Origin of the sequence: Yeosuana aromativorans, from assembly GCF_014646655.1 — a bacterium.
GTDB classification, from domain to species: domain Bacteria; phylum Bacteroidota; class Bacteroidia; order Flavobacteriales; family Flavobacteriaceae; genus Yeosuana; species Yeosuana aromativorans.
Map to the genome: position 1 here is coordinate 173,014 of NZ_BMNR01000006.1, position 57,671 is coordinate 230,684.

At 35.8% G+C, this 57,671-nt stretch carries 58 protein-coding genes and 2 tRNA genes (2 of these 60 only partly in view); 30 read left to right on the forward strand and 30 right to left on the reverse strand.

What is annotated here, in order from left to right; translation table 11 throughout:
* A protein-coding gene (locus IEW94_RS13705; protein ID WP_188654037.1) for an enoyl-CoA hydratase/isomerase family protein crosses the window boundary here: on the forward strand, positions 1-183 show its final stretch. It extends 603 nt beyond the left edge of the window; 183 of the gene's 786 nt are visible here — the last part of the coding sequence; its start codon lies off the left edge, out of view; its stop codon occupies positions 181-183.
* A 54-nt stretch (positions 184-237) separates the two neighbouring features.
* On the opposite strand, the gene IEW94_RS13710 is transcribed toward IEW94_RS13705, so the two are convergent.
* Positions 238-753, reverse strand: a complete 516-nt coding sequence (locus IEW94_RS13710) for a hypothetical protein (protein WP_188654039.1) — start codon at positions 751-753, stop codon at positions 238-240.
* A 212-nt stretch (positions 754-965) separates the two neighbouring features.
* Between IEW94_RS13710 and IEW94_RS13715 the strand changes: the two genes are divergently transcribed.
* Positions 966-2,042: a PA0069 family radical SAM protein gene (locus tag IEW94_RS13715; protein WP_188654041.1), complete on the forward strand. Its 1,077-nt coding sequence runs from the start codon at positions 966-968 to the stop codon at positions 2,040-2,042.
* A 231-nt stretch (positions 2,043-2,273) separates the two neighbouring features.
* Here IEW94_RS13715 and IEW94_RS13720 read toward each other — a convergent pair whose 3' ends face one another.
* From IEW94_RS13720 to IEW94_RS13730, 3 genes are all read right to left on the reverse strand, one after another.
* Entirely contained in the window at positions 2,274-2,567 is a 294-nt protein-coding gene (locus tag IEW94_RS13720; RefSeq protein WP_188654043.1) for a hypothetical protein, read from the reverse strand.
* A 113-nt stretch (positions 2,568-2,680) separates the two neighbouring features.
* The gene (locus IEW94_RS13725; RefSeq protein WP_188654045.1) at positions 2,681-3,256 is read right to left on the reverse strand and encodes a T9SS type A sorting domain-containing protein; all 576 of its coding nucleotides are present in this window, start codon (positions 3,254-3,256) and stop codon (positions 2,681-2,683) included.
* A gap of 282 nt (positions 3,257-3,538) precedes the next feature.
* Positions 3,539-4,129 carry a hypothetical protein gene (locus IEW94_RS13730; protein WP_188654047.1) on the reverse strand — a complete coding sequence of 197 codons (591 nt, stop codon included), beginning with the start codon at positions 4,127-4,129 and terminating at the stop codon, positions 3,539-3,541.
* A gap of 198 nt (positions 4,130-4,327) precedes the next feature.
* Here IEW94_RS13730 and IEW94_RS13735 point away from each other — a divergent pair, with 198 nt between their 5' ends.
* Positions 4,328-5,218, forward strand: coding sequence for an AraC family transcriptional regulator (locus IEW94_RS13735; protein WP_188654049.1), 891 nt, complete (start codon positions 4,328-4,330; stop codon positions 5,216-5,218).
* Here IEW94_RS13735 and IEW94_RS13740 read toward each other — a convergent pair.
* The 5 genes from IEW94_RS13740 to IEW94_RS13760 all read right to left on the reverse strand — a co-directional run bounded on the left by IEW94_RS13740 (position 5,215) and on the right by IEW94_RS13760 (position 8,607).
* On the reverse strand, positions 5,215-5,868 hold the full coding sequence (locus IEW94_RS13740) for an HD domain-containing protein (RefSeq protein ID WP_188654050.1): 654 nt from the start codon (positions 5,866-5,868) through the stop codon (positions 5,215-5,217). The two genes, IEW94_RS13735 and IEW94_RS13740, sit on opposite strands and share 4 nt — an antisense overlap.
* 65 nt (positions 5,869-5,933) lie before the next feature.
* Positions 5,934-6,926: an acyl-ACP desaturase gene (locus tag IEW94_RS13745; RefSeq protein ID WP_188654052.1), complete on the reverse strand. Its 993-nt coding sequence runs from the start codon at positions 6,924-6,926 to the stop codon at positions 5,934-5,936.
* Between the two features lie 9 nt (positions 6,927-6,935).
* Positions 6,936-7,673 (reverse strand): lysophospholipid acyltransferase family protein, encoded by a 738-nt coding sequence (locus IEW94_RS13750; protein WP_188654054.1) that lies wholly within the window; start codon positions 7,671-7,673, stop codon positions 6,936-6,938.
* Between the two features lie 26 nt (positions 7,674-7,699).
* Positions 7,700-8,089, reverse strand: a complete 390-nt coding sequence (locus tag IEW94_RS13755; RefSeq protein ID WP_188654056.1) for a hypothetical protein — start codon at positions 8,087-8,089, stop codon at positions 7,700-7,702.
* Between the two features lie 107 nt (positions 8,090-8,196).
* On the reverse strand, positions 8,197-8,607 hold the full coding sequence (locus tag IEW94_RS13760) for a BrxA/BrxB family bacilliredoxin (RefSeq protein ID WP_188654058.1): 411 nt from the start codon (positions 8,605-8,607) through the stop codon (positions 8,197-8,199).
* Between the two features lie 119 nt (positions 8,608-8,726).
* Between IEW94_RS13760 and IEW94_RS13765 the strand changes: the two genes are divergently transcribed.
* Entirely contained in the window at positions 8,727-9,467 is a 741-nt protein-coding gene (locus tag IEW94_RS13765; RefSeq protein WP_188654060.1) for a TerB family tellurite resistance protein, read from the forward strand.
* Here IEW94_RS13765 and IEW94_RS13770 read toward each other — a convergent pair.
* Positions 9,464-10,495, reverse strand: a complete 1,032-nt coding sequence (locus tag IEW94_RS13770; RefSeq protein WP_229669532.1) for a S66 peptidase family protein — start codon at positions 10,493-10,495, stop codon at positions 9,464-9,466. The genes IEW94_RS13765 and IEW94_RS13770 overlap by 4 nt on opposite strands.
* A 56-nt stretch (positions 10,496-10,551) precedes the next feature.
* Here IEW94_RS13770 and metG point away from each other — a divergent pair, with 56 nt between their 5' ends.
* The 5 genes from metG to IEW94_RS13795 all read left to right on the forward strand — a co-directional run bounded on the left by metG (position 10,552) and on the right by IEW94_RS13795 (position 16,729).
* Complete coding sequence (gene metG, locus IEW94_RS13775; protein WP_188654067.1) at positions 10,552-12,630, forward strand: methionine--tRNA ligase; 2,079 nt, start codon at positions 10,552-10,554, stop codon at positions 12,628-12,630.
* Between the two features lie 58 nt (positions 12,631-12,688).
* The gene (locus IEW94_RS13780) at positions 12,689-13,150 is read left to right on the forward strand and encodes an META domain-containing protein (RefSeq protein ID WP_194446401.1); all 462 of its coding nucleotides are present in this window, start codon (positions 12,689-12,691) and stop codon (positions 13,148-13,150) included.
* A 193-nt stretch (positions 13,151-13,343) separates the two neighbouring features.
* A complete protein-coding gene (locus IEW94_RS13785; RefSeq protein ID WP_188654070.1) occupies positions 13,344-13,817 on the forward strand; it encodes a lipocalin family protein in 474 nt (157 codons plus the stop codon).
* A 5-nt stretch (positions 13,818-13,822) separates the two neighbouring features.
* Positions 13,823-14,527 carry a YiaD family glycine zipper/OmpA-like lipoprotein gene (locus IEW94_RS13790; protein WP_188654072.1) on the forward strand — a complete coding sequence of 235 codons (705 nt, stop codon included), beginning with the start codon at positions 13,823-13,825 and terminating at the stop codon, positions 14,525-14,527.
* 75 nt (positions 14,528-14,602) lie between these two features.
* Complete coding sequence (locus IEW94_RS13795) at positions 14,603-16,729, forward strand: Tex family protein (RefSeq protein ID WP_188654074.1); 2,127 nt, start codon at positions 14,603-14,605, stop codon at positions 16,727-16,729.
* 60 nt (positions 16,730-16,789) lie between these two features.
* Here IEW94_RS13795 and IEW94_RS13800 read toward each other — a convergent pair whose 3' ends face one another.
* Positions 16,790-17,221 carry a tellurite resistance TerB family protein gene (locus tag IEW94_RS13800; protein WP_188654076.1) on the reverse strand — a complete coding sequence of 144 codons (432 nt, stop codon included), beginning with the start codon at positions 17,219-17,221 and terminating at the stop codon, positions 16,790-16,792.
* 302 nt (positions 17,222-17,523) lie between these two features.
* Between IEW94_RS13800 and mfd the strand changes: the two genes are divergently transcribed.
* A complete protein-coding gene (gene mfd / locus IEW94_RS13805; RefSeq protein ID WP_188654078.1) occupies positions 17,524-20,877 on the forward strand; it encodes a transcription-repair coupling factor in 3,354 nt (1,117 codons plus the stop codon).
* A gap of 30 nt (positions 20,878-20,907) precedes the next feature.
* On the forward strand, positions 20,908-22,230 hold the full coding sequence (locus IEW94_RS13810) for a TlpA family protein disulfide reductase (RefSeq protein WP_188654080.1): 1,323 nt from the start codon (positions 20,908-20,910) through the stop codon (positions 22,228-22,230).
* Positions 22,231-22,265: 35 nt separating this feature from the next.
* Here the strand turns inward: IEW94_RS13810 and IEW94_RS13815 are convergent, their stop codons facing one another.
* Complete coding sequence (locus tag IEW94_RS13815) at positions 22,266-22,625, reverse strand: YraN family protein (RefSeq protein ID WP_188654082.1); 360 nt, start codon at positions 22,623-22,625, stop codon at positions 22,266-22,268.
* 131 nt (positions 22,626-22,756) lie between these two features.
* Here IEW94_RS13815 and IEW94_RS13820 point away from each other — a divergent pair, with 131 nt between their 5' ends.
* Both IEW94_RS13820 and IEW94_RS13825 read left to right on the forward strand, forming a co-directional pair.
* A complete protein-coding gene (locus IEW94_RS13820) occupies positions 22,757-23,413 on the forward strand; it encodes a metal-dependent transcriptional regulator (protein WP_188654083.1) in 657 nt (218 codons plus the stop codon).
* 4 nt (positions 23,414-23,417) lie between these two features.
* Positions 23,418-25,298: an Nramp family divalent metal transporter gene (locus IEW94_RS13825; protein WP_188654085.1), complete on the forward strand. Its 1,881-nt coding sequence runs from the start codon at positions 23,418-23,420 to the stop codon at positions 25,296-25,298.
* A 1-nt stretch (position 25,299) separates the two neighbouring features.
* Here the strand turns inward: IEW94_RS13825 and IEW94_RS13830 are convergent, their stop codons facing one another.
* The 4 genes from IEW94_RS13830 to IEW94_RS13845 form a co-directional block, all read right to left on the reverse strand.
* On the reverse strand, positions 25,300-25,437 hold the full coding sequence (locus IEW94_RS13830) for a FeoB-associated Cys-rich membrane protein (RefSeq protein WP_188654087.1): 138 nt from the start codon (positions 25,435-25,437) through the stop codon (positions 25,300-25,302).
* A gap of 39 nt (positions 25,438-25,476) precedes the next feature.
* Positions 25,477-27,576, reverse strand: coding sequence for a ferrous iron transport protein B (feoB, locus tag IEW94_RS13835; protein WP_188654089.1), 2,100 nt, complete (start codon positions 27,574-27,576; stop codon positions 25,477-25,479).
* Positions 27,569-27,805: a FeoA family protein gene (locus IEW94_RS13840; RefSeq protein WP_188654091.1), complete on the reverse strand. Its 237-nt coding sequence runs from the start codon at positions 27,803-27,805 to the stop codon at positions 27,569-27,571. The genes feoB and IEW94_RS13840 overlap by 8 nt, the downstream gene beginning before the upstream one ends.
* 72 nt (positions 27,806-27,877) lie before the next feature.
* A complete protein-coding gene (locus IEW94_RS13845) occupies positions 27,878-28,552 on the reverse strand; it encodes an SCO family protein (protein ID WP_188654093.1) in 675 nt (224 codons plus the stop codon).
* Positions 28,553-28,721: 169 nt separating this feature from the next.
* Here IEW94_RS13845 and rseP point away from each other — a divergent pair, with 169 nt between their 5' ends.
* The 5 genes from rseP (at position 28,722) to IEW94_RS13870 (ending at position 31,598) form a co-directional block, all read left to right on the forward strand.
* A complete protein-coding gene (gene rseP / locus IEW94_RS13850; RefSeq protein WP_188654095.1) occupies positions 28,722-30,068 on the forward strand; it encodes an RIP metalloprotease RseP in 1,347 nt (448 codons plus the stop codon).
* A 76-nt stretch (positions 30,069-30,144) separates the two neighbouring features.
* Positions 30,145-30,218: transfer RNA gene (locus tag IEW94_RS13855), tRNA-Asn, on the forward strand.
* A 53-nt stretch (positions 30,219-30,271) separates the two neighbouring features.
* A tRNA-Arg gene (locus IEW94_RS13860) sits at positions 30,272-30,343 on the forward strand.
* A 33-nt stretch (positions 30,344-30,376) separates the two neighbouring features.
* A complete protein-coding gene (locus IEW94_RS13865) occupies positions 30,377-30,520 on the forward strand; it encodes a hypothetical protein (protein WP_229669533.1) in 144 nt (47 codons plus the stop codon).
* Positions 30,521-30,623: 103 nt separating this feature from the next.
* Positions 30,624-31,598, forward strand: a complete 975-nt coding sequence (locus IEW94_RS13870) for a type I phosphomannose isomerase catalytic subunit (RefSeq protein ID WP_188654099.1) — start codon at positions 30,624-30,626, stop codon at positions 31,596-31,598.
* Between the two features lie 8 nt (positions 31,599-31,606).
* On the opposite strand, the gene IEW94_RS13875 is transcribed toward IEW94_RS13870, so the two are convergent.
* Positions 31,607-31,963 carry an arsenate reductase family protein gene (locus IEW94_RS13875; protein WP_188654101.1) on the reverse strand — a complete coding sequence of 119 codons (357 nt, stop codon included), beginning with the start codon at positions 31,961-31,963 and terminating at the stop codon, positions 31,607-31,609.
* A gap of 70 nt (positions 31,964-32,033) precedes the next feature.
* On the opposite strand from IEW94_RS13875, the gene IEW94_RS13880 reads away from it, so the two are divergent.
* The gene (locus IEW94_RS13880; RefSeq protein WP_188654103.1) at positions 32,034-32,501 is read left to right on the forward strand and encodes a DinB family protein; all 468 of its coding nucleotides are present in this window, start codon (positions 32,034-32,036) and stop codon (positions 32,499-32,501) included.
* On the opposite strand, the gene IEW94_RS13885 is transcribed toward IEW94_RS13880, so the two are convergent.
* Entirely contained in the window at positions 32,475-33,197 is a 723-nt protein-coding gene (locus tag IEW94_RS13885) for a DUF3298 and DUF4163 domain-containing protein (protein ID WP_188654106.1), read from the reverse strand. The two genes, IEW94_RS13880 and IEW94_RS13885, sit on opposite strands and share 27 nt — an antisense overlap.
* Positions 33,198-33,362: 165 nt before the next feature.
* The gene (locus IEW94_RS13890) at positions 33,363-34,193 is read right to left on the reverse strand and encodes a THC0290_0291 family protein (RefSeq protein ID WP_188654108.1); all 831 of its coding nucleotides are present in this window, start codon (positions 34,191-34,193) and stop codon (positions 33,363-33,365) included.
* Between the two features lie 198 nt (positions 34,194-34,391).
* On the opposite strand from IEW94_RS13890, the gene gdhA reads away from it, so the two are divergent.
* From gdhA to recO, 3 genes are all read left to right on the forward strand, one after another.
* Positions 34,392-35,735, forward strand: coding sequence for an NADP-specific glutamate dehydrogenase (gdhA, locus tag IEW94_RS13895; protein WP_188654110.1), 1,344 nt, complete (start codon positions 34,392-34,394; stop codon positions 35,733-35,735).
* A 123-nt stretch (positions 35,736-35,858) separates the two neighbouring features.
* Positions 35,859-38,207: a type IX secretion system anionic LPS delivery protein PorZ gene (gene porZ, locus IEW94_RS13900; RefSeq protein ID WP_188654113.1), complete on the forward strand. Its 2,349-nt coding sequence runs from the start codon at positions 35,859-35,861 to the stop codon at positions 38,205-38,207.
* Positions 38,207-38,926: a DNA repair protein RecO gene (gene recO / locus IEW94_RS13905; protein WP_188654115.1), complete on the forward strand. Its 720-nt coding sequence runs from the start codon at positions 38,207-38,209 to the stop codon at positions 38,924-38,926. Before porZ ends, recO begins: the two co-directional genes overlap by 1 nt.
* 13 nt (positions 38,927-38,939) lie before the next feature.
* On the opposite strand, the gene IEW94_RS13910 is transcribed toward recO, so the two are convergent.
* The gene (locus IEW94_RS13910) at positions 38,940-40,865 is read right to left on the reverse strand and encodes a RemA C-terminal-like gliding motility protein (RefSeq protein ID WP_188654117.1); all 1,926 of its coding nucleotides are present in this window, start codon (positions 40,863-40,865) and stop codon (positions 38,940-38,942) included.
* A 79-nt stretch (positions 40,866-40,944) separates the two neighbouring features.
* Between IEW94_RS13910 and IEW94_RS13915 the strand changes: the two genes are divergently transcribed.
* Positions 40,945-41,418, forward strand: coding sequence for a regulatory protein RecX (locus tag IEW94_RS13915; protein ID WP_188654119.1), 474 nt, complete (start codon positions 40,945-40,947; stop codon positions 41,416-41,418).
* A 196-nt stretch (positions 41,419-41,614) separates the two neighbouring features.
* On the opposite strand, the gene IEW94_RS13920 is transcribed toward IEW94_RS13915, so the two are convergent.
* The 8 genes from IEW94_RS13920 to IEW94_RS13955 all read right to left on the reverse strand — a co-directional run bounded on the left by IEW94_RS13920 (position 41,615) and on the right by IEW94_RS13955 (position 48,937).
* Complete coding sequence (locus IEW94_RS13920; protein WP_188654121.1) at positions 41,615-42,106, reverse strand: DUF6646 family protein; 492 nt, start codon at positions 42,104-42,106, stop codon at positions 41,615-41,617.
* 44 nt (positions 42,107-42,150) lie between these two features.
* The gene (locus IEW94_RS13925; RefSeq protein WP_188654123.1) at positions 42,151-43,026 is read right to left on the reverse strand and encodes a cupin-like domain-containing protein; all 876 of its coding nucleotides are present in this window, start codon (positions 43,024-43,026) and stop codon (positions 42,151-42,153) included.
* A 188-nt stretch (positions 43,027-43,214) separates the two neighbouring features.
* Complete coding sequence (gene bioB, locus IEW94_RS13930) at positions 43,215-44,309, reverse strand: biotin synthase BioB (RefSeq protein ID WP_188654125.1); 1,095 nt, start codon at positions 44,307-44,309, stop codon at positions 43,215-43,217.
* Positions 44,310-44,359: 50 nt separating this feature from the next.
* Positions 44,360-45,517: a beta-ketoacyl synthase N-terminal-like domain-containing protein gene (locus IEW94_RS13935; protein ID WP_188654127.1), complete on the reverse strand. Its 1,158-nt coding sequence runs from the start codon at positions 45,515-45,517 to the stop codon at positions 44,360-44,362.
* A 22-nt stretch (positions 45,518-45,539) separates the two neighbouring features.
* Positions 45,540-46,805, reverse strand: coding sequence for an adenosylmethionine--8-amino-7-oxononanoate transaminase (gene bioA, locus IEW94_RS13940; RefSeq protein ID WP_188654129.1), 1,266 nt, complete (start codon positions 46,803-46,805; stop codon positions 45,540-45,542).
* Entirely contained in the window at positions 46,802-47,410 is a 609-nt protein-coding gene (gene bioD, locus IEW94_RS13945; protein WP_188654131.1) for a dethiobiotin synthase, read from the reverse strand. The genes bioA and bioD overlap by 4 nt, the downstream gene beginning before the upstream one ends.
* Positions 47,407-47,787, reverse strand: a complete 381-nt coding sequence (locus tag IEW94_RS13950) for a putative signal transducing protein (protein WP_188654134.1) — start codon at positions 47,785-47,787, stop codon at positions 47,407-47,409. Before IEW94_RS13950 ends, bioD begins: the two co-directional genes overlap by 4 nt.
* On the reverse strand, positions 47,780-48,937 hold the full coding sequence (locus IEW94_RS13955; RefSeq protein ID WP_188654136.1) for an aminotransferase class I/II-fold pyridoxal phosphate-dependent enzyme: 1,158 nt from the start codon (positions 48,935-48,937) through the stop codon (positions 47,780-47,782). The genes IEW94_RS13950 and IEW94_RS13955 overlap by 8 nt, the downstream gene beginning before the upstream one ends.
* Before the next feature lie 39 nt (positions 48,938-48,976).
* Between IEW94_RS13955 and IEW94_RS13960 the strand changes: the two genes are divergently transcribed.
* From IEW94_RS13960 to nagB, 7 genes are all read left to right on the forward strand, one after another.
* A complete protein-coding gene (locus IEW94_RS13960; RefSeq protein ID WP_188654138.1) occupies positions 48,977-50,764 on the forward strand; it encodes a M61 family metallopeptidase in 1,788 nt (595 codons plus the stop codon).
* 62 nt (positions 50,765-50,826) lie between these two features.
* The gene (locus IEW94_RS13965; RefSeq protein ID WP_188654140.1) at positions 50,827-51,333 is read left to right on the forward strand and encodes a DUF2975 domain-containing protein; all 507 of its coding nucleotides are present in this window, start codon (positions 50,827-50,829) and stop codon (positions 51,331-51,333) included.
* A 3-nt stretch (positions 51,334-51,336) separates the two neighbouring features.
* Entirely contained in the window at positions 51,337-51,543 is a 207-nt protein-coding gene (locus IEW94_RS13970) for a helix-turn-helix domain-containing protein (RefSeq protein ID WP_188654142.1), read from the forward strand.
* A 54-nt stretch (positions 51,544-51,597) separates the two neighbouring features.
* Positions 51,598-52,011 carry a DUF3157 family protein gene (locus IEW94_RS13975; RefSeq protein ID WP_188654144.1) on the forward strand — a complete coding sequence of 138 codons (414 nt, stop codon included), beginning with the start codon at positions 51,598-51,600 and terminating at the stop codon, positions 52,009-52,011.
* 53 nt (positions 52,012-52,064) lie between these two features.
* On the forward strand, positions 52,065-53,324 hold the full coding sequence (locus IEW94_RS13980; RefSeq protein ID WP_188654146.1) for a Y-family DNA polymerase: 1,260 nt from the start codon (positions 52,065-52,067) through the stop codon (positions 53,322-53,324).
* A complete protein-coding gene (locus IEW94_RS13985; RefSeq protein WP_188654148.1) occupies positions 53,318-53,758 on the forward strand; it encodes a LexA family protein in 441 nt (146 codons plus the stop codon). The genes IEW94_RS13980 and IEW94_RS13985 overlap by 7 nt, the downstream gene beginning before the upstream one ends.
* A gap of 197 nt (positions 53,759-53,955) precedes the next feature.
* Positions 53,956-55,893, forward strand: coding sequence for a glucosamine-6-phosphate deaminase (gene nagB / locus IEW94_RS13990; protein ID WP_188654149.1), 1,938 nt, complete (start codon positions 53,956-53,958; stop codon positions 55,891-55,893).
* Positions 55,894-56,007: 114 nt separating this feature from the next.
* Here nagB and IEW94_RS13995 read toward each other — a convergent pair whose 3' ends face one another.
* Complete coding sequence (locus tag IEW94_RS13995; RefSeq protein ID WP_188654151.1) at positions 56,008-56,721, reverse strand: LytR/AlgR family response regulator transcription factor; 714 nt, start codon at positions 56,719-56,721, stop codon at positions 56,008-56,010.
* 67 nt (positions 56,722-56,788) lie between these two features.
* Positions 56,789-57,671, reverse strand: the 3' portion of a protein-coding gene (locus IEW94_RS14000) for a sensor histidine kinase (RefSeq protein ID WP_188654153.1). Its footprint extends 179 nt past the window's final position; the window shows 883 of its 1,062 coding nt (coding positions 180-1,062); its start codon lies off the right edge, out of view; it ends in the stop codon at positions 56,789-56,791.

Below are 57,671 nucleotides of genomic sequence, written 5' to 3' on the forward strand. Positions count from 1 at the left end.
TCACGCAATTCCTCAGTGGCCATTAGTGCGGCCATTAGGGCGATTAATGCAAATTTTGAAGATGGCATTAACGGCTTTGAGGTTGAAATACATGAATTTGGAACCTGTTTTGGAACTAAAGATTTTGTTGAAGGCACTACGGCATTTTTAGAAAAACGAAAAGCTGATTTTCCCGGGAAATAAAATAGGTAGGTTTGTTTAACAGTTTGTTGCTGTTACATATTTTGGCAATAGAGGTTATTGTTTTTTGCGTTTATAAAGAGAATTAACAGATTCTGCAAAAACATGCCATTTCTCTTTATTGCCTTCAATAATAAAAGTTTTAGAGTTTTTGAACAGGGCAGAAACACTTCCTATAATGGTTCCAGAAAGAACCCCAACTGTAACGCCACTGGCTAATTCATCTCCTGAAGAACCACCAGCCCATGTAAATGTTCCACCTGAGGAATCGGTAGGTGGATTTACAGAACCTAGAATCGCTCCGACTAAAACACCAGTAGTAGCACCAATAAGTATGTTGTTACCACCCGAGTGTTTGGTTTTTATTTTACCTATATCTTTTAGATGCAGCTCTTTTAATTTTTTGCTTTTACTTAAAATAATAAGAGAATCATTAATTGAGTAAATATGCCCTTTCCCAATTTTCTTTCCAGCCATGTCAAAAACCCTCACAAACAGATTTTGGGTTTTGTTTTCTTGTGCAGATATACTAATGGATATCAACAAGGTCAATAGTAAAATTAATTTATTCATAAATTACTTTTTAAATTATTGCCAATGTTTTGATTTGGAATGCTTTAACTGCTTGTGTAGGCCGCTAAACGAAGGTATTCTTTTTTTCTTACAATAGCAAGAAGCCCTCTTTTGGTGTTAATAACCCTTTTATATTTTAACATCTTTCAACAAAAATTCTGTGTAATTTTAAGGAGCTTCAATAGGCGTTTCAATCTTAATTTTGCTATAAAATGAATCCAAAACCCATCATAAAAGGACGTGGTGCGCAACATAATGTGCCCAATAAATTCTTTGAACATACCCATGAACTGCGTGATGACTTTTTAGAATACTGTAGAAAAGAAGGTGATGAACCAACATCCAATAAAACGCAGTATTTAAAGGTTTTCCCAAAAACCATAGTCAATAAAGTTGAGAGCCCAGATGTGGGCATGCTCTATTCCATGAACATCTATCAGGGTTGTGAACACGGCTGTGTGTATTGCTATGCCCGAAACAGTCATGAATATTGGGGGTATAGCGCAGGACTTGATTTTGAACGCCGTATTTTAGTAAAAGAAGAAGCCCCACAACTTTTAGAGAACTTTTTAAAAAAGAAAAGTTGGAAAGCGTATCCTATTGTCATGTCTGGCAATACGGATTGTTACCAACCTGCCGAAAAGCAATTTCAATTAACCAGACAATGTTTGGACGTATTTCTTAAGTATAAACATCCGGTAGCCATCATTACCAAAAACAGTTTGATTTTGAGAGATTTGGATATTTTAAAGGCTTTGGCAAAAGACAACTTAATTAAAGTCAATGTATCCATAACCTCACTATCAGAAGAAACCCGCCGGGTTTTAGAACCAAGAACCGCTACCATTAAGAGACGCTTGGAAACCGTCAGGACATTGAGCGAACACGGCATTCCGGTAAACGTGATGTTGGCACCCATTATCCCATCCATTAACAGTCATGAGATTTTGCCGTTGGCCAAAACAGTATCAGAACATGGAGCGCTCTCCATGGCGCATACCATTGTGAGGCTGAATGGCGCGATTGGTGAGATTTTTTCAGAATGGATTAAAAAAGCGATGCCAGATCGGGCAGAAAAAGTATTGCATCAAATAGAAAATTGTCATGGCGGCAGCTTAAATGACAGCCGCTACGGAACCAGAATGCGCGGAGAAGGTAAAATTGCAGAGCAAATAAACGGGTTGGTAAAGATAGCCAAACAGAAGTATTTCAAGGGAAAAGAGATGCCAGCCTTCAATTTGGATTTGCACGAACAAACCAAAACCAATCAATTAAAACTTTTTTCATAAAAAAAGTGAGTACAACGTACTCACTTTTCTAACAAACTAAACTAAATAATACACCATTTATATTGCGATGCTGTACTTTTATAAACTCTAAAACTCGGGGCTAAATTACTGCTAATGCCTATAATTTAAAACATCAATATTGATTACTTTATATGCTATTTTAACCTTCATTGAATATTAACAAAATATTATGTTAAAAAATACCATATATTTTGTGAGTTAACAGAACTGTTAAATAATTGAATTATTATCAATGTCATCACCTATAATGTAATCAAAAAGAATGCTTGACAAAAGCCAATAACAAGGCATATATAGGATTACGGTACCTATCCAAACAAAAGTTAAATTCATGTTTATCATAACGTTGGTGCAAAAATACAATACAGGAAAGTTTAATGCTGCCCATAAAATATGCAGCATGGTTCTTTTGAATTTATAGGTGTTAATGCTATTTAAAAATCCAGATTTTAAATGTTTTTTGGTAAGTGTGTTATTTTGAAATAGGGCTAATATTGTGTCCATAATTACAAGGTTTTATATTTTATTAGATTAAAAAAATTTAAAAAAGGTGAGATAGAATATAGAGCTCACCTTTTTAAACAAACTAAACTAAACTAAGTGTAAGACATCCAATTTTATAATTTGATGTATTCGTAATATGCTCTTCCATTAGAGGAGAGTACAATTTTATAATTTCCTTTTGAAGAAAGCTTATAGGCTTTCTCAATGGTTTTTGTATTCTTGATTTCTTCAGAATACAATAATTCTTCACTTTCATTATAGATCTTTACATTCAAAGGCTCATTGTTTAAAGCCAGTTTGGTTAAATAGATGCAATCGTTTTTTAAAGTAACAAAAGGCTTAAATATTGTAGATTCTTCATTGTTTAGAATCACGTTTTTAGCATCTACCTTAAACGGAATGGATTTGATTTCAATATCTTTCTCCAGTTCAAAAAAGTAATGACCATCTGGGAGTGCTGTTAAATCAAATCCTTTTGAATAGGTTCCATTGGTTTTGATTGTTTCTTTATAGATAATAACACCGTGGCTGTCTTTTATCAATAATTGATTGCCTTGTTTAACATTGTTTAATGTTATTGTGGTTTTATTAATGTTGTTAACTGGGTCTGATGTTAAATTTCCACTTGCATTACTAACTATTGTGGTTAGCATTGCTAAAGCTATTATGTAAGTTTTTTTATTTTTCATGATTTGGTTTCTTTAATATTATGGTACAAATGTATGGCAGATTGTGGCTCTTAAAAACATCAATTTTGGCTAATATATATGTTATTTTAACACCATATTCAATGTTAATTTAATGTTAAGTTAATTTAGGACATATATTAGTTAAAAGAGTATAGTTTTTTAAAGATGCTTTTTTACAATAATAGCCTTAGTATTGATTAATTGGGTTTAACATGAAAAGAGCTTAAATAAAAAAGTGAGCTGTTAAGCTCACTTTCTAAAAATGATTTAAACATTAAAGATTTAAAGGTTAAAGTATTCATAATACGTTCTACCATCAGAATTTAATTCTACTTTATAATGTCCGGGAACATCTTTTAACAGTTTATAGGCTTTACCGATATTTTTAGTGTTTTTGATGGTTTCAGAATAAATCAGCTCATCACTATAATAAATCTTCACCTTTAGAGGTTCTTCCTGTAAAGCCAGTTTATTTACGTAGATATAATTTTCTTTTAACCATACATACGGTTTGTAAATGATTGTCTCCATTGCTTTGTTAAAGACCACTTTATTGGAGGCCACACTAAACGGAATGGACTTAATTTCTAAATCCTTATCCACTTCAAAGAAATAATCCCCGTCAGGTAGTTCGGTCAAATCAAATGCTTTGTTATAATTGCCGGTTACTTTTATTAATTCTTTATAAAGGACAAGTCCGCTATCATCTTTAATTGTTAATTCCTGACCTTTTCTAACATCATTTATTATAACCATCGTTCTGGCAATATCTTTTTCTTTTTTAGGAATAAAAGAAGAACCTTCTTTGGCGTTGCTTAATAATGTACTTAACAGAACGGCTGCTAAAATACTTTTTTTAATTACTGTTTTCATGATTTGGTTTTTTTAACGTTCAACAGTACAAATGTATATTGAAGCTAATCGTTAAAAAACAACCATTTTGGTCAATATATGTGTTATATTAACTGTAAAATTTAAGTTAATAAATCGTTAAGTTAATTTAACATATATTTATGTTAAAAGAATATACTATTTAAAAAAATTATGTTGTAAATTTGTAATAAAAATAAGATGCCTAACAAGAAACCTACATTTGAAAAAGTCAGCCCCGGCTTTGGTTCGTCTTTAATAGTGAAGCAACATACCGAAAAGCGGGAAAACAATTTTGCCTTTTGGCATTTTCATCCAGAATTAGAACTGGTGTATGTCAATAAAGGGAAGGGGAAAAGACACATAGGAAACCATTTATCATACTTTAACAACAGCCAGCTTATATTATTAGGGTCCAATTTGCCACACAATGGATTTACCGATAGACTTACCGCCAATGGCACAGAAACGGTAGTGCAATTTAAACCAGATTTTTTAGGAGATGGATTTTTTAATGCGCCTGAGATGAGTGGCATAGCGTCCTTATTTGAACGCGCCAAAAAGGGAATTTTATTCCGCCCAGAAGCCAAAAAAATTGTGGGTCCTAAAATAGAGACTTTACCAGAACTGGAAGGCTTTGAACGCATTTTAAGATTGTTGGAAGTTCTCAATGACTTGGCCCAAAGTGAAGATTATAGTTTATTGAATGTTGATGGATTTGCTTTTGAGACCAAGCCCCAAGACAGTTCAAAAATTGATATTATCTTTAAATTCGTCAACACCAATTTTCAACGCCATATAAGTTTAGAAGAAATAGCTGATAAGGTGAGCATGACCGTACCGGCCTTTTGTAGATTCTTTAAAAAAGCAACCGGAAAAACCTTTACGGAACTGGTCAACGAATACAGAGTGGTTCATGCTACCAAGTTGTTGAATGAAAGCCAATTGAGTATTGCTGATATTTGTTATGAATGTGGATTTAATAACTTTTCACATTTTAATAAGCAGTTTAACGAAGTGACTGGTAAAAGCGCATCCAACTACCGAAAAGAGATTAAAAAATTCATAGAGCAACAACCTGTTGCCATTTAAGATTGTCCACTCCATTCTTTATAAAATTGCTCTAGAAAGGCTTCCATATAGCGGTGTCTTTCTAAGGCAATCTTATATCCTGTTTTGGTGTTCATTCTGTCTTTTAGCAAGAGCAATTTTTCATAGAAATGGTTGATGGTCGGTGCCGTTGAAGCCTTATATTCTTCCTTGCTCATGTTCAGATTGGGTTTAATATCTGGATTGTAAAGCGGCCTGTTTTTAAAACCACCATAATTAAAACAGCGCGCAATACCTATAGCACCAATAGCGTCCAATCTATCGGCATCTTGGACCACATCTAATTCGGGAGAGTGAAATTTTTGAGCTTCATGACCACCTTTAAAAGAAATGTTTTCAATGATATTAATTACATGTTCAATAACGGTTGAATCTACATTCAATTCCAACAAGAACGTTCGGGCTATTTTTGGGCCAACCGTTTCATCACCATTATGAAATTTGCTATCGGCAATATCATGTAATAAAGCTCCCAGAGCGACCACAAAGGCATCAACGGGTTCACTTTTTGAAATTAGCTTTGCATTGTTGTAAACGCGTTCTATATGAAACCAGTCATGGCCACCTTCGGCATCTGATAATTGCTCTTTAACAAAAGCAATGGTTTTGGTAATCTGTTCTTGTTGGGTCATGCCATAAAAATAAAAATTCCTCTTGAAACAAAAGGAATTGATAGATTATTTATAATGATTGAAATCTATTTTAACGTTGCAGGCTCAACCCACTTAAATTGAAATGAGTTTTCGGGGATTTTCATTCTGTCGGCCAATCGTAACATACGTTCAGGAAGTTTCATGAGGTAATCACGTGCTTTTTCGGCTTCATCAGAGAGACCGGTAATTTTATCAATTTGCCAACGTGCAATAAGTTTTTGAAGAATGTCAACATAATCCCTTGAGGTATAAACGCCAATCCGTTGTGCGGTATTGGAGAATTCTTCAAAAGCAGTACCAATTTTGTCTTCAGATTCCCTTAAAAAATGGGCCGGCATGGTGATTTTTTGTTTCATCATATAATGAAACGCCATCATCATCTGACTGGGATCAACCTTGAAAATACGTTCAACAAACTCTGAATACGCATGGTGGTGACGCATTTCATCGCCCGAAATAATTTTGCACATTTTCCCCAGTTGCTTATTACCGCTTTTTGTGGCAAGTTTGGCAACCCTGTTATGTGAAATATAAGTAGCAAGTTCCTGAAAACTGGTATATACAAAGTTTTTATATGGGTCTCTATCGGTGCCAATATCAAAACCATCAGCAATCAGGTGCTGCGTGGTTTTTTCTATTTCTTTCATATTTACGCGGCCAGATAAATACAAATATTTATTAAGCACATCGCCATGTCTGTTTTCTTCAGCGGTCCAATGGCGAACCCATTTGGCCCAACCGTTTTGGCCACTCACTTGATCAACACCCTCAACATCCATAAGCCATGATTCATAGGTTGGCAAGGCTTCTTCGGTAATCATATCGCCAACTAAAACCACCCAAAAGTCATAGGGTAATTCTTTTGACAAGGCTCTTATTTCTTCAACTTCCTCAAAGAACTTATTACCTTCAGAATTTGGTAAAAAATCTGATGGTTGCCATATTTTATCAATAGGGATGAGGTATTTTTCTATAAGCGATTCAACGTCTTTTTCCAAAAACTGCATGACTTCCAAACGAACATTTTTCAACGACATAAATATATTTTAAGGGTGTATATTGTTTTTTATAGTAGTTTCTATATTACTAATAAGGTTTTCCTTATCTGCAAAGGTAGCCAATTTTATGGGCTTGTGCACGGTAAATGTTAAATGAGCGCCTAAACCCATGGGAAATTTTCCATAACGAAACATTTTCCAAGAGTTATTTATGGAGATAGGAACTATAGTTGCCGATGGGATTTTTTTAAATAATATTTCCAGTCCTTTGGTTTGAAATGGCTTTGGAACACCATTTTTACTTCGGGTTCCTTCTGGAAAAATAACGGCAGCACGTTTTGTTTCTTCTATATACTCTCCAAACTTCATGAGTGCCGGCAATGATTGTCTTGGGTTTTTTCTATCAATTAATGCGGCTCCACCATGACGTAAATTATAAGAGACACTTGGGATACCTTTTCCTAATTCTATTTTACTGATAAATTTTGGATGGTGCTTACGCATGAACCATGTAATAGGATAGATATCATGTAAACTTTGATGATTCGCAACAATAATTAAAGGTTGGTCAGTGTCAATTTTATAAGGGTTTTTAAATGTAAAACGGGTTCCTAAAATAGTGGCACAGCACATGAGGCAAAACTGTAAGGCATCCACACTTTTTTTATGTGCTTGGTAACCAAACACATTAAAACAAACCCATTGTATGGGGTGGAATATGAGTAATGTGGTTAAAAAAAGAATGTTGTAAATAACCGTTAACGGGTATGAAATTATTTTTTCCATGCCCCAAAAATAAGTAAAACTTAGTTTTAATAAATGGCTACACAGGTGTTATTTTCACAGGTTGTACTCACTGGTGGATTTACCATTGCACAATCTGAAACAATACCCCATTTCTGGTTGTAAGCGGCCTCTTTTTTATTATAATTGGCCACTAACGTTTTTAGATTGGCTTCATCTATTGATGTAGAATATATTAAATAACTCCAAGGCCCACCACAAGGTTTGCTGCCAAAAGCTATGAACTTGCATTCGGTGTTTTCGTTACAAACAGAAGTAGATGCTAAATCTTCTATACTTTGCTTAAGACCTGTTAATTCTTGTTGATCTTCTTCAAAAGTTGAGTCTATGTTGTCCTCACATTGAAAGGCTACTAAGGATAAACATAAAGTAAATAGTAAAATAAGTGTTTTTTTCATTGTCTAAACTTTATCTAGTAGATGCTTGAAAGCTTTATAGGTTGCGTAACTAAAATAAAAAAGCCATGATTTTTCATGGCTTTTTTATTGTGAAATTATGTTATTTTTTAACAATGCTCATTGTAGGCGTCCATTAAGTTTTCAGCAATCATTTCTGCTGGCCTTCCTTCAATATGGTGACGCTCTAGCATGTGAACCAATTCGCCATCTTTAAACAAAGCCATACTTGGCGAACTTGGAGGAAATGGAACCATGTGCTTTCTTGCTTGATCAACAGCTTCTCTGTCAACACCTGCAAATACCGTTACAATGTTATCTGGGCGTTTAGCATTTTGCAAACTCATTCTAGCTCCTGGGCGCGCATTGGCTGCAGCACAACCACAAACCGAATTAACCACTATAAGGGTAGTGCCCTCTTTTGCTAATGCCGCATCTACAGCTTCGGCGGTATGTAATTCTTCAAAACCAACTTTGGTCAAATCTTCACGCATTGGTTTTACTAATTCTGCTGGGTACATATTTTTAAATTTTATATAAATAACTATTTAAGGTTACAAAGATACCAATTGTGTAACAAAATCAATGGGCATTCTACTAACAAATATTATATTTGACGATAAACAAAATTTATACTTACATGAGTTTTTCAAAATGGATTGGAGCTGGATTAGGATGGTCTTTTGGAGGGCCAATAGGCGCCATTATTGGGTTGGCACTAGGAAGTGTGGTGGATGCCATGTCAAATGGAAATGCAGTCACATATAGTACACAACAAGCAAGACAGCAAGTACAAACCAGGCCAGGCGACTTTGAGGTGAGCTTACTTATTTTGGCTTCCATCGTGATCAAAGCTGATGGCAAACAGGACCAACGCGAACTGGATTTTGTACGCCAACAATTTGTTGGTATGTACGGTAAAGAACGAGCAAACAATGCCTTTAGGTTGTTTAAGGAAATCAATAAGCAAAAAAATATTTCAACCCGTCAGGTATGTTTACAAATTCGGCAAATGATGGACCATCCGTCACGGTTGCAACTCATTCACTTTTTATTCGGAATTGCCAAAGCCGATGGTTTGGTGACAGAAGATGAGGTAAGTCAAATCCATACCATTTCAGGATATTTAGGAATTGGATTGGGTGATTTTGAAAGTATTAAAGCCATGTTTTTTGATAGTAGCGATAATGCCTATAAAATTTTGGAACTGGATAAAACCGCTACCAATGATGAGATTAAAAAGGCTTACAGAATCATGGCCAAGAAATATCATCCTGATAAAGTAATTCACTTAGGGAAGGAACACCAACAAGGAGCTGAAGAGAAATTTAGACAAGTACAGGCCGCTTATGAACGCTTGCAGAAAGAACGTGGGTTTTAGTTTTTAAATACAATTTCTGACTGTTCTTTACTAACAGTCATTTCAACTGTTCTCCCTAAAATCATGGCCCGATTATCTTTATCATGTCCTGCAGGCATATTAAACGCTATGGGGAAATTGTATTCAGAAAGTGCATCTAAAATCAATTGCTCAACAGAACTGCCCCAATGGGTCGTGTTTTTGCGTAACTTGGTCATATCGCCAACCAAAACACCTTTGCAATGGTCAAAATAACCTGCTCGTTTTAGGCTCTGCATCATGCGGTCAATATGGTATTTATACTCACCAATTTCCTCAATGAACAAAATCTTACCAGAGGTGTCTATACTGGTTTTTGAGCCTAGCATACTGTACAGAATACTTAAATTGCCACCCACCAATTCGCCAGAAACAGATCCAGGTTTATTATAAGTAGAGCCTTTTAAAACATAACGTAAAGGTGTTCCAAAAAGAGCATCTTTAAAGGTTGAAATGGTCTCTTTTATGGTTTCAGGATCATCTTGCAAACTGGTACACATCATTCCGTGTATGGTCTCAAAGCCTTTGTTGTGAAACAGATTGTGCAAGGCCGTAATATCGCTGTAGCCAATCAGCCATTTAGGGTGTTGTTTAAATTTTGAAAAATCGAGTTTATCCAAAATCCGCACGGCACCGTAGCCACCGCGTGCGCACCAAATAGCACTAATGGTTGGATTGTCCATGGCATTTTGAAAATCCTCACAGCGCTCGTCGTCTGTTCCAGCAAAATGATTGTTTTGGCTAAATACGTGCTTGCCAACAACGGCATGCAGCCCCCAACTTTTTAATAGGTCTTTTGCTAGTTGAATTTCATGGGTTCTGTTTTTTAAAATTCCTGAAGGGGCAACTATGGCAATGGTATCTCCTGCTTTTAAATAGGGTGGTTGAATCAATGTATTTGTTTTATGTGACGCGTTATCTTGTGCTGAAAGTTTGGTTGTTCCAAAGAAAAAAACAACACAACATAAGCTTAAAATCAGTGTTTTTCTTGGCATAATGTAAATGTACATTTTTTTTCTAAATCCCTCTCAAATTGCGTACTTTTGTGCCTTCAAAACAGTTAACAATGTCAAATAGATATACCATTACAGCGGCGCTGCCCTATACAAACGGACCTATTCATATTGGCCATTTAGCAGGCGTATATGTGCCTGCTGATATTTATGCCCGTTATTTAAGGTTGAAAGGGAATGACGTCGCTTTTATTTGCGGAAGTGACGAACACGGCGTTCCCATTACCATTAAAGCAAAAAACGAAGGTGTGTCTCCACAGGATATTGTTGATAAATACCATGCCATTATCAAGCAATCATTTGAAGAATTTGGTATTTCGTTTGATAATTATTCACGGACTTCGGCTAAAATACATCACGAAACAGCTTCAGAATTTTTCAAAACCTTACATGATAAAGGCGAATTTATTGAAGAGACCAATGAGCAGCTGTACGATGAAAAAGCCAATCAGTTTTTAGCTGATAGATTTGTGACAGGAACGTGCCCAAAATGTGGCAATGAGGAAGCCTATGGCGATCAATGTGAAAATTGCGGAACCAGTTTAAACGCCACGGATTTAATAAACCCAAAGTCGGCTATCACCGGGAATGTGCCTACCTTAAAACAAACCAAGCATTGGTTTTTGCCATTGGATAAACATGAAGCGTTTTTAAGAAGTTGGATTTTAGAAGGCCATAAAAGTGATTGGAAACCCAATGTGTACGGACAAGTAAAATCATGGATAGATGATGGATTGCGTCCACGAGCAGTGACCCGCGATTTAGATTGGGGAATTCCGGTTCCCGTTGAAGGAGCAGAAGGCAAAGTGTTGTATGTATGGTTTGATGCACCAATTGGCTATATATCGTCCACCAAAGAATGGGCCAAGCGCGTTGGTAAAGACTGGGAACCCTATTGGAAAGATAAAGACACCAAGTTGATTCACTTTATTGGAAAGGATAATATTGTGTTCCACTGTATTATTTTTCCAGCCATGTTACAAGCAGAAGGTTCTTATATTTTACCGGATAATGTGCCGGCCAATGAGTTTTTAAATTTAGAAGGCAATAAACTATCCACGTCCAAAAACTGGGCGGTTTGGTTACCAGAGTATTTGATTGATTTCCCTAATCAGCAAGATGTCTTGCGTTATGCCTTAACGGCCAATGCGCCAGAAGCCAAGGACAACGATTTTACCTGGAAGGATTTTCAAGCACGAAACAATAATGAGTTGGTAGCTATTTTTGGAAATTTTATTAACCGTGTGGTGGTGTTGACCAATAAATATTACAACAGCATTGTTCCAACACCCCATGATTTTTCCAAAATAGATGAAGAAACGTTAGCGGCAGTTAAAACCTATCCAAATGTGATTTCAAGTTCCATAGAACGCTATCGGTTTAGGGAAGCCCAACAGGAATTGATGAATTTAGCTCGATTGGGCAATAAGTATTTAGCCGATGAAGAACCTTGGAAAGTTATTAAGGTTGATGAAGCCCGCGTTCAAACCATAATGTATATTGCCCTGCAAATTGCATCGGCTTTAGCGACGTTAAGTGAACCGTTTTTACCGTTTACCTCAGGAAAACTGAAACATATATTAAAAGTCAGTTCGAGTGATTCGACAACGGAGAATCGTATCGAGAAATCTTGGAATGACATTGCAACAAAAAGCGTTTTAATGCCTTCAGGCCATCAAATTGGCCAAGCGGAGTTACTGTTTTCAAAAATTGAAGATGAGGCCATTCAAGAGCAAATAGACAAATTGGTTGCCAGTAAAAAAGCAAACGAAGCCGCCAATAAAACGGTTGATCCACAAAAAGACACCATAACATTTGATGATTTTTCCAAATTGGATATTCGAGTTGGAACGATACTGGAGGCCGAAAAAATGCCCAAAGCCAAAAAACTATTGGTCTTGAAAGTTGATACAGGTATAGATGTACGCACCATTGTATCAGGTATTGCGGAGAGTTTTACGGCTGAAGAGGTGGTTGGGAAAAAAGTAACGGTGTTGGTTAATTTAGCACCAAGGGCTCTTCGCGGGGTAGAAAGCCAGGGCATGATTTTAATGACCGAAAATGAAGAAGGCAAATTGGTATTTGTTAATCCTGATGATACGTCTGTAGCCAACGGTTTGAAGATTAGTTAACGTTTAAAAAACGGTCTGTTTTTTGTGGTTGTCTCTATTAAATAATTCAAAAGATATTATGAAACTATTTATACTTAGCTTGTTTGTAGTACTTGTATTTTTTACTAGTTGCAAATGTTTGAAAAGCCAAACTTCTTCAGTTGACGGAAAAGAAATCACAAAATCAGAAGCTGAAATTGTAAACAGTTCTATTAAAGACACAAAATGGAAACTTGTAAAACTTATGGGGAAAGATGTAAGCGATAAAAATGCATATATCCTTTTCTCATCTGAAGAGAACAAAGTCTATGGAAATACAAGTTGTAATAATTTTAATGGATTATACGAATTAAATACTGGCAATCAAATTAAGCTTTCTAAAATAGCAGCAACTTTAATGGCATGCCCAGATATGATAGTTGAGAATGAGTTTATGGAAATTTTAAAAAAAGTAGATAACTATTCCATTAACGGCAAATCTATGACACTTAGTAAGGCCAGAATGGCACCAATGGCCGTTTTTGTCGCTTCAGAATTTTAAATTGAAGCGATATAAATTAATGAGATAATTGTATAATTTAAATCATCAAAAATCTTAAATATCATATTTTCCGTATATCATTATACAGCGATAATCAAAAAAATAAATATTGGTATTCTATAACATAAGATTTGAATCTTGTAAGTAGAATACATGTTATTCGCTTAGTTTTGTTAACATAAAAAATATTAACATGAAAAAAATTATCTTATCTCTTTTCGTTTTTTCAATGCTATTATCTTGCGGAACATCTAAAACGGTAAGAGAATCCAAAAGAGTCATTAAAGGTGACTGGACTTTAACTTCAATCAATTACAATCAAGGCGGTACATACAATGTTACGTTGCTACAAGATGCATCAAAAGAGTGTTTTGAAAATAGTACGTGGCATTTTGTTCCTAACAATAATACAGGAACCTACACGATCAATAATGTGGGCTGTGAAACAGGACCACGTTATTTTGTGTTTACCATTCAAGAAATTGACCCACAAACTGGACTTTACGATTTCCTGCTTAAACCAACTAATGAAAAGTATAAATCGGACACCAATTATGGGTTTAGATTAAAACTCACCGCATTATCAGAGACTTCCATGCAATGGCAACAATCAGTTAGTGTAGCTGGAAATTCTTTTATTATCAATATGAATTTTACTAAACAATAAAACACATGAAAACACTTATAAATAAAATAGGAATAACCCTTTTAGCACTTGCAATAACGGTAAGTTTAACAAATTGTAAGGCAATCCAAAATGCAAACAACAAGCAAAAAGGAGGCGTTATTGGTGCCACTGGTGGTGCTATTTTGGGAGCTATCATTGGCAATAATGTAGGTAAAGGAGGTAATGGCGAATTAGGAGCTGTTATTGGTGGCGTTGTAGGCGGAACTGCCGGTGTTCTTATCGGGAACAAAATGGATAAACAAGCCCAAAAAATTGAAGAAGAAATTCCAGGTGCTCAAGTTGAACGTGTTGATGATGGCATTGTGGTAACTTTTGATGAAACCAGTGGTGTTTATTTTGACACCAATAAATACAATATCAATACTGCTTCCCAAGCAACGTTAAATAAACTAATTGGTGTTTTTAAAGAATACCCAGATACCAATATTTTGGTCGTTGGGCATACAGATAGCCAAGGGTCAGAAGAATATAACATGACATTGTCTAAAAACAGGGCATACGCTGTGACCAATTATTTATCCCAAAAAGGCATTTCAAGTGGCAGGCTTACTACAAATTGGTTTGGCGAAACGCAACCTATGTATGACAATTCGACTGCTGAGGGACGTGCGAAAAATAGACGGGTTAACATTGCTATTTTGCCAAACGAAAAAATGATTCGGGAAGCTAAACAGCAAGCAGGAAATTAAAAACACAAATTGTATTTGTTTAAATCTCGTTTTCAATGTTACTTTGAAGACGAGATTTTTATTTAAACTTACTTCATGAGCCAATTATTACATTACATTCATCACCATACCCAACTTCCAGAAGCTTCCATAAAGAACACGATTGAATTATTAAACGAATCTTGTACCGTTCCCTTTATTTCACGTTACAGAAAAGAGCGCACAGGCAATCTCGATGAGGTTCAAATAGGGGATATTGTAAAGTTTAAAGAGCAGTTTGAAGCGTTGGAAAAACGCAAGATAACAATCTTAAAAGCATTGGAAGAACAAGCTGTTTTAACACCTGAATTAAAACAAAAAATTGAATCAGCTCAAGATATTACAACGCTTGAGGATTTATATTTACCATTTAAAAAAAGTCGAAAAACCAAGGCGGAAACCGCTAGAAAAAACGGATTGGAACCTCTGGCTAAAATCATTATGGCACAAAATGCCAGTGATATTGAATCGGTAGCCTATAACTATTTAAAAGAAGATATAAAATCTGTAGAAGAGGCGTTGGAAGGAGCAAGACATATTATTGCAGAATGGATTAATGAGCGCACTGATGTTAGAAACAATATAAGATTTCAACTTGAACGTTTTGCCATGATCTCCACAAAAGTGATCAAAACAAAAGCAGACGATGAAGCTGCTCAAAAGTTCAAGGATTATTTTGACTGGTCTGAATCCTTAAGCCGGATTCCTTCCCATAGATTATTAGCTATTTTAAGAGCTGAAAACGAAGGATTCATCAAAGCTAAAATCGAAATTGATGATGAAAAAGCTTTAATGAAAATTGAGGATAGAATCATTCGTTCAAACAATGCTTGTGCTGAACAAATTCAGTTGGCCATTCACGATGCGTATAAACGCTTAATATTTCCGTCGTTATCAAATGAAGCGCTTCAAAACGCCAAAGAACAAGCAGATGATTCTGCCATTGCTGTATTCGCAAAAAACCTAAAACAATTGTTGTTAGGCTCGCCTATTGGTGAAAAGCGAGTTCTGGCCATTGACCCCGGGTTTAGAACCGGTTGTAAAGTGGTTTGTCTGGATGCACAAGGGCAATTAAAATACAACGAAACTATTTATCCGCATCCGCCAAAAAACGATAGCGTTGGTGCCATGAAAAAAATCAGTTCATTGGCTGATGCCTATAAAATTGAAGCTATTGCCATTGGAAATGGGACGGCCTCAAGGGAAACCGAATCTCTAATTAGGAAAATCCGTTTTAAAAATGATATTCAGGTGTTTGTGGTGAGCGAAGCCGGAGCCAGTATTTATTCAGCTTCTAAAATTGCCAGAGAAGAGTTTCCTAACTATGACGTAACCGTAAGAGGATCCGTCTCTATTGGCAGACGGTTGCAAGACCCGTTGGCCGAACTGGTTAAAATAGACGCCAAGTCCATAGGTGTTGGGCAATACCAACATGATGTAGATCAAACCAAACTTCAAAAATCACTGGATATGGTAGTTGAAAACTGTGTGAATGCCGTTGGCGTAAACATCAACACAGCCAGTAAACCGTTATTAAGCTATGTGTCCGGAATTGGTCCAAAACTAGCCGAGAATATTTTTGAGTATAGAAATAAACACGGGGCGTTTTCCTCTAGAGAAGACATTAAAAAAGTACCACGTTTAGGTGACAAAGCTTTTGAGCAGGGCGCAGCTTTCTTAAGAATTAAAGATGCTAAAAATCCGTTGGATAATTCAGCCGTGCACCCTGAAAGTTATGGCATTGTTGAAAAAATGGCCAAGGATTTAGGCAAAAATGTTCAAGATTTAATAGGAAAGACAGAATGCCTAAATGCCATTGATTTAAATAAATATGTTACACAATATGTTGGCCTTCCTACACTAAAAGACATCATTAAGGAACTTGAAAAACCTTGTTTGGATATTAGAGAGCAAGCCAAAGTGTTTACCTTTAATCAGAATATAAAAACCATTCAGGACTTGCGAGAAGGGCAATTGCTGCCAGGAATTGTCAACAACATTACCAATTTTGGATGTTTTGTAGACATAGGAATCAAAGAAAGCGGTCTGATTCATGTATCCAATTTAGCAGACGCTTTTGTAAGTGATGTTAATGAACACGTCAGTTTACATCAACAGATTATTGTAAAAGTGTTGGATGTAGACATTCCGCGAAAACGGATTCAGTTAAAACTGCATAAATAAGAAGGGCGAACCGTTTTGGTTCGCCCTTCTTATTTTAAACACCAATATTATTAACACAGTTTATTGATTCATGTGTTTTATTTCGTAAGTAAACGTGTCTAAATCAACACCATTACTTACCAAGGTTAGCGCTTTGTCAACAATATATTTTACGTTTTCTGGGTGAAACCCTAAACCTACACCAATTTTTCTAAGCAAAATTTCTTCATGGTCCCCTTTAATATGGTCAACATAAACCATTCTGGCCAAATCGTACAAACGCTCTAAACGTTGGTCATAAGAATGGGGAGGATTTATAGGGTGCGATTTATAATCTTTTAAAATCTGTGCATAATCAGATTCACTAATATCCAAGTTATGGGCCAATCTATCTAAAAACGCTTTTTCTTCAGTAGAAATAATACCATCATCCATGGCAACTCTTACAATGGCAGCAAAATGGTCTTCATTACGTTTTTTAAAACCACTATCAAATAAATCTGAAATTGACATATGTTTTTTTTTAGTGCTGCAAACCTACATATTTTTTTCGTTTTTTGGTATAAAAAATAATATGAAAAAACGATAAAATTGACGCTCTTTAATATTTAATGTTAAACGCAAATACATCATTAAAGATTACTAAACCTCGAGATGTGCTTTTCAATAAAATCCAAACAAACAGGGCATTGTGTTAAAACAAATACCTAAATAAAAATAATAAATCTAAATTCATTTTTAGCAATTCTTAACCTATATTTGCGCCATCAATGCACCAAAAAGCAATACATACTAATCACAATAAACGTCATTAGTTGAGTAAAACGGGTCTGTTACAAACATATGCTAAGGTTTTGCAAACGCAAAATCTTCAAACTGCTATTGCCAAAACCCAAAGCAGAACCCACTTAAAAGGCTTGGTTGGGTCATCGCTTTCCTTTGTAATATCAAGTGTTTTTGAGCAAGCCGAAAAACCTTTTTTGCTGATTTTTAACGATAAAGAAGAAGCGGCGTTTTACCTCAATGATTTGGAGCAATTATGCGGTGACAAAGACGTGTTTTTTTATCCAGGCAGCTACCGAAGACCTTACCAGATAGAAGAAACCGATAACGCTAATGTGCTTTTACGAGCTGAGGTTTTAAACAGGATCAACTCACGAAAAAAGCCAGCCATCATTGTCACGTATCCTGATGCGCTTTTTGAAAAAGTAGTGACCAGAAAAGAGCTGGAACGAAATACCCTGAAAATAGCGGTGTCTGATAAGGTTTCCATTGATTTTGTAAACGAAATTCTTTTTGAATACCAATTTAAACGGGTGGACTTTGTAACAGAACCCGGCGAGTTTTCATTACGCGGTGGGATTGTTGATGTGTTTTCATTTTCGCACGACGAACCCTATAGAATAGAATTTTTTGGAGATGAAGTGGATAGCATCAGGACCTTTGATGTAGAGACCCAACTATCATTAGAACAGATAAAGAAAATCAGCATCATCCCCAATGTTGAAAATAAATTTTTGGATGAGCAACGCGAAAGTTTTTTAAAGTACATCAAACAAAATACGGTAGTATGCTTTAAAAATGCGGACTTATTTTTTTCAAGAATTGATGACTTTTATGCCAAGGCGGAAGAGGCTTTTAAAACATTATCTAAGGATATCAAGCACGCCGAACCGAATGAGCTATTTTGCAATGCTGTGTTATTAAAAAAACAACTTTTGGATTTCAATTTGGTTGAGTTTGGAAATTCTTCGGTTTTGTCAAGCGCAGTTGATACATCACAGAGTATTTCCTTCAACACGTCGCCACAACCATCTTTCAATAAACAATTCAATTTACTGATTGAAAACCTGAATGCCAATTATGATAATGGGTTTAGCAATTATATAGCCTGTGTAAGTGAGCAACAGGCCAAGCGTTTCCAAGACATTTTTGATGATTCGCATTTAGAGGTAAAACCTTATAAAACCATTGTGCTGTCACTACATCAAGGATTTGTTGATCATGATAATAAAGTGGTTTGCTATACTGACCATCAAATTTTTGAACGCTACCATAAATTTCATGTCAAAAACGGGTACGCCAAAAAGCAGGCCATTACCTTAAAAGAACTCACAAATCTGGAAATAGGCGATTATGTAACCCATATAGACCATGGTATTGGACGATTTGGTGGTTTACAGAAAATTGATGTTGAAGGCAAAAAGCAAGAAGCCATAAAATTGGTTTATGGTGAGCGCGACATCTTATATTTGAGTATCCACTCCTTGCACAAAATCACTAAGTATAATGGCAAGGATGGTAAGCCGCCAAAAATCTATAAACTGGGCAGCACTGCTTGGAAAACGCTTAAGCAAAAAACCAAATCTAGGGTTAAGGAAATTGCGTTCAATTTAATAAAACTCTACGCCAAACGAAAAACTGAAAAAGGCTTTCAATACAATCCAGACAGCTATATGCAACTGGAGCTGGAATCTTCTTTTTTATATGAAGACACACCTGACCAAAGTACCGCAACAGCTGATATTAAAGCAGATATGGAAAGTGAGCGCCCTATGGATAGATTGGTTTGTGGTGATGTAGGGTTCGGTAAAACCGAGGTTGCCATTCGTGCGGCCTTTAAAGCAGTTGATAACGGCAAGCAAGTGGCTGTTTTGGTGCCAACTACCATTTTGGCATATCAGCATTCCAGAACATTTTCAGAGCGATTAAAGGATTTCCCGGTTACCGTTGATTATTTAAACCGTTTTAGAACCGCCAAAGAAAAACGGGAAACACTAGAAAACCTTGAAAAAGGTAGCGTTGACATCATTATTGGAACCCATCAATTGGTTAATAAAAATGTTAAGTTTAAAGATTTAGGGTTGCTTATTGTTGATGAGGAACAGAAATTTGGTGTTGCAGTCAAAGAAAAACTAAAGACATTAAAGGAAAATGTTGATGTGCTTACGTTGACGGCCACACCCATACCAAGAACGCTTCAGTTTAGTTTAATGGCCGCCAGGGATTTGTCGGTTATCACTACGCCGCCGCCCAACAGATATCCCATTGAAAGCCATGTTATTCGGTTTAATGAGGAAACCATTCGGGATGCCGTTAGTTATGAAATAGAACGTGGTGGCCAGATTTTCTTTATCCATAACCGAATAGAAAACATCAAAGAAGTAGCGGGCATGATTCAACGGTTGGTGCCTGATGCCAAAATAGGGATAGGTCATGGTCAATTAGATGGTAAAAAACTGGAACAATTAATGCTTCGGTTTATGAATGGTGAATTTGATGTATTGGTCAGTACTACGATTGTGGAAAGCGGATTGGATGTGCCCAATGCCAATACCATTTTTATTAACAATGCCAATAACTTTGGATTGAGTGATTTGCACCAAATGCGAGGTCGTGTGGGTAGGAGCAACAAAAAGGCCTTCTGTTATTTTATTACACCCGAATATTCAGCCATGACCGATGATGCCCGAAAACGTATTACCGCTTTAGAACAATTCACAGAGCTTGGCAGTGGCTTTAACATCGCTATGAAAGATTTGGAAATTAGAGGAGCAGGCGATTTGTTGGGTGGAGAACAGAGTGGCTTTATCAACGAAATCGGGTTTGATACCTATCAAAAAATATTGAATGAAGCCATTGAAGAGCTGAAGGAAAATGAGTTTAAGGATTTGTATCAAGATGATTCAGTTGAAAAAGAATACGTCAAGGACATTACCATAGATTCAGATTTTGAATTGTTGTTCCCAGATGATTATGTCAATAACATTTCAGAACGCTTGAATCTTTACACGCAACTCAACACCATAAAAAATGAAGATGAACTTAAGGCATTTGAATCACAGCTTGTTGATCGTTTTGGGGAGTTGCCAGTACAGGTTTTGGATTTATTGAACAGTGTTAGAATAAAATGGATTGCCAGTAAGATTGGTTTTGAGAAAATAGTTATGAAACATGGTAAACTAGTGGGTTATTTTATCAACGACCAGCAAAGTAGCTTTTATCAAAGTAAGGCCTTCACCAAAGTCTTACAGTTTGTGCAAACACATCCAAACAATTGTAAAATGAAAGAAACCCAAACCCGAAATGGCTTGCGGTTGCTGCTTACTTTTGAATCGGTCAAATCCGTTAAGCAAGCTTTAACAAAATTACAACCTATTGTGGCTTGATTATTGTCCAAAAACAAATAAATTTATGGTATGTTAAAACAATTCTTTTTTTCTTCTATTTTATTGCCAAGCCTTCTTTTTTCCCAACATGTTATTAAAGGGAAATTTACCAATGCAGATGATTATAAATATGCTTTACTGTATAGAATACAGCCAACATCTTCAGAATACATAACAAATTCAGAAATTAATAAAGATGGCAGTTTTGAACTTAAATTAGATTCTACTGCAACTGCTGGCATGTATAAAATTGTGTATGCCATGCCAAAAGAGGAGTATAACTTTGATGTTATTTACAATGCCAAAGAAGATATAGATTTAACTTTTGATTCTGAAAAAGGCATAACATATCAAGCTTCGCATGAAAATAAACTGATGACAGGCTACACCAAAAGCATGTCAATGATCAGTCAAAGTATAGCTAAGTTTTATAGAGAACAGAGCAAAGACACCGCAGCGCTAATGAGTATATTCAAGACACAACGTGATACACAAGCCAGTTTTGAAGCTGCTGCTCAAGGAACCATTGCGTTGCAATTCATAAAAGCCAACAAACCGTATATTCCAGATTTGTTTGAAGATATTAAAACTTACATTGAACATTTAAAAGCCCATTTTTTTGATTCGGTTGATTTTAATAATACCACACTTCAAAGTTCCAGTTTCTTGTCTGAGCGCATGTTCAATTATATATTTGGAATGGTTACTGCTGGGAACCATAAATTAGAAGCCTACAAAAGCAATATTGATACGTTTTGTGATGCCATGAAAGATGCGCTCTTAACCATTAAAAGAAGTTTACTGTTGCAGTTGTGGCAAAAAATGGTAGATGCCCAATTTGATACCGTGGCCAATTATATTTCGGACACCTATTTAATTGATATTGCTAAAACACTAAAAGACCAAGAGTTAGTTGATGGCTTGGTTCACTATAAAAACACCTCGTTGCAAAGCAAGGCGCCAGATTTTAGTCTTGATGGAACTGAAAACGGAAATAAGCTAAGTGATCTAAGCGGATACGAATACTATGTGGTTGTATTTTGGAGTAGCACCTGTTCACATTGTCTACATGAAATCCCAATCTTGGAATCTTTTGTTAAGACTCTGGATAAAGGCTTTTTAAAAGTTGTAGCCGTTGGGTTGGAGGATGATGATAAAACATGGTCCAAAACAATCAAGGAATTTCCAGATTTTATTCATGTGCTTGGGCTAGGAAAATGGGACAATAAAATAGGAGATGATTATGGTGTCACCGCTACGCCAACGTACTTTATTCTTGATAAAGCCAAGCGCATTATTGATAAACCCGATGATGTGGAGGCCTTAAAAAGTTTTTTTAAAGAAAAAGAATAAACAGCTTTTTTAAGAGATTTTTGCCTGCGCAGAAATTAAAAATGATAAAAAGCATTCTCTAAGTGGTCTATTTTAAAATGGCTGCCTTCTTTTACAATAGCAATAATATCAAATCTAACTTCAACATCTAAACCGTTTACGGTTACATATTCATCCACTGCTTTTACCAAACGTTGTATTTGTTTGGGTTTTACAAAATCCTGTGGATTTCCAAAATCGTTTGTTGAGCGTGTTTTAACTTCAACAATGGCAAGTACATCGTTTTGTTGCGCAATAATATCCACTTCGGCTTTATCAAATCGATAGTTTCGTTCAATGATGTTGTAACCCTGTTTCAATAGAAAATCTACTGCTAGTTGTTCGCCTTTTTTACCAAGTTCGTTGTGTTGCGCCATGTTATTAGCATAATTAATGCTTCGGATGGTTAAAATTACATAAAATGAATTAGTTTATATATTTTTAGACTTGTCTAAAAATATTTTTACTTACAAGTAAATTTAAATATATTTGTGCATAATTTTACAACATGGTTACATTATCTGAAGAAAACTATCTTAAAGCTATTTACCACCTGGGCAAGCAAGGCAACAATGCGGTAAGCACCAATGCCATTGCAGAACAAATGGAGACCAAAGCATCTTCGGTTACCGATATGGTTAAAAAATTAGCCGAAAAAAACTTAGCCAATTATGTAAGATATCAAGGTGTAAGTCTTACAAAACAAGGCCGTTTAGCGGCAGCAACAGTTGTTAGAAAGCACAGACTTTGGGAACTATTCTTGGTAGATAAACTCAATTTTAATTGGGATGAGGTGCATGATGTAGCAGAGCAGTTGGAACATGTAAAATCTGAAAAGCTCATCAATGAGCTAGATGCATTTTTAGAGTTTCCAAAAGAAGATCCTCATGGAGACCCTATTCCTGATAAGGATGGTAACATCACTAAAATTGAAAAGATACTATTGTCACAGATTGAACCGGTTACATCGTGTATTTGTGTTGGTGTAAAAAATTCTTCTAAAGCGTTTTTACAATATTTAGACAAAATAAACATGGCCTTAGGGAGTCCTATTGAGGTAATCGACAAAGAGCCATTTGACCAATCTGTTGTTATTAAATTAAGCGATAAAAAAATTAATATTTCTGCTATTGCAGCAAACAATCTTTACGTTAAAAAAGCTTAATCTCATGAAAAAAGAAGGAAAATCGTTAGAAGAAGTTCATGAGTCTATCCAAGTGAACAAAAACACCTCTGTTTGGAAAAAAATCCTAGCGTTTTTTGGACCTGCTTACATGATTAGTGTTGGTTATATGGACCCAGGAAATTGGGCCACCGATATTGCGGGAGGAAGCCAATTTGGGTATACGCTTATTTGGGTTTTATTAATGTCAAATATCATGGCTTTGTTGTTACAGAGTTTAAGTTCTAGATTGGGTATTGTGAGAGGACGCGATTTGGCGCAGGCATCACGGGAGTCCTATCCACCCTATATTAATTTTATTTTGTATGTTTTAGCTGAAATAGCTATCGCCGCTTGTGATTTGGCTGAGGTATTAGGAATGGCCATTGGATTGCAACTGCTGTTTGATATTCCGTTGATTTGGGGTGTGAGCATAACTGTTTTGGATACCTTTTTGTTACTGTTTTTGATAAATAAAGGCATCCGAAAAATGGAGGCTTTTATTATTACATTAATTGCCATTATTGGCATTTCATTTTTTTTGGAAATGATATTGGCCAAACCCGATATTGTAGAAATCGCTTCCGGATTGATTCCATCATTGCCCAATAGTGCCGCCTTATATATTGCCATTGGAATTATTGGAGCCACCGTCATGCCCCATAATTTATATTTGCACTCTTCACTGGTACAGACCCGTAAGTTTGACCGAACCCAAAAAGGTATCAAGCAAGCATTGAAGTACAATTTTGTGGATTCTGCCATTGCCTTAAACTTGGCTTTTTTAGTGAATGCAGCCATTTTAATTTTGGCAGCATCTACCTTTTTTAATAATGGCATGTATGAAATTGCCGAAATACAGGATGCCCATAAATTATTGGAACCGCTCTTGGGTTCAAAATGGGCTCCTATTTTATTTGCCCTGGCTTTAATTGCTGCTGGGCAGAGTAGTACCATAACAGGAACGTTGGCTGGACAGATTGTGATGGAAGGGTATTTGAATTTGCGTATCCAGCCATGGGTAAGGCGTATTATTACTCGTTTAATCGCTATCATTCCAGCAATCTTAACCGTTGTTATTCTAGGTGAAGGTGCTACGGGTAAGTTATTGGTTTTGAGTCAGGTGGTGTTGAGTTTGCAATTGGGGTTTGCCATTATTCCGCTCATTCATTTTGTAAGCGATAAGAAAAAAATGCACAATTTTGCTATTAAAATTCCAATGCAAATTGGGTCTTGGTTGATAGCTCTAATTATTGTTGGGTTAAACGCCAAGTTGGTTTATGATGAAATTGTTGGATGGTTGGAAACTTCAGAACATCCCATATATATTTGGGTTTTTGTTATTCCTATTGCCATTGGCGCCTCTATATTGCTAGTATATATTATTTTTAGACCTTTTATTAGGTCAAAACTAAGATCTCCTAAATTGGTACCACATATTGATGAAGTTGTTTACAATGATCAATTGGAATCAAAACCATACAAACAAATAGCCATTGCCATTGATTTTTCAAATGTTGACCGAAAAAGTATAGCAACCGCTTTGCATTTGGGTGGAAAAGAAGCCCAATATACCTTAATCCATGTGGTTGAAACCGCTGGAGCTTTAGTGTATGGTAACCAGATTGATGATTACGAGACGTCCAGTGACGCTGGATACTTAAAGGATTACAAACAAAAAATTGAAGATAAAGGATATAATGTATCTATAAAATTAGGTTTTGGAAATCCTAAAAAACAAATTTCAAAGATTGTTAATGAAGGAGGTTTTGATGTTTTGATTATGGGCGCTCACGGCCATAATTGGATGAAGGACATCTTGTTAGGAACAACAGTAGATACCGTTAGGCATAAAGTGAATATACCAATAATGATTGTTAGGGAGTAAATCAATGACAACCACAGTCATCACCGCCGCCACAAGCTTTCTCGGATTTTGATTTTTTAAAAAAGAATTTTTTAATCAAAAAACCAATGGCAAAACCAATGGCTGCAAAAACGAGAATATTTTGTATTAAAGTGTTCATGTTAACTTTGTCGTAATTTAAAGTGATTCCTTAATCGAGTTATTTTAATATTTGGAAGGCAATCAAAGCCACCATATAGGCAAAACTACTCATAATGGTTAACTGAAGAATGGGCCATTTCCAACTATTTGTTTCCTTTTTAACAATAGCTAATGTACTCATACACTGCATGGCAAATGCGTAAAACAATAAAAGTGATATCCCAGAGGCAAAATTAAACAAAGGCCCGCCTAATATGGGATTGATTTCACCAGCCATTCGGTTTTTAATGGTTTCTTCTTGGTCACTACCCACACTATAAATTGTAGCCAATGTTCCAACAAAAACCTCTCTGGCCGCAAAGGAACTTACAATGGCTATTCCAATTTTCCAATCATATCCCAACGGACGAATAAGAGGTTCAATCGCGCGACCCGTTAACCCAATATAAGAATGTTCGAGTTTATGGGACTCTATTTTTTGATGTAGTTCTTCAGCACTTAAATGTTGATTGGCATATTCTTTTTTGGTTATTTTTTCAGCATCATTAAAATTTTCTCCAGGACCGTAGGAAGCTAAAAACCATAACACGATAGAAATAGCTAAAATGATTTTTCCCGCACCAAACACAAATGATTTTGTTTTTTCCAACACGGTAATGGCTACGTTTTTTGGTAATGGTAATTTGTAATTTGGCATTTCAACCACAAAAAACGTTTTGCTTTTTATCTTTAATACTTTGTTTAAAATATATGCGGATATAACCGCCGTTCCAAACCCAATAAGATATAAAAGCATTAAGGTTAAGGCTTGATAGCCAAGACCAATAAAACGGCCTTCTGGGATGACCAGTGAGATGATTATTAGATAAACAGGAAGTCTTGCCGAACAGGTTATGAAAGGTGTTACTAAAATAGTAATTAAACGCTCTTTCCAGCTTTCAATATTTCTGGTGGCCATAATGGCGGGAATGGCGCAAGCTGTTCCTGAAATAAGGGGAACAATGCTTTTTCCGCTCAATCCAAATCGGCGCATAATTCTGTCCATTAAAAACACCACACGGCTCATATAGCCACTTTCTTCTAGAACAGAAATGAACAAAAACAAAAAGGCAATTTGAGGTATGAAAATAACAATGCCACCAAGACCCGGTATAATACCTTCTGATAGTAAGTTTGTAAATGCACCTTGTGGTAATTGGGTTTTGGTCCATTCGCTCATGGCTGCAAAAGCGCTGTCAATGAAATCCATGGGGACGCTTGACCAATCGTAAATGGCTTGAAAAATGGTCAATAAAATGATGAAGAAAATGGCGTAGCCCCAAATTTTATGGGTAAGGATCCTGTCAAATTTCATTCTTAAATCCTTGGCACTGGCAATATCAATGGTTTGGCCTTTTTTCAAGACATTGTTTATAAATTGATAGCGCTTAATCGTTTCCTTTTGTTGTAGGCGTTTCAAATCAATTTTTGATTTGGTCTTAAAATTGGCTACGGCATCAATTTCATTTCTGTCTGTTTTTCCAAAGTTTACATCTTGTGTAATAACCAACCAAAGTTTATAAAGCAGTTGATTTGGAAAGGCTTTTTTTAAGTTGTCAAAATAGGTGGGGTCTATTTCGGTAAGGTCTACACAATGGTCTATGGAAAGGTCTTTATAATTGAAAATTAAATTTTTGAGCCTATCTATACCTTGTTTTTTTCTGGTGCTAACCAGGGCAATTTTCGTTTTTAAATGCTCTTCAAGATAATCTAAATCAAGCGAGATTCCTTTGTATGCCATTCTATCAGCCATGTTAATGACCAAAATGGTTGGTATTTCCAAATCTTTAATTTGGGTGTAAAGCAATAGATTTCGTTTTAAATTCTCAACATCGCTAACCACAACAGCTACATCGGGGAAATCTTTGTCATTTTTATTTAAAAGCAGCTCTATAACAACATTTTCATCCAGTGATGATGCATTCAGGCTATAGGTTCCGGGTAAATCAATAATATGTGCTTTAACGCCTCTGGGCAACTTGCAGATACCTTCTTTTTTTTCAACGGTTATACCTGGGTAATTTCCAACTTTTTGGTTTAACCCCGTTAAGGCATTAAAAACAGAGGTTTTTCCTGTGTTTGGGTTTCCTATTAAAGCAACATTGATTTGTTTACTCATGCGTAATTTTTTTAATTAAAACATGAATAGCGGTCTCCTTTCTAATAGCCAAATGTGTACCGTTTATGTTTAAGTACATTGGGTCTTTAAATGGAGCAACTTGAACAAGCTCAACATAGTTACCCGGTAAACATCCCATTTCAAGAAGTTTTAAGGGAATATGTATGGAAGAAACATCTGTAATCACGCAGCGTTCGCCTCGTTTTAAATTTGCTAATGTATCTTCCATTCTTATTTAGATTGATTTTAAAGAAGCAAAAGTAATGTAAAAATTTAGGCTAAAAAAATAGTTGGTAAAAAACTATTGTTTGTATTCCTGTTTTAGGATTTTTATGTCGTCCAACAGCCGGTCAATGTCATCTGGATTGGTGCCATCATAAAACCCCCTGATTTGTTTTTTTTTGTCAATAAGCATGAAGTTTTCGGTATGGATCATATCAAAAGGACCACCATCACCAGTGCTTTTTACAGCCAAGTAACTTTTTCTCGCTAACTCATAAATTTGTTTTTTGTCACCTGTTACCAAGTTCCATTTCTTATCGTTTACGCCTTTTTCAATGGCATAACGTTTTAGCTGTGCCACGCTGTCTATTTCGGGAGTTACCGAAAAAGAGAGCAGCATCACATCATTGTCATTCATGATTTTGTCTTGAATCACCGACATGTGATTGGTCATGATGGGGCAAATAGACTGACAAGTGGTAAAAAAGAAATCTGCCACGTATATTTTATCTTTATAGTCGTCTTGAGTAACAGTCTTGCCGTTTTGATTTGTAAGTTTAAAATCGGCGATTTTATGATACTTTTTTTGGTATTGCAGGGTGCTGTCCACCAAATCGGCACTGACCATAGATGGCTGGTAAACAGGAAGTGGTTGATAGACGTTTAATTTATTGTAAATGATAGAAACAATGATGATGGAAATGATTAAAAACGCGATTGCGAATTTTTTGTAATCTTTAAAAAATGATAACATTTTGAGCAGTTAAAATTTAAACTAAGGCAAAAGTACAATGAAATTTATACACATAGAATTTTGGGCGGCCTTAAATTATTGTTAAATGCAGCACCATAGCAGATTTGTCTTTTTAAAGTTGGTTTAAAAGCTTACTTTTGTGCGATTATAAAAATCTGAAAAACGATATATGGAGTTTGTTATTAAAATATCCCAATTTTTACTGAGCCTTTCCTTGCTTATTATACTGCATGAATTTGGGCATTTTTTGCCTGCTAAAGCGTTTAAGACGCGCGTAGAAAAGTTTTACTTGTTTTTTGATGTTAAGTTTTCATTGTTCAAAAAGAAAATAGGGGAAACTGTTTACGGTATTGGTTGGTTGCCACTAGGAGGTTATGTGAAGATTTCTGGGATGATTGACGAAAGCATGGATACAGAGCAAATGGCACAACCGGCACAGCCTTGGGAATTCCGTTCTAAACCAGCTTGGCAGCGACTAATTATTATGCTTGGTGGTGTAACCGTTAATTTCTTACTGGCTATTTTGATTTACATCGGTATGAGCTATTATTATGGAGATCGGTTTTTACCCAATAAAAATATTAAAGACGGTCTCTTGATAGAAAGCACTGTTGCCAATAAAGCAGGATTAATAACCGGTGATAAAATTTTAGCTGTTGATGGAGATTCTATAAAAACCTTTTCTGAAATTTCTGAAAAAGTACTTTTTGGTAAACAAATCACTATTGAAAGGAATGGAGAACAATCAACTGTTATGTTGCCACAAGATTTTCTATCACAGTTAATTGATTCCAAAGAAAAGAATTTCATAGACCTAAGAACACCATTTGTGGTTGTTGAAGTTCCTGATTCATCACAAAACAAAGGTAGCGGTTTAATAAAAGGCGATATTATTGTTGGTTTAAATGACACAAAAACAAAATATGCCGATCAAGTTAAATCTGCACTGGAAACCTATAAAGGACAAGAAGTAACCGCTCATGTTTTAAGAGACGGAAAAGAAACCACTTTACCATTAAAAATCAGTGACGATAGTAAATTAGGATTGGTATATGCCGCTGGAACAACACCAGAAACTTTGGAAGCATTGGGTTATTATGAATTTGAAACTAAAAAATACGGTTTTTTTGAATCGTTTCCTGTTGGAATAAAAAAAGCCGGAGACAAAATATCATCATACATTACACAGTTTAAAGCCATCTTTACGCCCAGTACAGGTGCCTATAAAGGCGTTGGCGGGTTTAAGGCCATTTATGATATTTTTCCAGATTTCTGGAATTGGCAAGTGTTTTGGAGCATAACGGCATTTTTATCCATTATGTTAGGGGTTTTAAATCTATTGCCTATACCAGCTCTTGATGGTGGCCATGTCATGTTTTTACTGTATGAAATGATTTCAGGTAAAAAGCCAGGAGACAAGTTTATGGAATACGCTCAACTAGCAGGGTTTATCATATTAATTGCTTTGGTGCTTTTTGCCAATGGTAATGATATTTTTAAAGCAATTTTCAATTAAAAGTTTTTTAAATATTATATTGGCAGTAAATAAAAATATATATATATTTGCGCTCGCAAAAGCGAAAAGATAACACTCCTCCTTAGCTCAGTTGGTTAGAGCATTTGACTGTTAATCAAAGGGTCCTTGGTTCGAGCCCAAGAGGGGGAGCAAAAAATGAAAAAGACCCACATAAATTATGTAGGTCTTTTTTTTTAACTTCGGGCTCCATAGTTCAAGGGATAGAACAAAAGTTTCCTAAACTTTAGATCCAGGTTCGAATCCTGGTGGAGTCACAAAAAAATCAAGTCAAAACAACCATGTATCTTTTGGCATTGAATAAATCCATAACAGCAACTGCAAACTTTGTTATAAAACCAGAGGATTATAATGTGGAAATTCCCAGCATCGTTAGAAACAAAATTGCAAAATACATCAAGACAAGCTTAAAGTTCATTCTAGAACCGCAATAAATAGTCCTTTATAAAGGGGAGGCTTTAAAAACCACCCTTTTTGGTTAAGGTTTCAACCTTGACTTTTATAAAATTAATACCTTTGTATGAAACCATAGATTTTATGAAGTTAGACCATCCAATAACATTTCATCCCATTTTAAAAGAACGCATTTGGGGAGGCGACAAACTAACCACCATTTTCAAAAAGGAATCTGATAAATCCAATATTGGCGAAAGCTGGGAACTTTCAGATGTAGAGGGTGATGTTTCTGTGGTTGCTTCAGGCGAATTAAAAGGAAAAAACTTAAAAGAACTTATTACAGAATACAAAGGTGCTTTGGTGGGGGAGAAAGTCTACAACATGTTTGGTAATGACTTCCCAATACTTATAAAATATATTGATGCCAAAACACCGCTTTCCATTCAAGTGCACCCTAGCAATGAACTGGCTAAAGAGCGCCATAATTCCTTTGGAAAGAATGAAATGTGGTACATTATGCAAGCTGATCATGATGCCGAATTGATAGTTGGTTTTAATCAAGACATTGATAAGGAAACCTATTTACATAAACTGGAAGAAGGAAATGTTTTGGACATATTAAATGCTGAAAAAATTTCAAAAGGGGATACATTTTACATTCCAACGGGTAGGGTGCATGCCATTGGTGCCGGTGTTATGTTGGCAGAAATTCAACAAACATCTGATATTACTTATAGAATTTATGACTATAATCGTGTTGATGCCAAAACAGGAAAGGAACGCGAACTTCATACCGATTTGGCCGTTGATGCCATAGATTATAAACAGTATGATAGCTACAAAACAGCTTATGAGCTCAAAAAAAACGAATCTAGTGAATTGGTCCATTCCCCATATTTTAAAACAAATATCATCCAACTAGAAGGTATTATTCAAAAAGATTACAGCAACCTAGATTCCTTTGTTATTTATATGTGTGTTGAAGGTACTGTTGTTTTAAATTGCAATAACCAAGCGTTTTCGTTACAGGTTGGGCAAACCATGTTGCTTCCTGCGGCTATTGATACGGTTGAATTAAATTCTGAAAGCGCTAAAATATTGGAAGTCTTTCTTTGAGGAAGCCATCAATTTTGATGAATAAATTGTTTTGCTTGCTCCACAACACGTTTGGAATTTCCAATAAAAATGTGGTCATCAGCAATAATAACTGGGCGGCTTAAAAAGGTATAATGATCTAGAATATAGTGTTTGTAATCACGTTCTTCTAGGGCTTGGTTTTTCAAATCCATTTCCTTGTACAGCTTTGAGCGTTTACTGAACAAGGCCTCGTAACTACCGGCCAATTGCTTCATTTCATCCAATTGTTTAACGGTTATTTCATCAGTTTTGATGTCCTGTAAATTAAATTCTGGCGGCAGGTTTAAATCTTTTAAAATTCTTTGGCAAGTACTACACGTTTTTAAATAATATACTTTTTTCATGATTTTGAAATTTAAAAACAAAATAAAGCATTAATACCATTTAAACTATATTTACAAAAAAAATTATATCATGGCATTTACTTTTGAAGTGTTAAAAAACACGAGGGCATTTTTTAAGCAGTTTATTGAAGCAAATTCGTTGGAAGATTTAAACAAAGTGCCCAAAGGATTTAATAATAATATCATTTGGAATATTGGCCATATTGTTGTGACCGAACAATTGTTGGCTTATAGGTTATCAGGATTACCCGTAATGGTAAGTGATAAGTTGGTTGAAGCCTACAAAAAAGGAACAAAACCCCAAGGAGATGTTGATCAGGAAGAAGTGAATGAAATAGCAACTTTGCTATTTTCCACAATCAAAAGAACGGAGGAAGATTATAACAACAAGGCGTTTAAAAACTTTACGCCTTACACCATTTCTACAACAGGAAACACCCTAAACACCATTGATGAATCCCTACAGTTTGTTTTGTTTCATGAAGGGATACATTTAGGATATGTCTTGGCCTTACTGCACGCCATCAAAAACCAATAGGGAATTTACTTCATCATATGGAATGGTAAATTCTATAACGCCTGTTGAATAAGGGGCAATTTCATAAGTGTTGTACAATAAAGTAATACCTTTTTCAGAATAACCTATATTGGAGGGAAGCACAAATTTTTCAGGGTCAAAGAGTATCTTTTTGTAATCAACTTGCTTTTGAAAATATGCTTTGGCAAGCTTGTAAAAAGCATCCTTATCATTGAACAAATCGGAATTTGAAATGATTTTGCCTGTTTGTGCATTAAAGTTAAAAAAAGTAATCGTTAAATTTCCGTGAGCACCACCTGTATTCATATAGGATGTCAATGCGATACTTATGATATTTTCAGACTGGTACATAATATCGCCATCTATTTGGGCTTCCCAAGGATAGGCACTATCAGGAAAATCATGTTGAAAAGCTTCAAATTCTTTATTAAACCCATTAATGCTTTCTTTTATGGAATGGAATGAAACGGTATCAACCTCACCAATCTGTAAATCAGCTATCACACTCTTTTCAATAGAGGAATTGATGGCATTAGCAATGGTTTTGTTTCCTTCGGCCATTGGAATATTTACCTCAACCATAGGTGAATCGCCATCAGAAAAATTGACTTCTTTAAAAGTAATAAGCGGTTCTTCTTTACAGGCTATGAAAGAAAGACAACAACACAAAATATAGATACAACGTTTTAAATACATAATACAACATTAACAGGCATTAAAGGTAAATATTGCATTTGAATGCACCCAATGATATGAATAAATTATAAATTGAAATTGAATATAAAGTGGGGTAAAAATCAAGGGAATGTTTTATAGAAACACAAGTTATAAGGTTTCTTGTTTAATGATTTGGAAAAGGGTTTAATTTAAGTAGTAAATATAACCAACATTTAGCCATACCAACCAATCATTGCTTTTGTTGTAACCTCTCCAATTGTGGTTCAAGCCATCAACCCAGTCGCTAAAATAGTATTGCCATCTTAAATCAAGCATTAAATCTGACAGCTTGTTGAGTTTATAACGAATCCCAACACTGGTTACGGTAGACCAAGTGCTGCCACTTTGTTCACTAATTGGGTAAGGATCAACGCCAGGTGTATAATTATCAAACCAATGAGAGTAAAAATTAGATTGGTCATAAATATCGCCGTAGGCATTAGGATCTGGATTGTTATAAGTTGTGCTAACTTTTGGGTTGAATGATGTATAATGAATTCCCAAACTAACAAAAGGGGCAATCCTATATCCAAATGATTGAAATGAACGAATGCTTAATGGAAAAAACTCCAATTGAGTACCAATATCAAAATTTTCTGCAACGCCTTTGTGGGCTCTAAGTTGGTCGGCTTCAACAGTAGTTCTGTTTGGTGCCACCCAAGTTCCTAGATGTTCCAGATTTGTTTTGTTCCAAGATATTTCATTCCGTAATTTAAAATGATCATTAAAATAAGTATCTGTTGTATAACAACTACAATCTGCTCTGTATGCAAAATTTATGTAGTGGACAATACCAATGCCAAAACCAGAATTGCCAAAGTTGGTCTTTGTTTCATTACGGCTTCCAAAATCTGACCGAAATTCCAAGGGACCAGCAATAATGCCAATTTCATGTGAGAACCCTAATTGAGAATATGCTGCCTGTGTCAATACAAACAAGAAAAAAGCAGTAGCTAAATGTTTCAAGTTAAGCATAATAAGGGTTGTTTTTTGAGGCATTATTAAGACAAATATATAAAAACAGAGTCAACAAACAAACAAATATAAATTTGCGAAGAAAAATCAAAATTATTAATTGCGAAATTCAAAAAAAAACAGCTTATTTTTTAAAGATATCGTATATTTGTAGCATTAAATTGTATAGTTTTTAATTTTTAACACAAATTTGAATACATGAAAAGTAATATTGAAGCATTTTTAGATCTTGTAAAAGAACGAAATGGTAATGAACCAGAATTTTTACAAGCTGTTGAGGAAGTTGCTGAAACAGTAATTCCTTACATTGTACAACACGATATATATTATGGGAAGAACATTTTACTGAGAATGGTTGAACCAGAACGTGTTATTACATTTAGAGTATGTTGGGTAGATGATTCTGGTGAAATTCAGGTTAACAGAGGGTATAGAATTCAAATGAATTCGGCCATCGGTCCCTACAAAGGCGGATTGCGTTTTCATCCAACTGTTAACATGAGTATTTTAAAGTTTTTAGCTTTTGAACAAGTATTTAAAAACAGTTTGACTACGCTGCCTATGGGTGGTGGAAAAGGAGGAAGTGATTTTGATCCTAAAGGGAAAAGTGATGGTGAAATCATGCGTTTCTGCCATTCGTTTATGAGTGAACTGTTCAGACATATTGGTGCCAATACTGATGTGCCAGCTGGTGATATAGGTGTAGGAGCCAGAGAAATAGGTTTCCTTTTTGGAATGTACAAAAAACTACGAAACGAATTTACTGGCGTGTTAACCGGTAAAGGATTGTCTTGGGGTGGATCGTTAATTAGACCAGAAGCCACAGGATATGGAACGGTTTATTTTGCTGAAAGCATGTTAAAAACCAAAGGGGAAAGCCTTAAAGGCAAAAATGTAGTGGTATCAGGGTCAGGTAACGTAGCGCAATATGCTGCCGAGAAAAGTATTCAATTAGGAGCTAAGGTGTTAACACTTTCAGATTCTTCAGGATATATTTATGACTCAGAAGGAATAGACGAAAAAAAATTAGCTTATGTAATGGAGCTTAAAAATGTAAAAAGAGGCCGTATAAGCGAATATTTAGAAGAATATCCCAACGCAAAATTTGTTAAAGGAAAAACACCATGGGAAGTCAAGTGTGATATTGCATTGCCATGCGCAACCCAAAATGAACTTCATGAAGCTGATGCGAAAATGCTTTTAAACAATGGATGTATCTGTGTGAGTGAAGGTGCTAATATGCCGTCCACGATTGATGCAGTACACACATTCCAAAAAGCAAAAATACTATATGCACCAGGAAAAGCATCCAATGCTGGAGGTGTTGCCACATCTGGTTTGGAAATGACTCAAAACTCTTTGCGATTCAATTGGACAAGAGATGAAGTTGATTTAAAACTTAAAGAGATAATGGCCAACATCCACGATTCTTGTATTAAATATGGAAAAGAAGATGACGGTTATGTGAATTATGTTAAAGGCGCAAATATAGCTGGATTTGTTAAAGTAGCCGATGCCATGTTGGCACAGGGTATTGTTTAATCAATAAGTTTAATTTTTTTTAAAAGGCTTCCTGATTTCAGGAGGCTTTTTTTATTTAATTTATATCATTTTAAAGTAAAACTCGTTAGATATAAATATATTTGAAAGTTTAAAACATCATCTATGTTTAAAAGATTAGCTGTATTTGCAATTTACCTTGTTCCATTTTGTTTTTTTGCCCAAGATTTTTCAGCGTTATGGACTGGATATTTCTCATTCTATAATATCAAAGATGTTGTACAGGGTAATAATAAAATTTATGCTGCTGCAGAAAATGCTGTGTTTAGTTATGACACACAAACTAACGAAATAAAGGAAATTACTACTATCAACGGCTTGTCAGGCGAACAAATTTCGACTATTTATTACAGTGAAGCCTATCAATTGTTGATGATAGGTTATGAAAATGGGCTGATTGAAATAGCCTTTGATAATGGTGATAATGTACTTACGGTTGTTGATATTATTGATAAGCAAACCATTCCTCCAACAAGTAAACGAATCAACCATTTTAATGCTTATGGGAACTTGGTTTATATTGCAACCAATTATGGAATATCTGTGTTTGACTTAGATAGATTGGAATTCAAGGACACCTATTTTATAGGTGATTTGGGCATTCAGACTAAGGTTTTACAAACAACAATTTTTGGAGATTATATTTATGCTGCTTGTCAAGATGGTAATGGACTTAGAAAGGCACTTGTTTCTGATCCTAATTTAATTGATTACAAAAGTTGGCAAACGGTTACATCAGGTGATTTTGTGGCAGTTGAGACTGTTCAAGACCAACTGTATGTGGTTAGAACCAATAGAAGGCTATATCAAGTAACTAATGATGTTTTAACAGAAAAAATATTATATAACAATCCTCCATTAGATGTTAAAGCTGTTGAAGCTAATTTGGTTGTCACAACAAAAAGCAATGTATTTGTGTATGATACTAATTTTAATGCCATATCTCAAGCATCGGTAAGTACTGAATACCCAACAACCTATTCTGCAGCAACAATTGTTTCAGGTCAACTTTATATAGGCACAAAAGATTTCGGGGTTTTAAAAACAGCGTTAATCTCTCCTATTGCTTTTGAAGAAGTTCACCCTGAGGGGCCTTTACGTAACAAACCATTTTCAATTAAGGCTACATCCAGCAATTTGTGGGTAACATTTGGTGATTATAATTTGTTTTTTAACCCGTATCCACTGGATAGTTATGGCTTTAGTCATTTTCAAAATGATGAATGGATCAATATTCCATACAGTGAAGTTTTTAATGCTAAGTCTTTAAATGCTATTGCTGTAAACCCTGCCAATGATAGCCAAGTATTTATTAGTTCTTTTTTTAGTGGATTACTAGAAGTTAATGATGATGTTCCAACTATTTTATATAATGAAACAAACAGCGGATTGGAGTCTTTAGTGATTCCTACAGATCCAAGTTATGTAGACGTAAGAGTTGGTCCTACTGCTTTTGATAGTAAAGGCTTTTTATGGTCGGTTTCCAGCCTAATAAACAGCCCGTTAAAATCATATAATCCCAGTAATAATCAATGGGTTTCATATAGTTTCACAGATTTAATACCTAGTGATTTTGGTGGTAACCTTGGATTTGGAGATATTGTAATTGGAGCTGATAATACCAAATGGGTTGGCAGTTATAAATATGGACTCATTGGGTTTAATGAAAATGGAGGTAAACCATTATTGAAAAGTCTAAAAGATGAAAATCAAAACATGCCTAATCAATATGTAACCGCATTGGCAATGGACAAGCGCAATCAATTATGGATAGGAACTCTAAGTGGTCTGAGGGTTTTATACAACACCTCTGGGTTTTTTACGGATGATAATGTGCAAGCAGATGACATTGTTATCCTTGAAGATGGTATTCCAAAAGAATTATTGTTTGAACAATTTATTTCTGATATAGAAGTTGATGGATCCAATAATAAATGGGTGGGAACCATTGGCTCTGGTATATTTTATTTGTCCTATGATGGCCAAAAAACCATTTACCATTTTACTAGGGACAATTCTCCGTTACCTTCAAATAACATAAACGATATCTCCATTGATGATACAACTGGTGAGGTGTACATAGCAACCGATAATGGTTTGGTATCTTTCCATTCAGGCGGATCTAGCCCACAGGACAATTTACAAAACGCTTATGCCTACCCCAATCCGGTGCGGCCAAATTTCAATATCGTTGATGAAAAGGTAAAAATCAAGGACATCTCAGAAAACGTCAATATTAAAATAACCGATATTGAAGGCAATTTAGTGGCCGAGGCACAATCAAGAACCAACTTGCGCTACAATGGTTACAACCTTGAAATTGATGGTGGCACAGCCTATTGGAACGGTAAAAACCTCGCCAATAATGTAGTCGCTTCAGGTGTTTATTTGGTCATGTTGTCCGATTTGGACACCTTTGAAACACGGGTATTGAAATTAATGATAATTAGATAATGGTCATTACCACACAGGCCATTGTGCTTTCAAAATTGCGCTATCGTGACAACGACCTCATTGTAACATGTTATACCCAACAACATGGCGTATTGAGTTTTTTGCTAAGAGGTGTTTTAAAAAGTAAAAAAGGACTTACCAAAACGGCTTACTTTCAGTTATTGTCACAATTGCAATTGGTTATTGTGTATAATCCAAACCGCTCGTTGCATACCGTAAAAGAAGCCAAACCGCAACATGTTTACAACAGTTTGCATACCCATATTTTAAAAAGTTCAATTGTGATGTTTTTGGCCGAAGTACTTTCAAATACCTTAAAGGAAGAAGAACAAAACCAAACGCTGTACAGTTACCTAGAAACCACTTTGCTTTGGCTGGACGCTCATCAAGAATGCTCAAATTTTCATTTGTTGTTTTTGCTGAAACTAACAAAATATCTAGGGTTTTATCCAGAGAGCACACCTATACAGCATACCTTTTTTAATTTGCAGGACGGCACATTTGAGGCATCACAAAACAGTAAATACACCATTTCTGGTGATGAACTCAACATACTAAAACAATTGTTGAATACAACTTTTGAAGACCTGTATCAAGTAAAACTAACATCCAAACAGCGGCAATCGTTTTTAAACATTATGCTACAGTATTATGAACTGCATTTGGGTACCTTTAAAAAACCAAAGTCCCTACAGGTACTCAATGAAGTTTTCAACTAAAACTTAACCCAAGCTATTTTAAAATGCCTTTTTTGGTAATTGATGAACCGTTTGAAAGCTTGACTTTGGCAATAAATACGGCGTTTTTCAACTTAGGTAGATTATAGGTTTCCTCATTATGGCTGCCGCTTAATGCATATAATTGTCTGCCCAATAAATCAAATATAGAAACCGTTTTGATGGTCAAATTGCTGGACGCTTTAAAGCGCACCTGAGAATCACCAATCTGTGAAATTTTTAAAGCGCTGTCATCCAAATTAAAATCATCGGTTGCTAAAGCCTTGTTGCTAAACACAATTTCAAAACGCTTGTTAAATTCACCAACCTCTGAGGTAAATGTATAATCACAGCTTGTTAAATCATGTAAGGTATTGGTAAGGTTGTCTTTTAAATAAATAGGGTTGTTTGTTAAAAAACCACCTTCTTTTTTGGCAACGGACAAGGTGTAAAGTGTGGGCACATCAATACTGGTTTTAAAGCCAAGGTTAATAACCTCGTCTGTATTGATACTGCTGGCCGCTTTGCCTTGAATGGCAAATTTTTTGTTGGAGTCTTCAATGGTTGTATATAAAATAGCTGAAGTTCCAGCCGATACATTTTTTGGCGCATCATAATACATACCATCATCCATGTTAGTTGCATTATTTAGGTATGCGATACATGTTTGATTAAACACGCCATTATCGGAGATTAAATTAACCCATAATTTATTGGCTGAACTAGTGCCTTTTGTATTTGAACTTTTAAAGAACTGGCTATTATCGGTTGCACCTTTTACACGCATAGAATTATTAAAAACAACATCAGAGGTCCAGATATCACCTCCAATATTAGTTCCTCCAGAATTAGACATAGCCACAAAAAAGGCTTGACCAGAAGGGATATATCTATTAGGAGTGAGGCCATCACCACCAGCGATTTCACTAGCACCATTGATAACAGCATAATCACCATCTGAAAAGTTATAGGCTTGATTTCCGTTCGCCGTACTTGAAGGCGCAGTGTTTTGTGACCAAAAGAAGATAGCTCCAGTTGAAGATTTTGTGCTCACAACATTTTGATCCACTTCTGTATTTGCCGCCAAAAATGAATTAGCACTAATGGCTGATGGGTAAGGATTACCGATTAAATTCCAATTAATATCATTGAGCTCAGAATCATTTCTGTAAATGGTCACAGTAATTATACCATTGTTAAAAGGGCCTTGAAAGTCATAGTCATATCCTACGCCAGGAAAAATAAATACGTTAGGGTCATGAGTAGCTGCATACCCAACACCAGGCTCCATTGTTGTTGTACCATCTACCCATTGCCAGTCATCACCATTATCATCAATATCATCTTGTCCAGCAACTGGAGTGTTATCATTATTACTTTCGGCAGTAGCGTCTAAAAAGTTTTGGGCATTAAACAGATAACGCCTGCTTACTTCTGATTCAAATAAACCATTTCCAATGGTTTCGCCAGAAACAGGTGAACTCCAATACGTATATTCATACCATGCACCTAAAGGAGCAGTAGTTTTTATAACCCTTATTATGCCGTTATCTGTTACGGTTGCTACATCATTAATTTGTACCACAGCCCCATAAGGTTGTACAAAAAATGTACTGCCGGCATCCACTGTAATATCGTTTTGTACTTCAACATAAGTATTGTTTTTTACATCCAAAGTGGCATTATTGGTAACGGTTAAACTACAAGCACCAAAACTTGTTTGGAAACCGCCCACGCTTGTGTCGTAATCACCATTAATAATTACGCTAATGGTGTTTCCAATGGTTGGTACTGTATTTTGGGCTATTCCACCAGTCCAGTTCCAGTTTGTGCCATCCCAAGTGGCTGTTTCTATTCCACATTGCCCAAACCCAAAATTTGCAGCACAAAAAAGTGTGACAACAACAGAGAGCGATTTTATAAGCGTAATTTTTTTAGTCATAATCCTTATTTTTTTAATGAGAGGCGTTTAACAATTGTATTTGTTTTAATGGCTTGTGTGCTTTTAGTACATTTATGGCATGCAAACCAAAAAAACATATACACTACAGGAAGCCACCAAAAAACTGGAGCATTATTGCGCGTACCAAGAACGCTGCCATAAAGAAGTTGTGCAGAAACTTACCAATATGCACATGATACCCGAAGCTATCGATGTGATTGTGGTACATTTGATACAGCTTAACTTTCTTAATGAAGAACGTTTTGCCAAAACATTTGTAAGCGGTAAGTTTAAAATCAAGAATTGGGGTAAACGCCGTTTAGCTTTTGAACTGAAGCAAAAAGACATAAGCAAAGTTAATATAAATCAGGCACTTACAGAAATATCAGACGAGGAGTATATCGGGGTTTTCAATGATTTAGCCGAAAAAAAAGCCCATTCCATCAAAGAAAACAACCTTCTTAAGAAGAAAAAAAAGTTTGTTGATTATTTTTTATATCGTGGCTGGGAATCGCATTTGGTGTATGACAAAGCCAATGAATTGATTAAATAACTGTTAGTTCGAGTGAAATTCTTGAAAAGAATTTTGTATCGAGAACAGATTGAAATGGAGTAACTTCTCGATATAAATTTGCTCGTCATTACGAGGAATGAGGCACGAATGACAAAGTAATCTCTTTATTAGCAGTTCCAGATATTCAATACTTAGCAACTAAGAGATTGCTTCACTACGTTCGCAATGACGTTTATTACAAATTAAAACACGTACCAACGTTTACGGTAAACTGATTGTGCAGTTTTTCAGCAGGGGTTAAAACATCGGTATTGTACTTAGCTATAGGGATATTGAGTTCTGTATAAATTCCAAAACCATCAGTAAAAAAATAACGCGCTCCCAAATGACCGCCAAAGTTTTTAAGGCTGATGCTTAAACCGGGATAGATATCAAAATGATCATCAATATTAATCACATTTCCTAAGTTGGCATTGAAGCGTCCTTTAATATCAATACGGTCACCAAAACTGGCATTTAGAGCATCGTCAACACCAATGGCGTACGAAGACGAAATGCCAATGGATATGTTTTCGCCAAGGCCAAAATCATAGCTTACATTGATACCGTTGGCATTGTTTTGTATATTGGCACCTATTTGAAATTTGTTGTCATTTCTCCCTTGAAACACTTGGGCATTTGCAGATAAGACACTCAGCAATACGATTGCTAAAAATAATTTTTTCATGATTTGGGATGTATATGGTAATTTATTAAATAGCATATTTTTATTTAATTTTTTAGTGCTTGCTGTAGCTTTTTTGCCCTAACAATGGCCTGTTCATTTTTCCAGTCAATCCATTTTTGTCCTTGTATACGTCGCATGGCATTGTCATAATACCGCATAATCAGCAAGTTATAAACCGCTTTGCTAAAGTTTTTTGGGTTTCTGGCTATCGCCCGCAAACTCATGGAAAACCCAGGAGTAATGTAGCGCATATAATGCCAATAACCTTCAGGCATGTATAAAACCTCACCATGATTCAGTTCCGTTTTATAACCTTTGGCTTTTTTAAGCAAAGGCCATTTTTCAAAATCTGGATTGGCAAAATCAATGTCCTCACGTGTTATCAAGGAGTGCGGCACTTTGTACAGGTAGTCATTCTGTTGTTGGTCAAACAAAATAATCTGTTTGGTGCCTTCAAAATGAAAATGAAAAATATTGGCCAAATCAATATCATAGTGCATAAAGGTGTACGAATCCCGTCCACCAAAAAACAACATGGGAAGATCCTTCATCAGGCGCAACCCAAAATCAGGAAACGTAAAATCATCTTGCAACTGGGGAACTTCCTTTAAAATATTCCATAAAAAAATACGGTATCTGGTAGGCTCCTTTTTCAGCAGATCAATGTAATCGGCCATCTTCATTTTAAAATGAGGCTCATTAAAGCCATCCTTATAATCAACAGGCCTATCATCATATAATGGAACGGTGACATCTCCTGCAACCGCCTTCATGTAATCTAAATTCCATTTGCTGTATGCGGGCCAATGGGTAATGCACTGCTCAATAACCACCGGTTTCTGTGGCTTAAAATACTGATTGATAAAGTCGGGCTTAGTTATCGTTTTAACACGAGGGATGTCTTGTAGGTTCAATGCCATCAGCTAAAGTTTGTACTATCAAAGTTAACAAAACGTTACCAAATTTGAAATAGTATGTGGGCGTTTCCTGTTCCTGAAACAAGTTCAGGATACAGGTCGCGCTATACGCTATATCTTTTGTGTTAGTTTACATAAAACTAACACAAAAGCATGCCGCTGCTATCGCTAACGCAAAGCAACAATAAAAATTACTTGACAGCCTTAGCCTTTAGTTTGGCAGCTTCGTTACGTTCTATTTTATGATCAGGGCGCGTCCATTTTGGATTTTCGCCCAAAGGTTGGTATTGTGATTCTGAAGCCTCTACCGTTTGTGGCTGAACCTTTTTTGCAAAGGGCTTTTGTGGTGTTAAACCCAGTTCCTCAAACATCTTCATATCTTCATTCACATCAGGATTTGGAGTGGTCAACAATTTATCACCCGCAAAAATGGAATTAGCGCCTGCAAAGAAACACATGGCTTGCCCTTCTCGGGTCATTTGTGTGCGTCCTGCGCTTAATCTAACTTGGGTTTCTGGCATAACAATACGCGTGGTGGCTACCATACGTATCATCTCCCAGATAGAAACGGGCTCTTCATTTTCTAGAGGTGTTCCCTCAACAGCAACCAAGGCATTAATGGGCACCGATTCTGGCTGTGGGTTCAATGTTGACAAAGACACCAGCATACCAGCTCTGTCTTCTACTTTTTCACCCATGCCAATAATACCACCGCTACAAACCGTAACATTGGTTTTTCTAACGTTATCAATAGTTTGTAAACGGTCTTCAAACCCACGGGTTGAAATCACTTGTTTATAATATTCTTCTGAAGAATCTAAATTATGATTATAGGCATAAAGGCCGGCTTCTGCCAAACGCTTTGCTTGGTTTTCGGTGATCATGCCCAAGGTACAGCACACTTCCATGTCCAGTTTGTTAATGGTACGCACCATCTCCAATACTTGGTCAAACTCTTCACCATCCTTTACATTACGCCAGGCGGCACCCATGCACACACGCGAACTCCCGTTTGATTTGGCACGTAAGGCTTGTGCCTTAACTTGCTGGACACTCATTAAATCATTGCCTTCAACACCCGTATTATAACGGGCTGCTTGCGGACAATAACCACAATCTTCTGAACAGCCCCCCGTTTTAATGGACACCAAAGTACTTACCTGTACGGTGTTTGGGTCATGGTGTAACCGATGAACGGTTGCTGCCTCATATAGCAGTTCCATTAAAGGTTTGTTATATATGTCTAAAATCTCTTCTTTAGTCCAATTGTGTCTTGTCGTGCTCATATATCAAATCGATTTTCTAGGTCAAAAATACTATTAAATAGCTAATAATTTTAAATTTTGTTCAATAATATGCTTACTGCATTACCACCAAACCCAACTGCATTTACCATAATACGTTTAATTGTATTTGGTGCTTTTTGATTCTTTATATATGGAATACCTACAAACTCTTGATGTTGTAACATGAATACAGCCAGTTCTATACTTAAGGAGCCAGAAGCTCCAAACGTATGTCCAATTTTCCATTTGTTAGAGGTTAGGGCTGGTCTATTGTTTTTAAAAACAGTGTCAATGGCATTACATTCTGAAAGATCGCCTTTTATGGTTCCAGGGGCATGCATCACAATCACATCCACATCGTCAGTATTGGTGTCTCCCAAAGCCATACGCATGGATTTTTGAAAACATTTTGCATCGCTTGAAATGGAAATATTATGCTCTAAAATTTCGGTGGCATAGCCTATTCCACTTACAAAAGCCAAAGCATTATCTTTTTTGCCAGCTTCCAAACAGAGCATGGAAGCGCCTTCGCCCAAAACCATCGTGTTTTGCTTTTTATCAAGGTCTAAAGCCCTGCATGGAAACGTATTGTTCTCTCGTGCATATATTTTTAAGGCTTGCATTTGTGCAATGGTAAAAGGCGTTAATGGTGCCTCACTACCACCAACCAAAAATTTTTGGCACATGCCTGAATTAATCCATGCAATACCATTTAACAAGGCGTGCAACGCTGTTGAACAGGTGATGGAATGACTGATTTCTGGCCCTTCAGTTTGTAAATCGTGTGCCACCCAAGAGGAAATGTTTCCCAAAGTAGTAGTAGGCGAACTTAAGGTTTGTGTTGAATTGTTTTTCAGAAAATCATCGTAGTAAGCTTCAAAAAGCTGTGTTGCCCCACGTGAAGAACCAATGTTAATACCAAAGTTATCAGAACCGTTCCAACCAGCTTGTTTTATGGCTTGTCTGGATGCATACATGGCATACAGAACCGTATTGTCAAGTGATTTGTATTTATTGTCTGAATTCCGTAAGGTTTCAATCTCCAGCCTTGCTTCTGTAGGAAGTTCTGCCACTAAAGCGCTTGAATTTCCAAATACTTTTTCAGTAATATAGTGCTGGTTGTTTTGATAGTGTTTCCAGATTTCCTCTGCTGATTTCCCAAGAGGTGATATAGATGCAATAGCTGTTATTGAAATTGGGGTTTTCAAAATTTTTATTTTGATGGCAAAGTTATACTATTTCCAAAGCATCTTCAATTACTTGATAGACTTTCTCTAATTGCTCTTTGGCGATAATGTAAGGTGCCTGGATATAAATAGTGTTTCCTAAAGGTCTTAAAAACACACCATGTTTCATAAAAAAAGAAAACAATTTATCACGCAAATTACCATAGCGGGACATTTCAACATTTAAATCCAATGCAAAAACAACACCTGTTTGTCGTGTTGATTTTACTTTTGGATGAGTTTTTATGTGATTCCCAAATTCTTGGTGTGACGCAATGATGCATTTTATGTTGTCTTGTATTTTTGAGGATTGTAACAATTCCAGACCCGCCAGAGCGGCCGAGCAAGCTAGTGGATTGGCAGAATAAGTATGACCGTGAAACAGGCCTTTACTAATGTCATCACTATAAAACCCATCATAAATGTGTTGTGAGCAGGATGTGATGGCCATTGGTAACAAACCAGCCGTTAGCGCTTTACTTAAGCACATAATGTCCGGTTTGGTATTCATATGTAAAGAGGCAAAATGCTTTCCTGTTTTACCAAAACCAGTCATGACCTCATCGGCTACGGTTATAATATCGTGTTCTTTGCAAAACTGTAATATCAAATCCAGTCCGGTGGCGTCATGCATTTTCATGGCGGCTGCTCCTTGAACCAATGGTTCATAAACAAATCCAGCTACTTTGTTGGTTTTAACAATATCAGCCAACATTTCTAAAACAGCATGATGGTTATGACCGTTTGGTGTTGGAATGCGTTTGACATCCAAAAAGAAATCCTCAAACGGACCGTTATAAACAGATAGGCTAGACACACTCATGGCCCCAAAGGTGTCTCCGTGAAAACCATCCTCAAAAGCAATAAGTGTGTTGCGTTTATCACCTTTGTTAAAATGATATTGCAATGCCATTTTAATGCCTATTTCTACACAAGTTGACCCATTATCACTAAAAAACAGTTTGTTTTGGTTTTTGGGTAAGATTTTGATGAGTTCTTCCGATAGTTTTACAGCTGGTTCATGGGTAAATCCGCTAAACACCACTTGATCCAACTGTTGCATTTGTTGATGCACTCTGTTGGTGATAAATTCATTGCAATGGCCATACATACAGGTGTACCAAGAAGCAATGGCATCAATGTATTCATTACCGTTTTCGTCATACAGCATGCAATCTTTTGCCTTGGTAATAGCAATAGCTTCTGGATGCAACTTGTGCTGCGTTAATGGGTGCCAAAGGTGTTTTTTATCGCGTTCTTGAATGCTCATAATTTGTCTTTAAATAGTTCGGCGTATTCTTTAACCACATTTTTGTCAAAATACGGTTCTTCATCAATACGACCGATAACCGAAACATTGGTCATCTTTTTGATGATATCCTCAGTGGATTTATGTTCGTTTCCACTAAAAATAATGGACACATTAAATCCTTTTTCTTTTAATAAATTAACGGTTAACAAGGTATGGTTAATACTTCCCAAATAGTGTCTGGAAACCACAATGACCTTGTAGGTTGGCTTTATGATATCCAAAATGGTTTGCCGCTCATTCAACGGTACCAATAATCCACCAGCGCCTTCAATGACCAAATTGTTTTTTGTTTTAGGTTTCTGTATTTGTTTCAAGTCTATTTCAATTCCATCAATTTTGGCAGCAGCATGCGGACTCATAGGTGTTTTTAACGCATAACTGTTGGGGTGGAATTTTGTTTTTGAATTGGACACCAGTTTTTCAACTTTATGTGTATCAGAATGGTCTAAATCTCCTGCTTGAATGGGTTTCCAATAATCGGCCTGTAAGGCTTCAACCAATATGGCTGATGCTACAGTTTTGCCAACTTCTGTGGAGATTCCCGTGACGAAATAGGTATTCATTTAAAAATGGTTTTACAATGATTACATATATGTTTTGACTTTTCAAAAAAGGGGAAAAGCATATAAAAAATATTTTTTCGATTTGGTGGGGCTGTTAAAATACGCGTGGAATGACAATTGGGGCAGTAAATATCGTTGCCATTTTTGTCTTTGTGATAGGGTCTTACCTCATCGTATACTTCAATGGCTTTGTCTAAATCCTGGTTATGGACCAAAAGCTTAACACCACCAATGGCTAGGCTAATCAATGGGTCTGAATCAATTGTTTTTTCATCAGCCAACATAGTTCTTATGTTTTCCGATTCCAATTTGGATTTTATGATTTGCGCCTCCGTGGAATATTCAAAAACAGCCAAGACGGTATAATTGTCATTCATCTAGTTTATGTTTTGATACAAAAGTAGCCAACAACTGCAAGACTTTGGTAATTTCTTCTTTTGAATTAAAAGTGTGTAAACAAAAACGCAGTCGCTCTTCTCCTTTAGGAACCGTTGGTGATAAAATAGGTTTGACATCAAATCCTTGTTCTTTAAGTTTTTGGGAAATGGCTTTTACCGTATCGTTCCCCGAAACCACGCAGCAATGAATGGCCGAATGACTATCAATAAAATAATCTTGGAGCTTGTTTTTTATAACCTCACTTTTAAAAAACGATATGTTTTGATGTAACTGTATTCTGTTTTCAGTTTCAATTAATTTATGATAAGCAGCATGTATGGTTGCCAATGAATGTGGAGGCAATGCCGTGGTGTAAATAAAACTACGTGAAAAGTTAACCAAGTATGCTTTAAGATCCTTATTTGTAAGAATGGCAGCACCATGACAGCCCAAGGCTTTTCCAAAAGTTACCAAACGCGCAAACACTTGGTTTTCCAATCCTAATTCTTGAATAAGCCCAACGCCATGATTACCAAACACACCAACGGCGTGTGCTTCGTCTACAATAAAATATGCTTGATGGGTTTTGCAAAGTTGGGACATGGCTTTTAAATCTGGCGAATCACCATCCATAGAGAATACAGATTCAGTAACCACATAAACATTGATGTCATGCTGAACTCGTTTCAGCATCTCACTGAGGGATTCTAAATCATTATGCTTAAACTTGTAAGCCTTGGCATGGCTCATTGCAATACCATCACGAATGGACGCATGGATATATTCATCGTATAAAATAATGTCACCACGTTGCGGTACGCTTGAAAAGAAGCCAATATTGGCATCATAGCCCGAATTAAAAATCAAGGCTGACTCGCTGTTATGAAAATCTGACAGAATGGTTTCCAAAATAGGATACAATGGATGGTTTCCAGAAAGCAAACGAGACCCCGTAGCACCGTTCTGTTTTATGTTATGGCTCATTAAAAAGTCATGTGCTGCATCGAAGATGCTTTCTGATTTTGCAAATCCCAAATAGTCATTTGAAGAAAAATCTACCAAACTGTTTTGTTTGCCAAGTTGCCGTAAGGCATTAGCCGCTTCTCGGTCTTTAAGTTTGGATTTTAACTTTTTCGGCAAATGGTTCATAATACAAAAATACTATCTTAGTCGCTTAAATTTTTACCCATGAACAGATTTCTTTTTTGGTTTCTCTGCATTTTTGTTAATTATACACTCACGGCTCAAGTATCTTCGTCTTATTTCATTTCATTTAAAAATGCTGTGCATCACGAAGCGTTTGTAACGGCAACATTTAAAAATTTAAAACCGAATGATGTTGAGTTTAGGATGAGCAGAAGTTCGCCTGGTCGTTATGCCTTGCATGAATTCATGAAAAATGTCTATGATTTAAAAGTTACTGACGGTAATGGTAATGCGCTGGATGTTTCAAGACCCGACCCGTACTCTTGGAAGGTGAATCATCATGATGGCACTATTAAAGTAAGTTATATTTTGTTTGGAAATATGGGAGACGGCACCTATTCCCAAATTGATGAAACCCACGCGCACCTTAACATGCCTGCCACATTTATGTACATGCCCAATTTGCAAAACCAAGGCATTGAAGTAACATTTAATGTACGAGACGATTTGAAATGGAAAGTCGCTACCCAATTAAAACATGTTGATGGAAACACCTATTATGCAAAAGACCTTCAATATTTTATGGATAGCCCTACCGAAATCAGTAATTATAGTGTACGTTCTTTTGATGTGGATGGGCAAACCATAAATTTTGTATTGCACCACAATGGAACTGAGGCTGAGTTGGATGCCTATTTTGAAAAAGTAAAGAAAATCGTCTTACAGGAACAAAAAGTTTATGGCGAATTACCTTCGTATGATTATGGCACCTATACGTTTTTGGCGTGCTATGTTCTTAATGCATCAGGTGATGGGATGGAGCACCGTAACTCTACCATCATAACATCAACAACCAGTTTGGCCAATGGAGGTATGGATGGCAATATAGGAACAGTAGCCCATGAATTTTTCCATTGTTGGAATGTTGAACGCATTCGTCCACAATCGTTGGAGCCTTTTAAGTTTGACCAAGTTAATATGAGTGGCGAACTGTGGTTTGCCGAAGGCTTTACTAGCTACTTTGATGATTTGTCGTTGTGTCGGGCAGGACTCATAAGCCAAGAAGCTTATATAAAAGGGTTGATAGGAACCTTCAATTATGTCTGGAATTCACCTGGGCGACAGTTTTTCAATCCCATTGAGATGAGTTACCAAGCGCCGTTTGTGGATGCCGCCCGCTCGGTAGATCCGGTCAACAGAGTCAACACGTTTGTTTCGTATTATTCGTATGGTAGCATGCTTGGTCTTGCGTTAGATTTATCCTTACGTGAAAACGGATTAAATCTTGATGATTTTATGAAAATGATGTGGACCCGTTTTGGAAAACACGAACAGCCCTACACCGTTACGGATTTGCATAACACACTGAATGCCTATGCAGGTAAAGATTTTGGCGATTATTTTTTCAATCATTATATCTACAAAAATGAGATGCCCGATATGAAGCGATTATTGAACAATGTAGGCGTGTCTTTAACGCAAGACCAAAACAATGTGTCTTTTGGGGCTACTATTGTACATGGAATAATTTCACAAAACACCATTATGGGCTCATCGGCTTATAAAGCAGGTTTAGACAATGGAGATAAAATCATAAAAATAGGGGATACCGTAATAAATGATTCAGTGGATGTTAATTCTATTTGGAATACATACCAACCCAATGACCAAGTACCAATAGTTTTTGAACGTTTTGGAAAAACTCAAGAAACAACGGTTGTTTTACAAGCCAGTAATGTCTATAATCTAAGTTTGTTTGAAACCAATAATCTAGCACTGGATAAAAAGAAGCAGAAAATGCGTGATGCTTGGCTACAAACTAAAAAATAATTAAAAAATATTATTGTTTATCGATAAATTTTATATATTTGTTATCGTTAAACAATAATTTTATGAAAACAATAACTGTTTTAAAAACCCTCATCAACATCTATTATTACCTTATGATTGTTGCTTTGGTAGCAGGTTTTATAACGATTCCATTGCTGTTATTTACAAATCAACCCTATACAATGAGTCTTTTTGGTAACCAAATAGACATTGGTGAATTGAGTATTGGTAAAAGTATTACCGTCATTACATTATTGGGTCTTGTACTTTATTTTTATTTCAGAGCCATTCAGGTAATGAGAAACACTGTTAAAGAGCTAGTGGATGGGCATTATTTTTCTGAAAGTGTAATTACAAATTTCAAAAAAATGGGAACCCTCTTTCTTATTTGTGGTATTGGGTTTTTTGTGGTTAATATCATTTTAAAATTGTTGTTGGAAAATCGTCTATCGTTTGGTCTGGATTTCTCATTGTTCTTATTTGTAATAACAGGCTTGTTCTTTTTGTTTTTAAGTGAAGTATTTAAAGTGGCCAAAGATGCAACAGAAGAAAACAATTTAACCATTTAAACCATGTCAATAACTGTAAACCTTGATATGATGTTGGCCAAGAGAAACATGAAGAGTAAAGAATTAGCTGAAATAATTGATATTACAGAGGCGAACCTTTCTATTTTAAAATCTGGTAAGGCAAAAGCCATTCGGTTCTCCACTTTAGAGGCCATCTGCAAAGCATTGGATTGCCAACCAGCAGATATTTTAGAGTATGTTGAAGATTAACATCAACAGTTTCCATTAAAAAATGTATTTTTGAAAGACTATAAACTGTCTGCTATGAGAACTACTTTCCTTCTTTTTTTGTTTATTGTTTCAAGTATGGGCTTTGGCCAAAACAATATGATTCTAAAAACAGATAATGGCAGGCGCGTTTTATTAAAAGCTGATTATACATGGGAGTATATTGATACGGAAAAACCTCTTGCCAATAAAAGTTGTGACCTGCCAGAAGGATTTGTAGAACCCGAATTGAACCAAAAAATCCAGGCGCAATTAAAAAAGGGACGTGCCACAATAGACGACGTAAAACAAAAAGTCGCTAAAGATAATAACTGTGATGTATCAGAAGTAATACTAATGTCTTTTACAGAGCAAAAAGTAAAAGCGGTATACCATTTTTGTGCAAACGGCATTAAAGTAACCTATAAACGCACAGGATATTCCATTATAAAGGGGACTAAACTTTTTTAGATTGATACTGTTAAAAATTTAAATAGTTTTAAGGTTTCCTTATCTTTACTCTTATGTATGCCTTAGTAGATTGTAATAACTTTTACGCGTCTTGCGAACGGGTTTTTAATCCTGGTTTGCGGCATCAGCCTATTGCCATTTTAAGCAATAATGACGGCTGTGTGATCTCACGCAGTGATGAGGCCAAACACATTGGTTTACCCATGGGAGCACCTATTTTTAAATGGGACAATTTCTGTAAAGAACACAATATAAAAGTGTTTTCATCAAACTATCCATTGTATGGTGATATGAGCAATCGGGTCATGAAAATACTGGAACAGTTTACACCAGATGTTGAGGTATATAGCATTGACGAAGCATTTTTGCAGTTCAAGGGTTTTGATAATTATAATTTTGATGATTATGGCAATCAAATGCGCCAGCGTATTTTAAAATGGACAGGCATTCCAACCAGTATAGGCATTGCTCCTACAAAAGCTTTGAGTAAAGTGGCCAATAAGATTGCCAGAAAATTTCCAGAACAAACCAAAGATGTTTACGTAATTGATTCTGAAGAAAAACGAATAAAGGCTTTAAAGTGGATAAAAATTGAAGATGTTTGGGGTATTGGGTACCGGTTAAGCAAACGCTTAAAACATAAAAACTGCAATACAGCTTATGATTTTGTTCAACTTTCTGATGCATGGGTTTTGAAAAATTTTTCTATTACCGAGTGGAAGTTAAAAAAAGATCTTGAAGGCATTCCTACGCTAAAACTAGATGAAATTAAGAATAAGCGAGCTATTGCAACCACCAGAAGTTTTGAATACACCTTTTCAGATATTGAAAACATTAAAGAACGCATTTCAACCTTTGCCACTAGTTGTGCAGAGAAACTTAGAAAGCAACAATCCAGTTGCCACATGATTATTGTGATGTTGAGCAGTGATAGACACAAAAAGGATTTAGAGCAACATAAAGCAAGTACCATGGTGAGTTTACCATATCCTACTAATTCATCACTAATTATAAGCGATTGTGCTGTAAAAGCGGTAACTTCCGTTTTTAAATCTGGTATAAAATACAAACGGGCAGGCGTTATTGTAACCGGTATTGTACCAACAAACAATCATCAACTGGATTTGTTTGAGCATGAAAACCCAAAGCACCAGCCATTAATGCAGGCTATAGATGGTTTGAACAAAAAGTATAGGGATTATAAAATAAAATTGGGGAACCAAGATTTAAAACGCACCTGGAAAATGCGTCAAGAACGCTTATCACCAAGATATACCACAGATATTAACGATATTATAACTATAAAATGCTAACAACACACGCCCAAAACCTATCGTTTTTTACTCCAGAATTTTCTGAACATTCTGGAATACCTTATTTTGACACAGGAATATCTGCTGGCTTCCCATCACCAGCCGAAGATTTTAAGCAAGAACGTCTGTCATTGGACAACATCCTTGTAAAAAACAAACTGGCTACATTTTATGCGCGTGTTAGCGGACAATCCATGATTGGGGCTGGATTAGATGACAATGATCTATTGGTTATAGACAGAAGTTTAGAACCTGCAAATAATAAAATAGCGGTCTGTTTTTTAGATGGCGAGTTCACCGTAAAACGTCTAAAAGTAGTTGGAAGCGATGTTTGGTTACAGCCAGAAAACCCCAATTATAAGCCTATTAAAATCACCGAAGAGAACAATTTTGTTATTTGGGGCATTGTGACCAATGTGATTAAAAAGGTGTAATTTGCTTTTAAAAAATTAATAAATCACAACCATATTTTTCAGAACAGTTGTTTATATTATTCCTTTGATAAGTGACTGATAAAATAAACGATTCATCACTCCTTTGCCGATGCACATTTGTTATTAGTCGAATTTTTGATTGATAAATAATAGCTTATTGGTAGTTTTATTTTATGAACAAAAATAGCAACTACCAAATGATTACAGAAGATATTAGCTATAAAGAAAAAGAAGGGATAAGTTATAAAGAAGCAGGTAAATTTGAAGATACACGCTTTGAAAAAATCCATAACGTTATTTTTAACTCTTCTCTTGAGGCTTCCATATTGGTAGCGCAAGAAATAGCCAATTTAATTCAGCGAAAAGAAGAATTGAATGAACCTTGTGTGTTAGGCTTGGCAACAGGATCATCCCCTATAAAAGTGTATGAAGAGCTTGTTAGAATGCATAGAGAAGAGGGGTTGAGCTTTAAAAATGTAGTGACTTTTAATTTAGATGAGTATTATCCAATGGATAAAGATAATATTCAAAGTTATTTTTACTTTATGCATGATCATCTTTTTAATCATGTAGATATTCTCCCGGAAAACATCAACATTCCTGATGGAAAAGTAAGTCCAGAAGAACTTCGCCAATATTGCATAGATTATGAAATGAAAATAAAATCCTATGGCGGATTGGACTTTCAACTTTTAGGTATTGGTAGAACAGGCCACATTGGGTTTAATGAACCAGGATCTCATATTAACTCGGGCACACGAAGTATTACTTTAGACCACCTAACACGTGTAGATGCCGCTCCAGCTTTTTTAGGTATTGACAATGTTCCCAGAAAAGCCATTACTATGGGAATAGGAACTGTGAGAAGTGCTAAACGAATCGTGTTGCTTGCATGGGGTATTAATAAAGCTGACATTCTAAAAAAAACCATAGAAGGTGAAATTACCTCACAAGTACCAGCAACCTATTTACAGGAACACAACAATACAACCTTTGTTTTAGACAGCGATGCATCTTCGCAATTAACAAGAGTAAAAACGCCTTGGTTGGTTAAATCATGTGTGTGGACTGATGATTTAAAACTGAAAGCGGTTGTTTGGTTGAGTGAATTGACAGGAAAACCATTTCTTAAATTAACAGATAAGGACTACAATGACAATGGTATGGCGGGCCTATTAACAGAAGAGGGTACTGCGTACCATTTGAACATTAAAATGTTCAATAAATTACAGCACACCATAACGGGCTGGCCCGGTGGAAAACCAGGTGCAGATGACACCTATAGACCAGAACGCTCAACGCCTGCCAAAAAACGAGTTATTATTTTTAGTCCGCACCCAGATGATGATGTGATTTCAATGGGAGGTACTTTTGATAGGCTTATAGAGCAAGGTCATGAGGTGCATGTAGCCTATCAAACTTCAGGAAATATTGCAGTTTCCAATGAAGAAGCCTTAAAATTTGCAGAAGTTTCCATGGCGTTAAATTCTAAATCGACAGAATCAGAACGCATTATAGATTTTTTGAAAAACAAATCTGAAAATGATATAGATTCTCCAGAGGTCAGGAAATTGAAAGGTGTTATCAGAAGAAGCGAGTCTTTTGCAGCGACAAGATATTTGGGATTACCAGATAGCAATGTTCACTTTTTGGACCTTCCATTTTACGAAACAGGAACCGTTAAGAAAAGCAATCTTTCAGAAGCTGATATTGAAATTATGTGTAATATGATTGAAACTGTAAGGCCACATCAAATTTATGCAGCTGGTGATTTGGCCGATCCGCACGGTACCCACAAAGTTTGTCTTGACAGTTTGCTGGAAGCTTTAAAAAGATTGAAACATAAACCGTTTATAAAAGATTGTTGGGTCTGGTTGTACCGTGGTGCTTGGCACGAATGGGAGCCTTATCAAATTGAAATGGCCGTACCCATGAGCCCTGATCAAGTTCTTAAAAAGCGTCATGCTATTTTTTACCACCAATCCCAAAAAGATGGTGTTATGTTTCAAGGAGACGATTCCAGAGAGTTTTGGGTTCGTGCAGAGGACAGAAATAGGGAGACCGCAAAAAAATATAATGATTTAGGATTAGCCGATTATGCAGCCATTGAAGCTTTTAAACGGCACTACTTTTAAAATAAAATAATGATTTAGATTAATAGTATTTATAATTGTTTAGTTTAGTTTTTTAAGTTATTGATGGTTATCTCTTATAAAAAAGTGATAGCCATCAATTTTTTTTAGCCGGTTTTAAATGGAGGAATTTAAAATCTTTTGCTTTACGTCATCTATGTAAGATCTGCCAATGACATACCTAAGACCTTCTATTTCAACGCTATTTCCTTCAATGGCATCAATTTTATCAATGGCAACGGTATATGATCGGTGTATGCGTATAAAATCTCTGGAAGGCAACAAATCTGTAAAATCTGTTAAGGTGCTGTGTACAATATATCGGCCTGTAAGCGTGTTTATTTTTAGATAATCTTTTAAACTTTCAATTACCAAAATTTCATCCAAAAAGATTTTTTTCATTTTTTTCTTGTCAATCTTAACAAAGATAAAGAGGCGTTCTTTCGTCTTTTCTAAAGGGACTTTATTAATAATATTAAATCTTTTTTCAACCTTGTTGAGCGCTTTCATAAATCTAGGAAACTCAATGGGTTTTACTAGGTAATCCAAAACATCCAATTCATACGTTTCTATGGCAAATTCGTCATAGGCACTGGTGATTATCAATAGAGGCGGTTCTTCTAAACTTTTTATAAAATTAATGCCGTCAAGCACAGGCATATTGATGTCTAAAAAAATAACATCAACGGTATTGTTTTTTAAGAAGTTTAGACCATCAATGGCGTTGCTAAAAGAGCTTATAAGTTCAAAATTTTCAATTTGATCTAAATAATTCTTGATAACATTAATGGCTAAAGGCTCATCATCAATAATCAAACAAGTTTTGTTCATGTCTTTTTTGCTATTAGTATTTAAAGGGATTATGTGTGAGCATTGGTTTTCTCGCAATTACAGTTATTTAACCTACTTTGATTTTCAGCTTTACAATAAATTTATTGTTCTTGTTATGAATGACTAATTTATAATCATTTTTATCGTATCCTAAAGCAAGTCTTTTTTTTACATTTTCCAATCCAATCCCGCTAGCTTGCTTTAAATTATTTTTATGGCTGGTAATTAAAGGCATTGGATTTGTAATGGTAAAATAAAGGAATTTTTCTTTAATTTTAAAGTTAATGTCTATTTTCACCTTTCCTATATTTTTGTTGGCACCGTGTTTAAAGGCATTTTCAACAAATGTCAACAATAAAATAGGGGCAATCTCTTTATCTTGTATATCGCCCGAAATGTACATGTTTACTTCAAGTGAATCATCATACCTAACACGCTCTAAGTCCAAGTAGTTTTGAATACACATTATTTCATTTTGTAAACTTTGCCGTTTTGCTTTGGTATCATAAAGCATGTAGCGCATCAACTCAGACAGTTTTAAAATTATTTTAGGCGTCTTATTGGACTTGACAACAGACAATGAGTAGATATTGTTAAGTGTATTAAAGAAAAAATGGGGAGAGATTTGATTTTTCAAAAATTGTAATTCTGTTTCCAGTTGAGTTTTTTCAAGGTCAGCAACCCGTTTATGCTCTTTTAAAAAATCCAAGGTAATTTTAATGGCGGCAACAAAACCAACAACATAAAGTTCGCCAATCATCATATCTATGGCATAATTGAGTGACAATCTACTGATGTGCTCAGGTCCTTCTGGCCAAATCTTGTCAGGGCCAAATAACAGATAGGTTAAATTAAACTTTACCACGACCATAATGAATATGGTTGATAAAATAGAAATAACATATAAAACATATTTTTTTCTGTATACCAAAAAAGGCATAAAGACAAGT

What these genes read in the sequence shown, in the direction of transcription:
- IEW94_RS13890 (WP_188654108.1), bottom strand. Translation starts at nt 34,193, where the DNA reads ATGCTTAACTTGAAACATTTAGCTACTGCTTTTTTCTTGTTTGTATTG.
- nagB (WP_188654149.1), top strand. Translation starts at nt 53,956, where the DNA reads ATGATTACAGAAGATATTAGCTATAAAGAAAAAGAAGGGATAAGTTAT.
- bioD (WP_188654131.1), bottom strand. Translation starts at nt 47,410, where the DNA reads ATGAATACCTATTTCGTCACGGGAATCTCCACAGAAGTTGGCAAAACT.
- IEW94_RS13830 (WP_188654087.1), bottom strand. Translation starts at nt 25,437, where the DNA reads ATGAACACTTTAATACAAAATATTCTCGTTTTTGCAGCCATTGGTTTT.
- IEW94_RS13785 (WP_188654070.1), top strand. Translation starts at nt 13,344, where the DNA reads ATGAAAAAAATTATCTTATCTCTTTTCGTTTTTTCAATGCTATTATCT.
- metG (WP_188654067.1), top strand. Translation starts at nt 10,552, where the DNA reads ATGTCAAATAGATATACCATTACAGCGGCGCTGCCCTATACAAACGGA.
- IEW94_RS13965 (WP_188654140.1), top strand. Translation starts at nt 50,827, where the DNA reads ATGAAAACAATAACTGTTTTAAAAACCCTCATCAACATCTATTATTAC.
- IEW94_RS13825 (WP_188654085.1), top strand. Translation starts at nt 23,418, where the DNA reads ATGAAAAAAGAAGGAAAATCGTTAGAAGAAGTTCATGAGTCTATCCAA.
- IEW94_RS13885 (WP_188654106.1), bottom strand. Translation starts at nt 33,197, where the DNA reads ATGTATTTAAAACGTTGTATCTATATTTTGTGTTGTTGTCTTTCTTTC.
- rseP (WP_188654095.1), top strand. Translation starts at nt 28,722, where the DNA reads ATGGAGTTTGTTATTAAAATATCCCAATTTTTACTGAGCCTTTCCTTG.
- IEW94_RS13755 (WP_188654056.1), bottom strand. Translation starts at nt 8,089, where the DNA reads ATGAAAAAAACACTTATTTTACTATTTACTTTATGTTTATCCTTAGTA.
- IEW94_RS13950 (WP_188654134.1), bottom strand. Translation starts at nt 47,787, where the DNA reads ATGAATGACAATTATACCGTCTTGGCTGTTTTTGAATATTCCACGGAG.
- IEW94_RS13955 (WP_188654136.1), bottom strand. Translation starts at nt 48,937, where the DNA reads ATGAACCATTTGCCGAAAAAGTTAAAATCCAAACTTAAAGACCGAGAA.
- IEW94_RS13870 (WP_188654099.1), top strand. Translation starts at nt 30,624, where the DNA reads ATGAAGTTAGACCATCCAATAACATTTCATCCCATTTTAAAAGAACGC.
- IEW94_RS13735 (WP_188654049.1), top strand. Translation starts at nt 4,328, where the DNA reads ATGCCTAACAAGAAACCTACATTTGAAAAAGTCAGCCCCGGCTTTGGT.
- IEW94_RS13800 (WP_188654076.1), bottom strand. Translation starts at nt 17,221, where the DNA reads ATGTCAATTTCAGATTTATTTGATAGTGGTTTTAAAAAACGTAATGAA.
- IEW94_RS13915 (WP_188654119.1), top strand. Translation starts at nt 40,945, where the DNA reads ATGCAAACCAAAAAAACATATACACTACAGGAAGCCACCAAAAAACTG.
- bioB (WP_188654125.1), bottom strand. Translation starts at nt 44,309, where the DNA reads ATGAGCACGACAAGACACAATTGGACTAAAGAAGAGATTTTAGACATA.
- IEW94_RS13810 (WP_188654080.1), top strand. Translation starts at nt 20,908, where the DNA reads ATGTTAAAACAATTCTTTTTTTCTTCTATTTTATTGCCAAGCCTTCTT.
- IEW94_RS13710 (WP_188654039.1), bottom strand. Translation starts at nt 753, where the DNA reads ATGAATAAATTAATTTTACTATTGACCTTGTTGATATCCATTAGTATA.
- IEW94_RS13910 (WP_188654117.1), bottom strand. Translation starts at nt 40,865, where the DNA reads ATGACTAAAAAAATTACGCTTATAAAATCGCTCTCTGTTGTTGTCACA.
- IEW94_RS13880 (WP_188654103.1), top strand. Translation starts at nt 32,034, where the DNA reads ATGGCATTTACTTTTGAAGTGTTAAAAAACACGAGGGCATTTTTTAAG.
- IEW94_RS13765 (WP_188654060.1), top strand. Translation starts at nt 8,727, where the DNA reads ATGAGTTTTTCAAAATGGATTGGAGCTGGATTAGGATGGTCTTTTGGA.
- IEW94_RS13745 (WP_188654052.1), bottom strand. Translation starts at nt 6,926, where the DNA reads ATGTCGTTGAAAAATGTTCGTTTGGAAGTCATGCAGTTTTTGGAAAAA.
- IEW94_RS13720 (WP_188654043.1), bottom strand. Translation starts at nt 2,567, where the DNA reads ATGGACACAATATTAGCCCTATTTCAAAATAACACACTTACCAAAAAA.
- IEW94_RS13760 (WP_188654058.1), bottom strand. Translation starts at nt 8,607, where the DNA reads ATGTACCCAGCAGAATTAGTAAAACCAATGCGTGAAGATTTGACCAAA.
- feoB (WP_188654089.1), bottom strand. Translation starts at nt 27,576, where the DNA reads ATGAGTAAACAAATCAATGTTGCTTTAATAGGAAACCCAAACACAGGA.
- IEW94_RS13815 (WP_188654082.1), bottom strand. Translation starts at nt 22,625, where the DNA reads ATGGCGCAACACAACGAACTTGGTAAAAAAGGCGAACAACTAGCAGTA.
- IEW94_RS13780 (WP_194446401.1), top strand. Translation starts at nt 12,689, where the DNA reads ATGAAACTATTTATACTTAGCTTGTTTGTAGTACTTGTATTTTTTACT.
- IEW94_RS13750 (WP_188654054.1), bottom strand. Translation starts at nt 7,673, where the DNA reads ATGGAAAAAATAATTTCATACCCGTTAACGGTTATTTACAACATTCTT.
- porZ (WP_188654113.1), top strand. Translation starts at nt 35,859, where the DNA reads ATGTTTAAAAGATTAGCTGTATTTGCAATTTACCTTGTTCCATTTTGT.
- IEW94_RS13770 (WP_229669532.1), bottom strand. Translation starts at nt 10,495, where the DNA reads ATGTACATTTACATTATGCCAAGAAAAACACTGATTTTAAGCTTATGT.
- IEW94_RS13730 (WP_188654047.1), bottom strand. Translation starts at nt 4,129, where the DNA reads ATGAAAACAGTAATTAAAAAAAGTATTTTAGCAGCCGTTCTGTTAAGT.
- IEW94_RS13925 (WP_188654123.1), bottom strand. Translation starts at nt 43,026, where the DNA reads ATGGCATTGAACCTACAAGACATCCCTCGTGTTAAAACGATAACTAAG.
- IEW94_RS13845 (WP_188654093.1), bottom strand. Translation starts at nt 28,552, where the DNA reads ATGTTATCATTTTTTAAAGATTACAAAAAATTCGCAATCGCGTTTTTA.
- gdhA (WP_188654110.1), top strand. Translation starts at nt 34,392, where the DNA reads ATGAAAAGTAATATTGAAGCATTTTTAGATCTTGTAAAAGAACGAAAT.
- IEW94_RS13995 (WP_188654151.1), bottom strand. Translation starts at nt 56,721, where the DNA reads ATGAACAAAACTTGTTTGATTATTGATGATGAGCCTTTAGCCATTAAT.
- IEW94_RS13715 (WP_188654041.1), top strand. Translation starts at nt 966, where the DNA reads ATGAATCCAAAACCCATCATAAAAGGACGTGGTGCGCAACATAATGTG.
- IEW94_RS13980 (WP_188654146.1), top strand. Translation starts at nt 52,065, where the DNA reads ATGTATGCCTTAGTAGATTGTAATAACTTTTACGCGTCTTGCGAACGG.
- IEW94_RS13725 (WP_188654045.1), bottom strand. Translation starts at nt 3,256, where the DNA reads ATGAAAAATAAAAAAACTTACATAATAGCTTTAGCAATGCTAACCACA.
- IEW94_RS13820 (WP_188654083.1), top strand. Translation starts at nt 22,757, where the DNA reads ATGGTTACATTATCTGAAGAAAACTATCTTAAAGCTATTTACCACCTG.
- IEW94_RS13970 (WP_188654142.1), top strand. Translation starts at nt 51,337, where the DNA reads ATGTCAATAACTGTAAACCTTGATATGATGTTGGCCAAGAGAAACATG.
- recO (WP_188654115.1), top strand. Translation starts at nt 38,207, where the DNA reads ATGGTCATTACCACACAGGCCATTGTGCTTTCAAAATTGCGCTATCGT.
- IEW94_RS13840 (WP_188654091.1), bottom strand. Translation starts at nt 27,805, where the DNA reads ATGGAAGATACATTAGCAAATTTAAAACGAGGCGAACGCTGCGTGATT.
- IEW94_RS13975 (WP_188654144.1), top strand. Translation starts at nt 51,598, where the DNA reads ATGAGAACTACTTTCCTTCTTTTTTTGTTTATTGTTTCAAGTATGGGC.
- IEW94_RS13795 (WP_188654074.1), top strand. Translation starts at nt 14,603, where the DNA reads ATGAGCCAATTATTACATTACATTCATCACCATACCCAACTTCCAGAA.
- IEW94_RS13790 (WP_188654072.1), top strand. Translation starts at nt 13,823, where the DNA reads ATGAAAACACTTATAAATAAAATAGGAATAACCCTTTTAGCACTTGCA.
- IEW94_RS13985 (WP_188654148.1), top strand. Translation starts at nt 53,318, where the DNA reads ATGCTAACAACACACGCCCAAAACCTATCGTTTTTTACTCCAGAATTT.
- IEW94_RS13875 (WP_188654101.1), bottom strand. Translation starts at nt 31,963, where the DNA reads ATGAAAAAAGTATATTATTTAAAAACGTGTAGTACTTGCCAAAGAATT.
- IEW94_RS13920 (WP_188654121.1), bottom strand. Translation starts at nt 42,106, where the DNA reads ATGAAAAAATTATTTTTAGCAATCGTATTGCTGAGTGTCTTATCTGCA.
- bioA (WP_188654129.1), bottom strand. Translation starts at nt 46,805, where the DNA reads ATGAGCATTCAAGAACGCGATAAAAAACACCTTTGGCACCCATTAACG.
- IEW94_RS13740 (WP_188654050.1), bottom strand. Translation starts at nt 5,868, where the DNA reads ATGACCCAACAAGAACAGATTACCAAAACCATTGCTTTTGTTAAAGAG.
- IEW94_RS13960 (WP_188654138.1), top strand. Translation starts at nt 48,977, where the DNA reads ATGAACAGATTTCTTTTTTGGTTTCTCTGCATTTTTGTTAATTATACA.